53 protein-coding genes (2 of these 53 only partly in view) are annotated in these 56,849 nt (G+C 60.0%); 24 read left to right on the forward strand and 29 right to left on the reverse strand.

All coding sequences use genetic code 11. The annotated features are described in order from the left end of the window. From FBZ97_RS09260 to FBZ97_RS09280, 5 genes are all read left to right on the forward strand, one after another. Positions 1-685 carry the 3' portion of an NUDIX domain-containing protein gene (locus FBZ97_RS09260; RefSeq protein ID WP_145318669.1) on the forward strand. It extends 11 nt beyond the left edge of the window, so the window shows 685 of its 696 coding nt (coding positions 12-696); its start codon lies off the left edge, out of view; its stop codon occupies positions 683-685. Positions 686-871: 186 nt separating this feature from the next. Further along, positions 872-1,501 (forward strand): DnaJ domain-containing protein, encoded by a 630-nt coding sequence (locus FBZ97_RS09265; RefSeq protein WP_113329703.1) that lies wholly within the window; start codon positions 872-874, stop codon positions 1,499-1,501. 226 nt (positions 1,502-1,727) lie between these two features. Next, positions 1,728-3,221, forward strand: coding sequence for a lipopolysaccharide biosynthesis protein (locus tag FBZ97_RS09270; protein ID WP_145318672.1), 1,494 nt, complete (start codon positions 1,728-1,730; stop codon positions 3,219-3,221). A 77-nt stretch (positions 3,222-3,298) separates the two neighbouring features. Next, a complete protein-coding gene (locus tag FBZ97_RS09275) occupies positions 3,299-4,114 on the forward strand; it encodes a galactosyl transferase (protein ID WP_145318675.1) in 816 nt (271 codons plus the stop codon). A gap of 38 nt (positions 4,115-4,152) precedes the next feature. Next, the gene (locus tag FBZ97_RS09280; RefSeq protein WP_145318678.1) at positions 4,153-5,223 is read left to right on the forward strand and encodes an acyltransferase; all 1,071 of its coding nucleotides are present in this window, start codon (positions 4,153-4,155) and stop codon (positions 5,221-5,223) included. Between the two features lie 9 nt (positions 5,224-5,232). On the opposite strand, the gene FBZ97_RS09285 is transcribed toward FBZ97_RS09280, so the two are convergent. Next, positions 5,233-6,561, reverse strand: a complete 1,329-nt coding sequence (locus FBZ97_RS09285; protein WP_145318681.1) for a PLP-dependent aminotransferase family protein — start codon at positions 6,559-6,561, stop codon at positions 5,233-5,235. 99 nt (positions 6,562-6,660) lie between these two features. Between FBZ97_RS09285 and FBZ97_RS09290 the strand changes: the two genes are divergently transcribed. From FBZ97_RS09290 to FBZ97_RS09310, 5 genes are all read left to right on the forward strand, one after another. After that, positions 6,661-7,638 (forward strand): ABC transporter substrate-binding protein, encoded by a 978-nt coding sequence (locus FBZ97_RS09290; protein ID WP_145318683.1) that lies wholly within the window; start codon positions 6,661-6,663, stop codon positions 7,636-7,638. A gap of 46 nt (positions 7,639-7,684) precedes the next feature. Beyond that, the gene (locus tag FBZ97_RS09295) at positions 7,685-8,575 is read left to right on the forward strand and encodes an ABC transporter substrate-binding protein (RefSeq protein ID WP_095437660.1); all 891 of its coding nucleotides are present in this window, start codon (positions 7,685-7,687) and stop codon (positions 8,573-8,575) included. Further along, entirely contained in the window at positions 8,572-9,516 is a 945-nt protein-coding gene (locus tag FBZ97_RS09300; protein WP_145318687.1) for an amino acid ABC transporter permease, read from the forward strand. The genes FBZ97_RS09295 and FBZ97_RS09300 overlap by 4 nt, the downstream gene beginning before the upstream one ends. 8 nt (positions 9,517-9,524) lie before the next feature. After that, positions 9,525-10,304, forward strand: a complete 780-nt coding sequence (locus tag FBZ97_RS09305; protein ID WP_145320004.1) for an amino acid ABC transporter ATP-binding protein — start codon at positions 9,525-9,527, stop codon at positions 10,302-10,304. Between the two features lie 75 nt (positions 10,305-10,379). Beyond that, positions 10,380-11,561 (forward strand): M20 aminoacylase family protein, encoded by a 1,182-nt coding sequence (locus FBZ97_RS09310; RefSeq protein WP_145318690.1) that lies wholly within the window; start codon positions 10,380-10,382, stop codon positions 11,559-11,561. Between the two features lie 173 nt (positions 11,562-11,734). On the opposite strand, the gene FBZ97_RS34345 is transcribed toward FBZ97_RS09310, so the two are convergent. Both FBZ97_RS34345 and FBZ97_RS09315 read right to left on the reverse strand, forming a co-directional pair. Next, on the reverse strand, positions 11,735-11,911 hold the full coding sequence (locus FBZ97_RS34345; protein ID WP_173004573.1) for a hypothetical protein: 177 nt from the start codon (positions 11,909-11,911) through the stop codon (positions 11,735-11,737). 156 nt (positions 11,912-12,067) lie between these two features. Then, positions 12,068-13,078 carry a hydrogen peroxide-inducible genes activator gene (locus FBZ97_RS09315; RefSeq protein WP_113350558.1) on the reverse strand — a complete coding sequence of 337 codons (1,011 nt, stop codon included), beginning with the start codon at positions 13,076-13,078 and terminating at the stop codon, positions 12,068-12,070. A 341-nt stretch (positions 13,079-13,419) separates the two neighbouring features. On the opposite strand from FBZ97_RS09315, the gene katG reads away from it, so the two are divergent. Then, complete coding sequence (katG, locus tag FBZ97_RS09320; protein ID WP_145318693.1) at positions 13,420-15,618, forward strand: catalase/peroxidase HPI; 2,199 nt, start codon at positions 13,420-13,422, stop codon at positions 15,616-15,618. 40 nt (positions 15,619-15,658) lie between these two features. Here the strand turns inward: katG and FBZ97_RS09325 are convergent, their stop codons facing one another. The 4 genes from FBZ97_RS09325 to FBZ97_RS09340 form a co-directional block, all read right to left on the reverse strand. Further along, a complete protein-coding gene (locus FBZ97_RS09325) occupies positions 15,659-16,684 on the reverse strand; it encodes an acyltransferase (RefSeq protein WP_145318695.1) in 1,026 nt (341 codons plus the stop codon). Positions 16,685-16,831: 147 nt separating this feature from the next. Then, entirely contained in the window at positions 16,832-17,839 is a 1,008-nt protein-coding gene (locus tag FBZ97_RS09330; RefSeq protein WP_145318699.1) for an aldo/keto reductase, read from the reverse strand. A gap of 162 nt (positions 17,840-18,001) precedes the next feature. Next, the gene (locus tag FBZ97_RS09335) at positions 18,002-18,319 is read right to left on the reverse strand and encodes a zinc ribbon domain-containing protein YjdM (RefSeq protein WP_145318702.1); all 318 of its coding nucleotides are present in this window, start codon (positions 18,317-18,319) and stop codon (positions 18,002-18,004) included. A gap of 140 nt (positions 18,320-18,459) precedes the next feature. Then, complete coding sequence (locus FBZ97_RS09340; protein ID WP_246661721.1) at positions 18,460-19,380, reverse strand: alpha/beta fold hydrolase; 921 nt, start codon at positions 19,378-19,380, stop codon at positions 18,460-18,462. Between the two features lie 61 nt (positions 19,381-19,441). Here FBZ97_RS09340 and FBZ97_RS09345 point away from each other — a divergent pair, with 61 nt between their 5' ends. Further along, a complete protein-coding gene (locus FBZ97_RS09345) occupies positions 19,442-20,059 on the forward strand; it encodes a TetR/AcrR family transcriptional regulator (RefSeq protein ID WP_145318708.1) in 618 nt (205 codons plus the stop codon). An 8-nt stretch (positions 20,060-20,067) separates the two neighbouring features. On the opposite strand, the gene FBZ97_RS09350 is transcribed toward FBZ97_RS09345, so the two are convergent. The 5 genes from FBZ97_RS09350 to FBZ97_RS09370 all read right to left on the reverse strand — a co-directional run bounded on the left by FBZ97_RS09350 (position 20,068) and on the right by FBZ97_RS09370 (position 24,215). Continuing rightward, on the reverse strand, positions 20,068-20,418 hold the full coding sequence (locus FBZ97_RS09350) for a ribbon-helix-helix domain-containing protein (RefSeq protein WP_145318711.1): 351 nt from the start codon (positions 20,416-20,418) through the stop codon (positions 20,068-20,070). Positions 20,419-20,436: 18 nt separating this feature from the next. Beyond that, the gene (locus FBZ97_RS09355) at positions 20,437-21,033 is read right to left on the reverse strand and encodes a DJ-1/PfpI family protein (RefSeq protein ID WP_113329687.1); all 597 of its coding nucleotides are present in this window, start codon (positions 21,031-21,033) and stop codon (positions 20,437-20,439) included. Positions 21,034-21,127: 94 nt separating this feature from the next. Beyond that, a complete protein-coding gene (locus tag FBZ97_RS09360; protein ID WP_145318714.1) occupies positions 21,128-21,520 on the reverse strand; it encodes a DUF779 domain-containing protein in 393 nt (130 codons plus the stop codon). An 81-nt stretch (positions 21,521-21,601) separates the two neighbouring features. Further along, positions 21,602-23,110 carry an aldehyde dehydrogenase gene (adh, locus tag FBZ97_RS09365; RefSeq protein ID WP_145318717.1) on the reverse strand — a complete coding sequence of 503 codons (1,509 nt, stop codon included), beginning with the start codon at positions 23,108-23,110 and terminating at the stop codon, positions 21,602-21,604. Between the two features lie 154 nt (positions 23,111-23,264). Continuing rightward, positions 23,265-24,215 carry a GAF domain-containing protein gene (locus FBZ97_RS09370; RefSeq protein WP_113329684.1) on the reverse strand — a complete coding sequence of 317 codons (951 nt, stop codon included), beginning with the start codon at positions 24,213-24,215 and terminating at the stop codon, positions 23,265-23,267. Positions 24,216-24,617: 402 nt separating this feature from the next. On the opposite strand from FBZ97_RS09370, the gene FBZ97_RS09375 reads away from it, so the two are divergent. The 4 genes from FBZ97_RS09375 to FBZ97_RS09390 all read left to right on the forward strand — a co-directional run bounded on the left by FBZ97_RS09375 (position 24,618) and on the right by FBZ97_RS09390 (position 28,232). Then, complete coding sequence (locus FBZ97_RS09375; protein WP_246661722.1) at positions 24,618-25,520, forward strand: phosphatase PAP2 family protein; 903 nt, start codon at positions 24,618-24,620, stop codon at positions 25,518-25,520. Between the two features lie 186 nt (positions 25,521-25,706). Next, a complete protein-coding gene (locus FBZ97_RS09380; protein WP_113329682.1) occupies positions 25,707-25,961 on the forward strand; it encodes a hypothetical protein in 255 nt (84 codons plus the stop codon). Positions 25,962-26,190: 229 nt separating this feature from the next. Continuing rightward, entirely contained in the window at positions 26,191-26,610 is a 420-nt protein-coding gene (locus FBZ97_RS09385; RefSeq protein WP_145318720.1) for a thiol-disulfide oxidoreductase DCC family protein, read from the forward strand. Beyond that, a complete protein-coding gene (locus tag FBZ97_RS09390; protein WP_145318723.1) occupies positions 26,568-28,232 on the forward strand; it encodes an SDR family oxidoreductase in 1,665 nt (554 codons plus the stop codon). Before FBZ97_RS09385 ends, FBZ97_RS09390 begins: the two co-directional genes overlap by 43 nt. Positions 28,233-28,306: 74 nt before the next feature. Here the strand turns inward: FBZ97_RS09390 and leuA are convergent, their stop codons facing one another. Continuing rightward, the gene (gene leuA, locus FBZ97_RS09395; RefSeq protein ID WP_145318726.1) at positions 28,307-29,980 is read right to left on the reverse strand and encodes a 2-isopropylmalate synthase; all 1,674 of its coding nucleotides are present in this window, start codon (positions 29,978-29,980) and stop codon (positions 28,307-28,309) included. Positions 29,981-30,274: 294 nt separating this feature from the next. Between leuA and FBZ97_RS09400 the strand changes: the two genes are divergently transcribed. After that, positions 30,275-31,096 carry a helix-turn-helix transcriptional regulator gene (locus FBZ97_RS09400; protein ID WP_145318729.1) on the forward strand — a complete coding sequence of 274 codons (822 nt, stop codon included), beginning with the start codon at positions 30,275-30,277 and terminating at the stop codon, positions 31,094-31,096. Positions 31,097-31,099: 3 nt separating this feature from the next. Here FBZ97_RS09400 and FBZ97_RS09405 read toward each other — a convergent pair whose 3' ends face one another. From FBZ97_RS09405 to FBZ97_RS09415, 3 genes are all read right to left on the reverse strand, one after another. Next, on the reverse strand, positions 31,100-31,657 hold the full coding sequence (locus FBZ97_RS09405; RefSeq protein WP_145318732.1) for a GNAT family protein: 558 nt from the start codon (positions 31,655-31,657) through the stop codon (positions 31,100-31,102). Positions 31,658-31,659: 2 nt separating this feature from the next. Continuing rightward, positions 31,660-32,733: a serine hydrolase gene (locus FBZ97_RS09410; protein ID WP_145318735.1), complete on the reverse strand. Its 1,074-nt coding sequence runs from the start codon at positions 32,731-32,733 to the stop codon at positions 31,660-31,662. Between the two features lie 106 nt (positions 32,734-32,839). Beyond that, positions 32,840-34,648 carry a diguanylate cyclase gene (locus tag FBZ97_RS09415; protein ID WP_145318738.1) on the reverse strand — a complete coding sequence of 603 codons (1,809 nt, stop codon included), beginning with the start codon at positions 34,646-34,648 and terminating at the stop codon, positions 32,840-32,842. A gap of 694 nt (positions 34,649-35,342) precedes the next feature. On the opposite strand from FBZ97_RS09415, the gene FBZ97_RS09420 reads away from it, so the two are divergent. Genes FBZ97_RS09420 through FBZ97_RS09430 form a run of 3 tightly spaced genes read left to right on the forward strand, consistent with a single transcriptional unit; the run spans position 35,343 to position 38,586 of the window. Further along, a complete protein-coding gene (locus FBZ97_RS09420; RefSeq protein WP_145318741.1) occupies positions 35,343-36,851 on the forward strand; it encodes a DUF4173 domain-containing protein in 1,509 nt (502 codons plus the stop codon). 17 nt (positions 36,852-36,868) lie between these two features. After that, entirely contained in the window at positions 36,869-37,573 is a 705-nt protein-coding gene (locus tag FBZ97_RS09425) for a response regulator (RefSeq protein ID WP_145318745.1), read from the forward strand. Continuing rightward, on the forward strand, positions 37,573-38,586 hold the full coding sequence (locus tag FBZ97_RS09430; RefSeq protein WP_145318748.1) for a HAMP domain-containing sensor histidine kinase: 1,014 nt from the start codon (positions 37,573-37,575) through the stop codon (positions 38,584-38,586). The genes FBZ97_RS09425 and FBZ97_RS09430 overlap by 1 nt, the downstream gene beginning before the upstream one ends. A gap of 91 nt (positions 38,587-38,677) precedes the next feature. On the opposite strand, the gene FBZ97_RS09435 is transcribed toward FBZ97_RS09430, so the two are convergent. The 3 genes from FBZ97_RS09435 to FBZ97_RS09445 all read right to left on the reverse strand — a co-directional run bounded on the left by FBZ97_RS09435 (position 38,678) and on the right by FBZ97_RS09445 (position 43,172). Then, positions 38,678-42,073 (reverse strand): acyl-[ACP]--phospholipid O-acyltransferase, encoded by a 3,396-nt coding sequence (locus FBZ97_RS09435; protein ID WP_145318751.1) that lies wholly within the window; start codon positions 42,071-42,073, stop codon positions 38,678-38,680. Between the two features lie 90 nt (positions 42,074-42,163). Beyond that, positions 42,164-42,445, reverse strand: a complete 282-nt coding sequence (locus FBZ97_RS09440) for a YiaA/YiaB family inner membrane protein (protein WP_069610368.1) — start codon at positions 42,443-42,445, stop codon at positions 42,164-42,166. A 37-nt stretch (positions 42,446-42,482) separates the two neighbouring features. Next, on the reverse strand, positions 42,483-43,172 hold the full coding sequence (locus tag FBZ97_RS09445) for a PspA/IM30 family protein (protein WP_145318754.1): 690 nt from the start codon (positions 43,170-43,172) through the stop codon (positions 42,483-42,485). A gap of 112 nt (positions 43,173-43,284) precedes the next feature. On the opposite strand from FBZ97_RS09445, the gene FBZ97_RS09450 reads away from it, so the two are divergent. Next, the gene (locus FBZ97_RS09450) at positions 43,285-43,893 is read left to right on the forward strand and encodes a TetR-like C-terminal domain-containing protein (RefSeq protein WP_145318757.1); all 609 of its coding nucleotides are present in this window, start codon (positions 43,285-43,287) and stop codon (positions 43,891-43,893) included. 15 nt (positions 43,894-43,908) lie between these two features. Here FBZ97_RS09450 and FBZ97_RS09455 read toward each other — a convergent pair whose 3' ends face one another. The 8 genes from FBZ97_RS09455 to FBZ97_RS09490 form a co-directional block, all read right to left on the reverse strand. Continuing rightward, positions 43,909-44,688, reverse strand: coding sequence for a polysaccharide deacetylase family protein (locus tag FBZ97_RS09455; protein ID WP_145318760.1), 780 nt, complete (start codon positions 44,686-44,688; stop codon positions 43,909-43,911). A 307-nt stretch (positions 44,689-44,995) separates the two neighbouring features. Continuing rightward, entirely contained in the window at positions 44,996-45,256 is a 261-nt protein-coding gene (minE, locus tag FBZ97_RS09460; protein ID WP_069610364.1) for a cell division topological specificity factor MinE, read from the reverse strand. After that, positions 45,253-46,068, reverse strand: coding sequence for a septum site-determining protein MinD (minD, locus tag FBZ97_RS09465; RefSeq protein ID WP_095437032.1), 816 nt, complete (start codon positions 46,066-46,068; stop codon positions 45,253-45,255). The genes minE and minD overlap by 4 nt, the downstream gene beginning before the upstream one ends. A gap of 29 nt (positions 46,069-46,097) precedes the next feature. Continuing rightward, positions 46,098-46,829: a septum site-determining protein MinC gene (gene minC / locus FBZ97_RS09470; protein WP_113350581.1), complete on the reverse strand. Its 732-nt coding sequence runs from the start codon at positions 46,827-46,829 to the stop codon at positions 46,098-46,100. A gap of 314 nt (positions 46,830-47,143) precedes the next feature. Beyond that, entirely contained in the window at positions 47,144-47,560 is a 417-nt protein-coding gene (locus FBZ97_RS09475; protein WP_145318763.1) for an organic hydroperoxide resistance protein, read from the reverse strand. Between the two features lie 458 nt (positions 47,561-48,018). After that, positions 48,019-49,341 carry a HAMP domain-containing sensor histidine kinase gene (locus tag FBZ97_RS09480; protein ID WP_145318766.1) on the reverse strand — a complete coding sequence of 441 codons (1,323 nt, stop codon included), beginning with the start codon at positions 49,339-49,341 and terminating at the stop codon, positions 48,019-48,021. Continuing rightward, on the reverse strand, positions 49,338-50,078 hold the full coding sequence (locus FBZ97_RS09485) for a response regulator (protein ID WP_113329663.1): 741 nt from the start codon (positions 50,076-50,078) through the stop codon (positions 49,338-49,340). The genes FBZ97_RS09480 and FBZ97_RS09485 overlap by 4 nt, the downstream gene beginning before the upstream one ends. A gap of 110 nt (positions 50,079-50,188) precedes the next feature. Beyond that, the gene (locus FBZ97_RS09490) at positions 50,189-51,241 is read right to left on the reverse strand and encodes an alpha/beta hydrolase (RefSeq protein ID WP_145318770.1); all 1,053 of its coding nucleotides are present in this window, start codon (positions 51,239-51,241) and stop codon (positions 50,189-50,191) included. 360 nt (positions 51,242-51,601) lie between these two features. On the opposite strand from FBZ97_RS09490, the gene FBZ97_RS09495 reads away from it, so the two are divergent. Next, positions 51,602-53,374: a cytochrome c biogenesis protein DipZ gene (locus FBZ97_RS09495; protein WP_145318773.1), complete on the forward strand. Its 1,773-nt coding sequence runs from the start codon at positions 51,602-51,604 to the stop codon at positions 53,372-53,374. A gap of 50 nt (positions 53,375-53,424) precedes the next feature. Further along, positions 53,425-54,183 (forward strand): alpha/beta hydrolase, encoded by a 759-nt coding sequence (locus FBZ97_RS09500; RefSeq protein WP_145318776.1) that lies wholly within the window; start codon positions 53,425-53,427, stop codon positions 54,181-54,183. Positions 54,184-54,232: 49 nt separating this feature from the next. Here FBZ97_RS09500 and FBZ97_RS09505 read toward each other — a convergent pair whose 3' ends face one another. Together FBZ97_RS09505 and FBZ97_RS09510 are read right to left on the reverse strand one after the other, a co-directional pair. Beyond that, positions 54,233-54,850, reverse strand: coding sequence for a DUF1442 domain-containing protein (locus FBZ97_RS09505; RefSeq protein ID WP_145318780.1), 618 nt, complete (start codon positions 54,848-54,850; stop codon positions 54,233-54,235). Between the two features lie 121 nt (positions 54,851-54,971). Next, the gene (locus FBZ97_RS09510) at positions 54,972-55,868 is read right to left on the reverse strand and encodes a LysR family transcriptional regulator (protein WP_145318783.1); all 897 of its coding nucleotides are present in this window, start codon (positions 55,866-55,868) and stop codon (positions 54,972-54,974) included. Positions 55,869-55,962: 94 nt separating this feature from the next. On the opposite strand from FBZ97_RS09510, the gene FBZ97_RS09515 reads away from it, so the two are divergent. After that, a protein-coding gene (locus FBZ97_RS09515; protein WP_145318786.1) for an aldehyde dehydrogenase family protein crosses the window boundary here: on the forward strand, positions 55,963-56,849 show its 5' portion. 529 nt of this gene lie beyond the right edge of the window; 887 of the gene's 1,416 nt are visible here — the first part of the coding sequence; it begins with the start codon at positions 55,963-55,965; its stop codon lies beyond the right edge, outside the window.

Below are 56,849 nucleotides of genomic sequence, written 5' to 3' on the forward strand. Positions count from 1 at the left end.
TGAAGCCCCCGATAAAAGGCCAATCGTTTCGGTCGATCTCGCAATCTTTGCCCTGACGGCGGACGGGCTCGAGGTCCTGCTCGCCCAACGCGGCGCGGAGCCGTTTACCGGCCGCTGGGCCCTGCCCGGCGGCTGGATTCATGTCGATGAAGATGAAAATCTGGAGGCTGCGGCAAGACGCGTACTCAGTGACAAGACAGGCGTCGCAGCGCCCTATTTCGAACAGGTGGGTGTCTTCGGTGATGGCAAGCGCGATCCTCGCGGCTGGAGCCTGAGCGTGACCTATATGGCACTGATTGCGCAGGATGCCGTCAGCTTGCAACATGGCGGCAATATCACCGACGTCGCCTGGCATCCGATCGCAGGTGATAGGAGTGTGGAACCGCTGGCCTTCGACCACGCCGCCATATTGAAGGCGGCGCTCACCAGATTGCGCAACAAAGTCGAATATACGACCCTGCCGGTGCATCTCCTGCCGGAAGCATTCACCTTGAGCGAATTGCAGGCCGTCTATGAACGGCTTCTTGGCCGCCTTCTCGATAAATCTGCCTTTCGCAAACGCATCGCGGAAGTCGATTTCATCGAGCCGATTTCCGGGGAAATGCGACGCGGAAGCAATCGCCCTGCCCAGCTTTACCGGCTCAAGCAGGCACATTCGACCGCCTTCTTCGACCGAACGATTTAAAGCACCGCATTTCCACAGACGTTCGACTTCGCCTTTGACATAGGACTCTTTTTGTCCAAACTCTGCCTTTGTGATGGTACAAATAGCGCCGGAGCCGATTGAAACGGCCGGGTGGGACATTTAAACCGCGCGGGCGATATCAGCGGCCAGGCCTTAAAACAGGAACAAGCGGCGGCAGGAGTTGGAGTGACTGATCCATACGATATTCTCGGCGTTGCGCGCGATGCGGGCGAAGAGCAGATCAAGGCGGCTTATCGCAAGCGCGCGAAGGCAGCCCATCCGGATTCCGGCGGCGATACCGACGCTTTCGCGCAGCTGCAGAAGGCCTATGAGCTTCTTCTCGACCCCGTTCGCCGCAAGGTGTTCGACGATACCGGCTATGACGTCGAACTGACCGATGCCGTCGACTTGCAGGCGCTGGTCGCCATCGAAAAGCTGATTACCGAGATAGTGCTGGACGAGCGGGAACCCGGCACATTCGATCCGGTCGCCAAGATGCGAGCGAGCCTTCTGGAAGAAATTCGCAAGGCGAATTTCAGCAAGAGCGAGCTCGAGCGACACTCCAATCGCATCGGCCTTCATCTCGACCGGCTCGGCAAGCGCCCCGGCAAGGACGTGGTCGGACACATGCTGCGCGCCCGCATCAAGGCGATCGCCACCGCCATCAGCGAAACGGAAGCCAAGATCGGCGCCAACGAACGCGCCTGCGACATGCTCGAAGGCTATCTTTACGAGATGAACGAGCCTCTGGATGAAGCCGATGCTGCTCCCGAAATCGAATGGGACGAGCCAAGAGTCCGCTCGGCCGCGCAGTGAAGGCGGCGCTTTTCGCCGCTCTGAAGTGATAAAATTCGCGTTTGCCTTGATCGCGAGATCACTTTCAGCAACGCAATGTTGCAATGCAACAATTCTCTCTAGACAAATCGAGGGGCTGGCCTAGATCAAGCATCCAACACGCCGTCCTGCTCCATCGAATGATGGCGAAGCGGCAATGGCGGGCGCCGGATCTCCGGCATCCGCTGCAGATCTAAAACGGCGAGGTATGCGATTGCTAGCGTCCGAAGCGGATGAAATCGTCTTTGAACACTTAAGCGAAAACCGGTCGCGGGCCGCATTGAGGGGCGCTTTCTGGTCGGCGCTGGATACGCTTATCCCGACGGCACTCAACAGCCTTGTCTTCGTCGTCACCTCCCGTTTCCTTCTGCCGCAGGATTTCGGCCTGGTCGCGCTCGCCTTCGCCATCGTCAGTTTCGCCTCCGGCTTCGGCCCGACGGCCTTCGGCGAGGCACTGATCCAGCAGAAATCCATTCGGCGCAGCCATCTCGATACGGTCTTCTGGCTATCCTTCGTCTCCGCAGCCACCCTCTATGCCGCGCTGTTTCTGCTTTCGCCGTTTCTCGCCCATTGGCTAGGACATGACGATATCGTCAAACTGCTGCTGATCATCGGCCTGAAAATCTTCTTCGACATGATGATCATCGTGCCCAATGCCCTGATCGGCCGCACGATGTCCTTCCATCTTGCTGCGGCCCGCACCGCGATCGCCACCTCTGTTTCGGCGATCATCTGTCTTTCGCTGGTTTTCGCCGGTTTCGGCCTGTGGGCGCTTGCGATTGCCCAAATTGCAGCACCGGCGGCCGCTTGCATCGCCGCTTTCTGGGGTGCGAAATGGCTGCCTGGCTTCAGGGTAAAGCTCTCGAGCTTGCGCGAACTGCTGCATTACGGCATCTTCGCCTCGGGCAACCGCTTCCTCCAGACCATGAATCTCGACCAGCTGATCATCGGCACGCTGGTAAGCCCGGCTGCTCTCGGTATCTATAATTTTGCCCGGCGGCTCTACGAGATGCTCAACAATGTCGTGGCGGGCGGGCTGAATTCGGTCAGCCACGTGCTGCTCTCCTCACTGCAGCATGATCGGGAGAAGGTGCGCGAAGCCTTCCTCATGGCGACCTTCGGGTGCTCGCTAGTGTCCTTTCCGGCCTTCATGGGGCTTGCAGCGGTCGCCGACGATGCCATTCCGCTGATCTTCGGGCCGCACTGGGCTGCCGCCGTTTGGCCGGTTCGCTTCTTCTGCGTCATCGGCCTGATGGCCGGCATCGGCATCATCCAGGCTTCCTTGATTACCAGCCAGGGCAGATCCGACTGGTGGTTCTACTATCAGCTGGTGCGCAACATCGTCTCGATCCTCACCGTGCTCGTTCTTCACCAATATGGGGTGACAACCGTCGTCTTCGGACTCATGCTCGGAGTGGTGATGCTCTGGCCGGTGACGCTGTGGATGGTGTCGCGATTGATCGGCCTCAGCATTTCGGAATATTTCGGCCAGTTCCTGCGGCCCATAGCCGCCTATCTCGGCATGCTTGTCGCCGTCTTGGCAATCTCGTCGGCGCTGATCGACCGGCCCCTTGCGGAACGCCTCGTCTGCGAAGTCCTGGTCGGTGGCCTCGCCTATTCGGCCCTCATCCTTCTCTTATGCAGGGAAAGGGTCCTCTTCCTCGTGCGGACGACGCTGCAAGGCCGTCGCGCGAAGGCATAGTAGCCGCCATCGCGAATAAGGACGGAAACAACGCTCATTCGATCCCGCGATAGAATACCAAGTCGGAAAGGCGCCTCATGACACTGGTCACGTTCATCATTCCCGTTCGCCATCAGGCCAATTCCAATGATTGGCCGGCGCTCAAACGACGCCTGTCGCAAACGATCGCATCGATCGCCGGGCAGTCCAACAAAAACTGGCGCGGCGTAGTCGTCGCCAATGAAGGCGCAGATCTGCCGGATCTGCCGCCGAATTTTACGGCGGAACGCGTGACCTTCCCGCCCAACCAGCTCCACGACATCGATGGTGCCGATCGCGAAAAGGTCTACGATGCGTTCCGGCTGGACAAGGGCCGCCGCGTCTTGAGCGGCATGCTGTCCGCGCGCGATACCCGCTTCTTCATGATCGTCGACGACGATGATTTCGTCAGCGCCAATATCGTCGATTTCGCCGCCAGAAATCCCGATGCCAACGGCTGGAAGATCGACCGCGGCTATCTCTGGAACGAAGGCGGCCGGCTGCTTATGCATCACAACGACTTCGCCAATTTTTGCGGGACATCGCTGATCATCCGCTCCGATCTCTACCGTTTGCCGGCGACCTTCGAGGATGCCGAGATCGACTATATCAAATCCATGCTCGGCAGCCATGTGCGCATCGGCAAGCTGCTTGCAGACGCCGGCGCGCCGCTCGGCTCGCTGCCTTTCCGCGGCGCGATCTATCGGGTCGGCCATGCGGGTGCCCACAGCAAGTCCTCCAATCTCATCAGGACCCATTTCCTGAACCGGTCGGTGCTGACAAGTCCCCGTCAGTTCCTGGGCAATCTTTCGCGGGTGCGCCCGCTCGATCGAAATTTGAGAAACGAATTCTTCGGCGTGCGCGCCGCCGGATAACTTAGGCGTAACCTTTTCCCCCAATGAGGTTCCGATCAATGCCGGCTGATGCAACGAGACACAGATATGCCGCCCTGGATGCGATGCGCGGCCTGGCGGCCTTCGCCGTTGTCGTCTATCACCTCGACAGGCCCTATGCGCCTTCGGCCTATATCGCGGTCGATTTCTTCTTCGTGCTCAGCGGCTTCGTCATTGCCAGGGCCTATGGTGAAAAGCTTGATGGCGGCATGACGGTGCTGGCCTTCATGAAGGCACGATACGCGCGTCTCTATCCGCTCTTCCTGATCGGCAGCGTCTACGGCCTTGCTCAATTGCTGCTACATTGGCAGGCGGCAGGCGTCGGGCGGGCCGATCTTGCCGCAAGCATCCTCACCACCGTCTTCATGCTGCCTTCTCCAAGCTTTCTGATGCGGTCGGCCGGAGACATCTTGGCGCTCTACCCGCTGAATGGTCCCGCCTGGTCGCTGTTCTGGGAGCTGTTGGCCAATCTGGTATTCGCACTGGTGCTGTTCAGGCTGAAAACGCGGAGCCTCATCCTCATTGCCGCCGCATCTCTGGCGATGCTGATCGTCTCGGTTTTTTTCCACAAATCGCTCGATCTCGGCTGGGAATGGCACTCTGTGGATGGCGGCCTTGCCCGCGTCTTCTTCTCCTTCACCCTCGGAATGATCATCTATCGGCTTCGAGGTAAAACCGTGCTGGGGCGCACGGTGAACAGCTATGCGGCACTATTGCCCATCGCGGCGATCTTAACCTTGCTGTTTCTCCCCACCTATTCGCTGAAATATGCGCTTGTCTTCTGCGTTCTGATCTCGCCGCTCATCGTCCTTGCCGGCACCATGCTCGAACTGCCGGAGAGGCTGCAGCGGCTCGGAATCTTTCTCGGCTATCTCTCCTACCCGATCTACATGTGTCATCGCGGCTTTACCGAGATCTACGGGCATCTGATGCGTAATATCCACTTGCCGCGGCCCGTCTACATCGCGATCTATCTCGTCGCAATTTCCATCATTTCGCTCATCTCAGCCAAGCTAGCGACTATCCTCGTCAAGTACGCTTCCTCTTGGAGGGAGACGCCTAAAAGCCTGGGCGCAACTTCAAGCCATTAGCTCCACCCTTCACGTGTGGACGGCCGCCAGTGCGATGGCATCCGCAACATATTCGCGCCGCTCCAAGAGCTTGGCCGTCGCGACCCGCAAATGGCTGCTGGGCAGGATCGAGAACTTGGCGCCGGGATGCACTGCAATGCCCCGGGCGGCAAGCGTCACCATTGCGAACGGCTCCGACGAGACAGGCACCCAGGCACATAGTCCTTCTCCATGCCACGCATCGACGCCGCGCTCGCGAAGCGCATCGATGAGGCCTGCGCGGCGTTCCCGATAGGTCCTGCGGGCATGATCGAGGCATGATGCCGTTGCCGGATCGCGCAGCAACCAGGCAGCCGCCGCCTGCAGAATGCGGCTGGTCCAGCCGGAGCTGAAGCTGCGATAGGATTGGATCTGGTCGATAATCGCGCGCGAGCTCGACAATACGGCGAGGCGCAGATCCGGCCCATGCGTTTTCGAAAATGACAGGATATGGATGACCCGATCGGGAAAGAGATGCCCCATGGAATGGCGAAGCGAGATCGAGATGTCGGCGACACCATCGTCTTCGACGATCAACGTATCCTTGTCGCGAAGGATCTCCGCGATCCCTGCCATGCGTGCAGGGCTCACGCTCTGGCCCGTGACGGAATGGATGCGCGGCTGAAAGATGAACGCGACGGGACGATATTTCAGCGCCTCCTCCAGCGAGGCCGGCAACGGACCATCCTGGTCGCATTTCACCGGAATGATGCGCGCACCCCGATCCTCAAGAATATCGAGAAGCCGCATTCCCGTCGGGTCCTCGATCGCAACGGCGGCACCCGGCATGACCAAGGCATTGATCAGGGTATAGACGGCATTATAGCCGCCATTGGTCGCCAGGAACGCTTCCGGCTCATAGGGCCATGTCTTCCTGACCTCGCGCTCAAGCTCCGGCAGGATGCGGCTGCGCTCGTAGCTGTTGAGATTTTCGGCCGAGGCGCCATAGGCCATCGCGGCCTCCAGCTTCGGCAGTAGCTGCACATCGGGAACGGCTGCCGTCAGATTGAGGGCATCGGAACCGTAGTCGCCGACGCTTGCCAGCCGTGCCGGCTTGGCGACGAAGCGGTCGCCGCTCACCCATGTGCCATTCCGGCCGCGCCCGCTGATGATCTTCTGGCGTCTGAGCTCGCTCCAGGCTTCCGACAGGGTCGCCGGGCTCACCCCAAGGGCAAAGGCCAGGTCGCGGAGCGGCGGCAGCTTGGTGCCAACAGGCAGGGCACCGGCTCGGATGAGCGCGCTCGTCTCGAGAGCGATGCCGCGAATGGTCCGATCGCTCAATTTCGAGGCAAACCATTTCGCATCCCGCTCTTCGCTCATTTTCGCACCATTTTTAATGTTCAATAACGTAATAACATTTGATCGACCTATATTGAACATTTACTCGTTGAGAAAACAAGTTTTCCCGCGAGTGAATTCATGCCCCTTACTCTCCGCCTTGCCCTTCGTGACTGGGACTACATGACCCCTCTGGTCCTGGGCGATGTCTCTTCCCCAAAACTCGACATTAGGGTGGATCGGGTCGGCACGCTGATCTCGCATGTCGGTAAGAGCGACGCCTATGACGCGGCGGAAACGTCCTTCAGCCGCTACACGCAGATGCGCATCGACGGTGACGAAAGTGTCGTCGGCATTCCGAATTTCATCATGCGCGGCTTCCGCCATCGCTGCGTCATCACCACCAAGGAAAGCCCGATCACAAGCTTTGCCGAGCTCGCCGGCAAGCGCATCGGCGTAACTGGCTGGCGCGACTCCGGCAATACCTGGACTCGGGCAGCACTACGGCGCGAAGGTGTCGGCGTCGAAGATGCCATGTGGTACGCCGGCCGCCTCACCGAAGCCCATCCGATCACCGATCGCCTCGACGGCTTCGGCCGCCCCGGCCGCATCGAAGCAGCACCCGGCGAAAGGCCGATGGTGGACCTGCTGAAGGACGGCGAGCTCGATGCGATCTTCACGCCTTTCATGCCGGATGGCTATTTCGCCGGCAATTCCGGCTTGCGCCAGCTATTGCCGGATTTCCGTGCCGCCGAGCATCGCTATTTTGCCGATGTGGGCTATGTACCCGGCATGCACCTGATCGGCTTGAAGGCCGAGCTCGTCGCAGAGCATCCCTGGGTCATCGCCGAACTGAGCAGGTTGATCGATGAATCGCAGCGCATGTGGCTCGGCAAGCGGCGCAAATATGCCGACACCACGCCCTTCATGCTCGACGAACTCCTGAAATCGGCAATCGAACTGCCCGAAGGGTGGGATGCGAGCGGCTTTGCCGCCAACCGCAAGATGATCGCGGATTTCGCCGGGGAGCTACATGTGCAGGGTATCTTGCCGCGGCTGATGACGCCGGAGGAACTCTTCCCGTTCGACGTCGATGGCAGCCGGACGAGCGCTGCCTGACCACCGACTGAAAAATCAGAGACGCAAAGCAAAAAGGGGAATGAACATGTCGCTGAAGAAAATGACCTACGTCGCCTTGGCAAGCCTGATGATGTCGGGTGCTGCCTTTGCCGAGGATGCGAGCTTGCCGAAACTTTCGGTCAACAAGGACCTGCAGGCCAAGCTGCCAGAGGCGATCCGCACCTCCGGTAAGATGATTTCCGTCAACAACGGCTCCTTCCCTCCCTATGAAATCGTCACCGGCACCAAGTTGACAGGCGCCAGCGCCGATCTGACCGATGCGATCGGCGAGGTGCTCGGCGTGAAGATCGAGCATGAAAGCGTCAGCGGCCTGCCTGCGATCCTCGCCGGCATCAACTCCGGCCGTTATCAATTCGCCTTCGGTCCGATCGGCGATTTCAAGAGCCGCGAGGAAGCCAATGACTTCGTCGACTGGGTACAGGAATTCGTCGTCTTCGCCGTCCAGAAAGGCAATCCGAAGGGCATCACCTCGCTCGACAGCGCCTGCGGCCAGCGCATCGCCGTCATGGCCGGAGGATCGGCAGAAAAGGTCATCCAGGTTCAGGCCGAGAAATGCAAGACGGATGGCAAGGGCGCGATCGAAGTCCAGTCCTTCACCGACCAGCCGAGCTCGATCCTCGCCGTCCGCTCAAAGCGTTCGGATGCCTTCTTCTCCTCGCAGGCCCCACTCACCTATTTCGTCTCGCAGGCCAACGGTCAGCTGGAGCTCACCGGCGTCGGCCAGAAGAACGGCTTCGAGGATCTCTATCAGGGCGCCGTCGTGCCGAAGGGCTCGCCTCTCGGTCCCATCCTCAAGGATGCCGTCAAACTTCTTATGGACAATGGCACCTATGCCGCCATCATGAAGAAGTGGGGCCTTGAGAACAACATGATCAAGGAACCCGGTATCAATCTTGGCGGGACCTTGCCGAAATGAATACGAATTCCAGAAACAACGCATCGCCTTCTGGCGAGGCGTCGGAACGGGATGTGGCGAATGCCCACACGCCGTTCCCGAAGGGTCGTGTGACGGCCTGGGTCGTCACGCTTGCGATCGCAGCCTATTGGGCGTGGTCGGTCGCCCACAATGAAAACTTCGGCTGGCATGTCGTCGCCCAGTATTTCTTCGACCCCGTCGTCATCAGTGGCCTCTATGTCTCGCTCGGCCTGACCGTCGTCGCCATGGCGCTCGGCATCGCCTTTGGCCTGCTTTTGGCGATCGCCCGCATGTCCAAGGATAGGTTGGCAAGCACGCTCGCGTCGCTGTTCATCTGGTTCTTCCGCGGCACGCCGCTGCTCGTGCAGCTGATCTTCTGGTATAATCTTTCGACGCTCTTCCCAACGCTGTCGATCGGCATTCCCTTCGGACCTACCTTCGTCAGCTGGGACACGAATTCCGTCATCAGCCCGATGACGGCGGCGATCGCCGGCCTCGCCCTCAACGAAGCCGCCTACATGGCCGAAATCATCCGCGGCGGCCTGCTTTCGGTCGACAGAGGCCAGTTCGAGACCGCCGAAGCCTTCGGCATGACGCGGATTCGGGCGCTGCGCCGCATCATCATCCCGCAGGCCATGCGCTCCATCGTGCCGCCAACCGGCAACCAGCTCATCAGCATGATCAAGGCGACCTCGCTTGTCAGCGTCATCGCCATGGCCGACCTGCTCTACTCCGTGCAGTCGATCTACAACCGCACCTTCGAAGTCATTCCGATGCTGCTCGTCGCCGTCATCTGGTATCTGCTGATTACCTCGGTGCTCAATATCGGCCAGAGCTATATCGAGCGCTATTACAGCCGCGCCGATCGCCGCACCGGCGGGACGAAGGCGGCAACGGAGAGCACGCCCGCGCTCGTGCCGGCACAGGAGGCGGGCCAATGAACGCTCCGATGAACTCAGCCGTCAACGTCAGCCCACTGGTACAGGCGCGCAACGTCCATAAGTCCTTCGAAAATCTCGAAGTCTTGAAAGGCATCGACCTCGATGTGATGCCAGGCGAAGTGGTCGTCATCCTTGGCCCCTCCGGGTCGGGAAAATCCACCTTCCTGCGCTGCATCAACCATCTGGAAGCGATCAATCGCGGTTCGATCGAAGTCGATGGCGAGCAGATCGGCTACCGGCTGAACAAGGGCCGGCTGCTCAAACTATCCAACCATGCGATCGCGCTGCAGCGGCGCAAGATCGGCATGGTGTTCCAGCAGTTCAATCTCTATCCGCATATGACGGCGCTGCAGAATGTCGTCGAGGCGCCGATCGGCATCCATGGCGAGAGCCGGAAGCAGGCGACGGAAAATGCGCTGGCGTTGCTTGACCGCGTTGGCTTGTCAGCCAAGGCCAACAATTATCCGCGCCAGCTTTCGGGTGGCCAGCAGCAGCGCGTCGCAATCGCCCGAGCGCTGGCGATCAAGCCGAAGCTGATGCTGTTCGACGAGCCGACGTCTGCGCTCGATCCGGAACTGGTCGGCGAAGTGCTCGCCACCATGCGTGACCTTGCCAGACAGGGCCTCACAATGATCGTCGTCACCCACGAGATCGGCTTTGCCCGCGAGGCTGCCGACCGTGTCGTCTTCATGGACGGCGGCAAGATCGTCGAGCAGGGCAAACCGGAGGATGTAATCGGCAATCCGCAGCATCCGCGCACCAGAAGTTTCCTGTCGCGCTTCATCTAGCGCGATACAGATATCATCAGTGGAGCCCGCACGCTCTATGGCGGATGGCGGCTCAAGCGAACCATTGGAATAGCCATGACCCTCGACAACGATTTCGCCCGCCTCTCCGACTTCGAGCCGATGAAGGCCGAACTGACGGGCATCCGCCAGCATCTGCACGCCAATCCCGAACTTTCCTTCGAAGAGGCGGAGACAGCGCGCTTCGTCGCCGAGAAGCTGGAAGCCTGGGGCTATGAGGTGACGCGCAATGTCGGCGGCCATGGCGTCGTTGCGCGCATGACGGTCGGTGCCGGCAAGAAGAGCATCGCGATCCGCGCCGACATGGACGCGCTGCCGATCACCGAGCAGACCGGCAAGCCCTATGCCAGCAAGGTGCCCGGCAAGATGCATGCCTGCGGCCATGACGGCCATACCACCATATTGCTCGGAGCTGCCGAATATCTCGCCCGCACCCGCCGCTTCAACGGCACTGTGAACCTGATCTTCCAACCGGCCGAAGAGGCGGGCGCGGTGAGCGGCGCTCCGGCTATGATCAAGGATGGCCTCTTCGAACGCTTTCCCTTCGACGTCATTTATGGGCTGCACAATCACCCCGGCGCGCCGGAAGGTACGTGGTTGTTACGCTCCGGCCCGCTGATGGCCGCCGCCGACACAGTTGAGGTCACCATCACAGGCAAGGGCGGCCATGCTTCACGCCCGCATCTGACCATCGATCCCGTCGTCGTCGCCTGCAACCTCGTCGTCAGTCTGCAGACGATCGTTGCCCGCAGTGTCGACCCGACGCAGACGGCGGTCGTGACCGTCGGCGCCATCCACGCTGGCGAGGCTTCGAACGTCATTCCGGAGAGCGCGAAGATGTTGCTCACGGTCCGCTCCTTCGATCCGAAGGTGCGCGAGCTGCTTGAAGCCCGTATTCGCAAGCTGACGGCTTCTATCGCGGATGGCTATGGTGCGAGTGCAGAGATCGACTATGTCCACGGTCATCCGGTCGTCGTCAACTCGGAGAAGGAAACGGAATTCGCGCGGATGGTTGCCGAGGAGCTCGTCGGCGCTGATAAAGTCACCACCTGTGGCCTGATTCCCGGCAGCGAGGATTTCTCCCATTATCTGGAGCATAAGCCCGGCAGCTTCCTGCGCCTCGGCAATGGCTTGAATTCGGCCATTCTCCACAGCGCCAAATATGATTTCGCCGACGGAAGCCTCACCGTCGGTGCGGCGATGTGGGCACGCCTGACCGAGCGTTATCTCGACGCCTGAACCTATTCTTATCTCGATCGCACGAGGAACCGGCGACGCGACGATAAACGATAGCCCTGGCAATAAGCCGGGGCTGGTCCGTTTTCTGGAATGTCATGGAAAAAGCGGAATGCGACGCCTTCAATAGCGACGCCAGGCCTGCGAGAGCAGTGCGATTCCTGCATTCATAAATACTACTTATCGAGCGATCCGCGACTATCGCCCGTTGCAGGCGCCGTATTTGCAGGCGTTTCAGTCCGCAGCCCGGTTTCCAGCTGCACATTCCGAGTCTGCATTACCCGCCATTCATTTTCGAGGCGATCAATCACATACGTAGGAATTTCATTTCTTACGCTTTCAAGCTCTTGCATCACGACCTCCATTGTCATGCGTTACTGGCATGACATGGAGGAGTTTCTTTGTAAATCAAGCTATTAAAATATTTAAACGATTAAAATATTTTCAATCGTTTGAAATATCACGTTCTGTGGAAAAGATCCAAATAGCGTTAATGCGCAATGCGGAGCTTACCGATGCGAAGCCGGATCATCGATGGTGCCAAAGCCGGGACGGCGAGCAGCCGGCGGTTGCAATCGCCCTTCGAGCTCCAGGTCTTGCGCGCGCCAGATTGAATCGTGTTGTTCGCGCATGGCATCGGCCGCCTCACGGACCACTTCGGAAATCTGCAGAAGCTGCTTGGCGAGAGGGCTCGTCCTGCGCCAGATCATGCCGATGGTGCGTGAGGGCTGCGGGCTTTGGAAGCGCACCGTCGACACCGAGGCCGAGCGGGTTTCGACGGCTACCGCCATCTCAGGTATCAGAGTGACGCCGATGCCGGCGCTGACCATCTGCACCAGCGTCGATAGCGAACTACCGTCCATCAGCTCCCGCGGCAGGGCTGAGTGGATGTTGCAAAAGGAGAGCGCCTGATCGCGAAAGCAGTGTCCTTCCTCCAGGAGCAGCAGCCGCATTTCGCGAAGCGCTTCCCGGTTGGGCACCGGCTTGCCCTCGTCCTCGCTCGGCCGCACGAGTACGAAGTTTTCCGCAAATAGCGGCACTTCCGTGAGCGATGTTTCGGAGATCGGCAGGGCGACGATCGCGGTATCCAGCCTCCCCTCCTCCAGCTCCTCGACCAGTTTCGAGGTCAGGGTCTCACGCACATGGATATCAAGCCCGTCATAGATACGGGTGAGGTTGCCGATGATGCTCGGCAGCAGATAGGGCGCGACCGTGGGGATGATGCCGATCCGCAACCGTCCCACGGGCTGATTATGCGATGCGCGGGCAAGATCTCCCAGCTCGTCGACGGAGCGCAGGATGTCGCGGACGCGAATCGCGAAAGCTTCCCCGAAATTGGTCAGCCGGACCTGGCGCGCGCCTCTTTCGAAGAGGTCCGTGCCGAGCTGCTCCTCCAGCTCCTTGATCTGCATCGACAAGGCGGGCTGAGAGATCGCGCATAGATCGGCCGCACGTCCGAAGTGGCCGAGCCGAGCCAGCGCTTCGAAATAACGAAGCTGTTTGAGCGTGAAGTTTGCCATAAGCTCATCTTATCGTGCCAATCAGGAAATCCAACTTAAATTAATGGAAAGGCTTGGCTATAGTGCCGCAGCAGAGATGAGATGCGGCCGCCTGTCATACGAAGCTCATATTGAGAGCATTGACTGCGTTCAGTCCATCGATGCACGGGCCGGTCGGAAGGCAGGGGACCCAAGCTTTGCCTGCTTCCACGTCTCCGTTTCACGCGAGGCCAGAACAACGAGAGATTCATGCGTCTGACATGTCGCTGCCATACCCGTTTTAGAACCGGGCCATTTTCCGGCGGGCTGGCAAAGCTCCTTCTCCGGTCGTCACAAATCGAATCATCGTAAGGGAGAGTATCATGGATACAAAAGTCGAAACTGCCGGCAAATGTCCGTTTCCGCATGGAAACACGAGCGTTTCCGCACGTTCGAACCGAGACTGGTGGCCGAATCAGCTGAACCTTCGGATTCTTCACCAGAATTCGGCCCTTTCCAGCCCGATGGGCAAGGCGTTCAACTACGCCGAGGAATTCAAGAAGCTCGATCTGGAGGCCCTGAAGAAGGACCTCACCGCCCTTATGACGGATTCGCAGGATTGGTGGCCAGCCGACTTCGGTCACTACGGTCCGCTCTTCATCCGCATGGCCTGGCATAGCGCCGGCACCTACCGCACGGGCGACGGCCGCGGTGGCGCCTCCTCCGGCACGCAGCGTTTCGCTCCGCTCAACAGCTGGCCGGATAACGTCAATCTCGATAAGGCCCGCCGCCTGCTCTGGCCGATCAAGCAGAAATACGGCAATAGCATCTCCTGGGCCGACCTCATGATCCTGACGGGCAACGTTGCGCTGGAATCGATGGGCTTCAAGACCTTCGGCTTCGGCGGCGGTCGTGAAGATGTCTGGGAACCGGAAGAAGACATCTATTGGGGCGCGGAAGACACCTGGCTCGGCGACAAGCGCTATAGCGGCGATCGCGATCTGGAAAACCCGCTCGCAGCCGTGCAGATGGGCCTCATCTACGTCAATCCTGAGGGACCGAACGGCAATCCGGACCCGCTTGCAGCCGCACGCGACATCCGCGAGACCTTCGCCCGCATGGCAATGAACGACGAAGAAACCGTCGCCCTCATCGCCGGCGGCCATACCTTCGGCAAGACCCATGGCGCAGGCGATGCCGCCCATGTCGGCCCCGAGCCGGAAGCAGCCGGCATCGAAGAACAGGGCCTCGGCTGGAAGAACAGCTTCGGCACTGGCAAGGGCGGTGACACGATCGGCAGCGGTCTCGAAGTCACCTGGACCTCGACGCCGACCAAGTGGAGCAACAACTTCTTCTGGAACCTGTTCGGCTATGAATGGGAACTGACGAAGAGCCCTGCTGGCGCGCATCAGTGGGTGCCGAAGCACGGCGCCGGCGCCGGCTCGATCCCCGACGCGCACGACAAGTCCAAGCGTCATGCGCCGTCGATGCTGACGACCGACCTCGCCCTGCGCTTCGACCCGGCCTATGAGAAGATTTCCCGCCGCTTCTTCGAAAATCCGGATGAATTCGCCGATGCCTTCGCCCGCGCATGGTTCAAGCTGACTCATCGCGACATGGGGCCGCGTGTTCGTTATCTCGGTCCGGAAGTGCCGAGCGAAGAGCTCATCTGGCAGGACCCGATCCCGGCTGCCGGTCCCGCATCGATCGATGCCAACGATGTCGCTGTCCTCAAGGCCGAGATTGCTGCATCGGGTCTCACGATCCCGCAGCTGGTTTCGACAGCCTGGGCTTCAGCTTCGACGTTCCGCGGCTCGGACAAACGCGGTGGTGCAAACGGCGCTCGCATCCGTCTTGCTCCGCAGAAGGACTGGGAAGCCAACCAGCCGGCCCAGCTCGCTTCCGTGCTGGCGACGCTCGAAGGCATCCAGAAGAAGTTCAACGATGCTCAGACCGGTGGAAAGACGGTATCGCTTGCCGATCTGATCGTTCTCGGCGGCTCGGTCGCTATCGAACAGGCTGCGAAGAAGGCCGGTCATGACCTGGTCGTCCCCTTCGCTCCCGGCCGTACCGATGCGACGCAGGAACAGACCGACGTCGAGGCCTTCGCCGTTCTCGAACCGATCGTCGATGGCTTCCGCAACTACCAGCGGCAGGCCTACACCGTCTCTTCCGAAGAACTGCTGATCGACAAGGCACAGCTGCTGACGCTGACGGCGCCGGAAATGACCGCCCTCATCGGCGGCCTGCGTGTGCTGAACGCCAATGTTGGTCAGAGCCAGCACGGCGTCTTCACCAAGCGTCCGGAAACGCTGACCAACGACTTCTTCGTGAACCTGCTCGACATGGGCACGGAGTGGAAGGCGGTTTCGGATGCCAAGGACGTCTTCGAGGGACGGGACCGCGCGACGGGCGACGTGAAGTGGACCGCCACGCGCGTCGATCTCGTTTTCGGCTCCAACTCGCAGCTGCGCGCGATCGCCGAAGTCTATGGCCAGGCCGATGCCGAGAAGAAGTTCGTCCAGGACTTCGTTGCGGCATGGACCAAGGTCATGAACGCCGACCGCTTCGACATCGCTTGATGCAAGATATCGGGCGCGATCAAAGGTGATCGCGCCCTTTTCAACCGGTCTCAGAGACGGCATTTTGCCGCTTGCTTCTTTCGAACCACGCATTCAATCCCGTGCGTGCCGGCTGCTCGATCAGATAGTAGCTAAGCAACCCGAGGCATACGGCTATGACAAGCGCAGGCAGTTCGGCCAAGCGATCTAGCCGAGCCAGTACGTAAAACGGTTGCTGCCATAAATATATTGAGAACGACATCCGCCCAAGTCGCCGGATGGCAGAGCCTTCAAATAAAATCTTAGAGAAGCGAGTAGCACTCTCGATCGAACATACGCTGATCGCCAGCAACAAGGTTTTAACGCCAAAAAACAGCCAGGCGGCGTCCGCGAACAAGCGTGCGGCCAAGCCGCAGAAAAATATCAAAGGTACCAACCATTCCAGGGATAATCCGCAGCTTCGCTGCCCGATCAGCAGGAACAACGCGGCAGAAATCAAAATTGGCGCTGCCGCCACTTGGCTCGACCAAAAGACGATAAATGGATTTTGCCCGTAAACGTCATATTGCAAAATGCCGGTGGCAAGTGCGGTAAGACCAAGTAACAACAGGGAAAATCCCACGAATTTGTTGCCGGCATCGCGCAAGCCAAAGGCCAGCAGTCCGAGCAGAAGATAGCTGTGCTCTTCGACGCATAATGACCAAATGTGATCGAATATCGAAATGAAAGTATGGCTCGTAATTATAAAGTAGTTCAGCGTGAAAGAAAGCGCGGCGAGCACACCCGCAAGATCGGGTGCAAGCGACGTTGAGGAGAAGATCGCTGCATTCACCAAAACAAATATAAACAAAGTCGGATAGACGCGGCTGAAACGCCGAAAGAAGAAAATGCCCAAAGGCATCTCCCTGACGAAAAGGATCTCGGCCATAAGCCGTCCTGAGAGTACAAAAAATAGATCAACACCGGCGGATCCAAGACCGGGCAGGTAGTTGTCACCGCCGAAATGACCCATCAACACCAGAAAGACGGCCAGTCCACGCCATCCATCTAGGGCCGGAATATGGGGCGGTCTTCCTGCTTCTGACATCGGTAACCATCGGTTGAGCTATCCAACCGCTAGCGTAAGACATCAATATTAATGAAATTACTTTAAGTATTACCGAAATTAAGCACACGCTGGCATTTGGAGTAATGCGACTTCGTTACACTAACTCCTCAAACACGTGCTGGGAGTTCAATCGACGCAGCACAGGGGCGCGGCATTCTGCAACGGCGACGGCAGGGCCGTCACTGGATTCGGGATAGTAAGCGCATCCAGCGTCGCCGTCTGTTCGGGCGAGAGCCGGACTTCGAGCGCACCGATATCCTCGTTGAGTTGCTCCAGCGTATGGACGCCGATAATCGTCGAAGATACGCCAAAGCGCGCCATTGCCCAGGCAAGGGCGACGCGTGCGGTCGTCGTACCGAGTTCATCGGCAACGCGGAACAGGGCGTCGACGATTTCAAGATCCTGTTCGTCGGGCCGTTGCATCAATTGCGCCGCATGCCCTGTTCTTGCGCCCGCATTGTTGGCACGCGTATATCGGCCGCTGATGAGGCCGCCGCTCAATGGCGAATGCGAGACGACGCCAAGCCCCAGCCCGCGCGCCAAGGGAATGAGTTCGATTTCAAACAGCCGTGCGGCAAGCGAATATTCGATCTGCAAACCGATGAATGGAGCCCAGCCGTTGGACTGCGACAGGAGATGGGCATGCGCTACCTTCCAGGCCGGCGTATCTGAAATGCCGAAATAACGCAGCTTTCCCGACTGAACGAGATCGTGGAGCGCCTCCAGCATTTCTTCCAAAGGCGCCTGTATGTCCCAATTGTTCAGCCAATAGAGGTCGAGATAGTCGGTGCGCAGCCGACGAAGCGTCTCCTCGAAGCCGTCGATCACAGCTTTGCGGCCAAGCCTTTCGCCATGTCGCGCGACATCGAATTTGGCGGCGATGACAAGACGATCGCGCCGGATCGAGTTTTGTGCAACATAGCCGCCGACGACCGTCTGGCCGCCCGCTTTCATCGCTCCGTTGCCGGTATCGAGATAATTGCCACCGAGTTCGAGATAGCGCGTCAGGATCGCCGCAGGCTGATTTTCATGCGAATGCCGGATGAACCCCTTATCGAAAGTCATGGTTCCGAGCGCAAGCGGACTCACTCGCAACTCCGAGCGGCCGAGTGCGGCATAGTCTTCAAGATGCATGCATAATCCCCCAGCCGGCCTGCAACCGTTACATACCCGTGCAGGTTATGTAAAAGCATCCAGCAAAGGAGATAAGCACCAATTTCCAATTTTACAATTCGGGAATCCGGATAATCGGCCCGATATCGTTCAATTTTGCAATGCGAAGAGGGAGGACCAGTTCTAGCGCTTGCTTATGAACTCGGTGCGAAGAACCAAACCCTTGATCCCGTCGTAACGGCAATCGACTTCTTCAGGATTGTCGGTCAGCCGAATCGACTTGATAACGGTACCCTGCTTCAAAGTCTGATTGGCGCCCTTCACTTTCAAATCCTTGATGAGGGTGACGGAGTCGCCATCGGCGAGGACGTTGCCGCTTGCATCGTGAACGACAAGCTCCGTAGCGACGGCAGCCGCTGCCATCTCCGCGGCAGGTCGCCACTCGCCGGTCACTTCGTCATAGATATATTCGTCATTTTGGCTGGTCATGCCAAACTCCATTCTGCAAGTTTCTTGAGTATTCCAAAGCCGGCAAATGCCTAGCTTTCATCTCATTCACGATCTGTGAATGGCATCTACCCGAGACAATCAGCCGATGCAACAAACGCGGAGCGAGGAGCCGATGCGGACACTCGGCTTTGCTATTTCAGCTCGGATGCCGGCCAGGGATTGCGGCCTTCCCGAAGCCACGACAGCGTATCGACCCAGAAACCGGCAGCATGGCTATCGTGAAAGAGGCCGAAATGGCCGATTGCATCCCGACCGAAATCAGCCGGACGGAGCAGCACCGACTGGCGTTGCGCGCCCGTATAATAATTCAGTGTGCGGCGAATTGCCGGTACAGTGCCAAGCTCGTCGTCCGAAACCGCAACGGCCAGGATCGATGCTTTGACGGCGCTCATTCGCCGCAGCACCTCCCGCCTCTCGCCCGCAGGATGGCTGCGCTCGAACCTGGGGCCACGAAAGCTCCACTCGTTTGCCACGCCTTTCGGCAGATCCTCCAGCCAGCCAAGCCGCCGGCCCGGGAAATAGCCGCAGAGCGCAGTCATCGCAGGCATCGCGACATGCCATTTGAGGAATAGAGCGGCCCGCCTGCTCGGCATGTAATCGCCCCACCAGGCATATTGAGCTCCGACCGTCAGCATCCTGTCTATCTCCGGAGCATTCTCAGCCAATCCCGGCAGGAATCCGCCGACGCTATGACCCACCACCAAAAGCGGACCGTCGCGGCGATGATCGGTCATCAGCCGAAGCGCTGCATCGAAATCCTGCTCGCCCCAATCCCGCCAGCGATAACGGGACCCACGCAGCCGTTGCGGGCGCGACTGGCCGATGCCGCGATAATCGAAGGTCAGGACATCGAACCCATGCCGCACCAGGAATTGCGCATAGCGGTGATAATAGCGTGCGAGAACTCCGGTGGCCGGGTTGATGATGACGCTGCCTTCCGGCCTTTTCGTCTCCGCCAGCCAAAGGCGGCCACCGAGAGCGACGTCATCCCGACAGGGGATGGAAATCGAAAGACTGTCTTCATTCAAGGATGGTCGAGGTTGCTGGCTCATAGGCGCCAAGATGGGACGATCGCCGCGTTGTGTATATTCACTACTCGGTATACATTGAGCCATGAGAGACAGTTCCCTCCCGACACGCGAGCGTATTCTTCAGGCCGCCGCAAAACTCTTCCACAGCGACGGCATCCGCGCGATCAGCGTCGACGCCATCGCCGAGAAGGCAGGCGTCACCAAGCGCACCCTCTATTATCATTTCCGCAGCAAGGACGATCTGATCGCCGCCCATCTGCAGGCGCGCGACGAGCCGAACCTTGCCTTCTTCAAACGCTGGTTCGAAGAAACCGAAGGCGACATTTCAGAAAAGGTTGCCGGCATTTTCCGCCAGCTGGCGCAATCGGCGCGCAGCGCCAAATGGAAGGGCTGTGGTTTTTTGCGGACTTCGGTGGAACTCATCAACCTTCCCGGCCATCCCGCGCTGGTTGCGGCGCGCGCTCACAAGAAGCGGGTTGAGGAGTGGCTGGGATCGGTCTTCGTGGAGGCGGGTGCAGGCAACAATGCCCTGCCGCTCGCACGCCAGATCATGCTGCTGCTCGACGGCTCCTTTGCCGTCGTGCTGCTCTATCGCGATCCGAGCTACATGGAAGCTGCGGCTGATGCGGCGGCACGACTGATTGCCGAACGATTGTCGGATGCAAAGGCGCCCGAGAACCGGCTCTCGGGCGCTGCATAGCAATACGCTCAATGATACTTCAGGCGCTCGCGACCGAGGATGGCGGGCGCCTCCACACCAGCGATCGGCTGGGAAAGATCGCTGGAAATGTCGCCGGCCAGCTGCAGGTCGAGATAGCGGGCGCAGCACACCCGCAGGAACGAGGTGAAATTGCCGAGATCGTGGCCGGCGTCGATGGATTCATGGTGCAGCTTGGTGATCAGCTGCACCACATTCATTCCGTCACGTCGCGCGATTTCCTCCAGCTTCGACCAGAAGAAATTTTCCAGCCGGACACTGGTCACCATGCCATCGATGCGCAGGGAGCGCGTCGTGCTTTCCCAGAGCCTGGTATCGGCCTTGATGAACAATTCGCACATGTGCGTCTCCCCTCAAGTTCAGGCAGCGTTTGCTGACGACAAGGCATTGGCATCCAGCACGGCCATGAATTGGCGCAGCCATGACGGATGCGCCGGCCAGGCTGGTGCGGTCACGAGATTGCCGTCGGCAACTGCATCATTGATGGCGATGTCGGCATAAATGCCGCCGGCAAGCTCCACCTCGGGCCGGCAGGCGGGATAGGCCGAGCAGGTGCGTCCCTTGAGGACACCGGCCGCGGCCAGCAGCTGCGCGCCGTGGCAGATGGCGGCAACCGGCTTGCCCGCTTCGAAGAAGTGCTGAACAGCCTTGATGACGTCTGGATTCAGGCGCAGATATTCCGGCGCACGGCCGCCCGGAATGACGAGCGCATCATAATCTTCGGCGCGGATGCTGGCGAATGTCGCATTCAATGCAAAATTATGACCGCGCTTCTCGGAATAGGTCTGATCGCCTTCGAAATCATGAATGGCCGTTGCCACCGTCTCGCCGGCATTCTTGCCAGGGCAGACGGCATGGACCGTGTAGCCGCAGGCAAGCAGCGTCTGGAACGGCACCATGGTCTCGTAGTCTTCGGTGAAATCACCTGTAATCATCAGGATCTTTGCTGCTGGCATCGTCTTCCTCCCTGAAAACCAACGGACGGCACTTTAGCAAAGTGTCTGCGGTCGCAGGTATTAGGCGAATACTACACGCCGTTTATGGCCCCGCCTATTGCACCGGCGCACGGTTGATGTCCGGGATTACGCAGGCTTCGCCACCGCCGAAGAGGCGCGAGCGTGTGAGAAATCGTTTCTCCCGCCCATTGTCGAGCGAGAACATGCCGCCGCGTCCCGGTACGACATCGATGACGAGCTGCGTGTGTTTCCACGCCTCGAACTGACTGCCGCTGATATAGACGGGCACACCGCCGATCTCGCCGAGCTTGACGTCATTGTCGCCAATCATGAATTCGTTGGCCGGATAGCACATCGGCGAAGAGCCGTCGCAACAGCCGCCCGACTGATGAAACAGGATATCGGGATGGTCCTTCTGTATCTCGCGGATAAGCTCAAGTGCCTTCTCGGTCGCAAGCACCCGCGGTTCCGACCCATTATCGTCCATGATGATCCTCCATCCCCAATGTGCGAATACTCGAAGGCTCCCGGCCGCAGCCGGGAGCCTTCCTAGCTTTGTTGGGAGGTCTCAGAAGAAGCCCAGAGCCTTCGGGCTGTAGCTCACCAGCATATTCTTGGTCTGCTGATAGTGATCGAGCATCATCTTGTGCGTCTCACGTCCGATGCCCGATTGCTTGTAGCCGCCGAAAGCGGCGTGGGCCGGATAGGCGTGATAGCAATTCGTCCAGACGCGGCCGGCCTGGATCTCGCGACCAAAGCGATAGGCGCGATTGCCGTCGCGGGTCCATACGCCGGCACCGAGGCCGTAGAGCGTATCGTTCGCGATCTCAAGCGCTTCCCTCTCATCCTTAAACGTCGTGACCGATACGACCGGACCGAAGATTTCCTCCTGGAACACGCGCATCTTGTTGTGGCCCTTGAAGATGGTCGGCTTGATGTAGTAGCCGCTCGACAGCTCGCCGCCGAGATCGGCGCGCGCGCCGCCCGTCAGTACTTCGGCGCCTTCCTGCCGGCCGATATCGAGATAGGAGAGAATTTTCTCCATCTGCTCGCTCGATGCCTGGGCGCCGATCATGGTTGCGGCATCAAGCGGATTGCCCTGCTTGATGGCTTCCACGCGCTTGACGGCACGCTCCATGAAGCGGTCGTAGACTGATTCCTGAATCAGCGCTCGGCTCGGGCATGTGCAGACCTCGCCCTGGTTAAGTGCGAACATCGCAAAGCCTTCCAGCGCCTTGTCGAAGAAATCGTCGTCTTCGGCGGCGACATCGGCAAAGAAGATGTTCGGCGACTTGCCGCCGAGTTCGAGCGTGACGGGGATCAGGTTCTGGCTGGCATATTGCATGATGAGCCGACCCGTCGTCGTTTCGCCGGTAAAGGCGATCTTGGCGATGCGCGGGCTGGTGGCGAGCGGCTTGCCGGCTTCGAGGCCGAAGCCGTTGACGATATTGAGTACGCCCGGCGGCAGGAGATCGCCGACCAGTTCGGCCCAGACCAAAAGCGAGGCGGGCGTCTGCTCGGCCGGCTTGATGACGACGCAGTTGCCCGCGGCCAGTGCCGGCGCAAGCTTCCAGGCGGCCATGAGGATCGGGAAGTTCCAGGGAATGATCTGGCCGACGACGCCGAGCGGCTCGTGAAAGTGGTAGGCGACGGTATCGTGGTCGATCTCGCCAATCGAGCCTTCCTGGGCACGGATGCAGGAGGCGAAATAGCGGAAGTGATCGATGGCGAGCGGGATATCGGCCGCCATGGTTTCGCGGATCGGCTTGCCGTTGTCCCAGCTTTCAGCCTGCGCCAGCACTTCCAGCTTGTCTTCCATGCGCTGGGCGATCTTCATCAGGATATTGGAGCGCTCGGTGGTAGACGTCCGCCCCCACTTGTCCTTGGCTGCATGGGCGGCATCAAGCGCGGCGTTGATGTCCTTTTCGTCGGAGCGCGGTATCTCGCAGATCTTGCCGCCTGTTATCGGCGTGAGGTTGTCGAAATACTTGCCCGCGATCGGCTCGCGCCACTCGCCGCCAATATAGTTGCCATATTTGAGTTTGAACGGAGATTCGACGATCTTCTGATGCAGCATGCCATCCTCCCTTGGTCGGCAGGTTCAATAAGCGAACCGATGGGAGAAGTCTGAGGGCATATCGCGGCGGGCGATAGAGGCGGCTTGCCGTGCTGCAGCGCACAGTGTCGCAACTCTGCGACAGCTGCCAGATCGAATGCGCGTTGATGGCGCTTCAGTGGAGATTGAGGCGGTTCATCTTCCGATGCAGCGTCGAGCGGCTCATGCCGAGCGCTGCGGCCGCCTGGGAGACATTGCCGTTGGCGCGCGAAAGAGCCCTCAACAAAGCGGCGCGCTCGGCCTCCAGGAGATCCTCACTCCCGGCCCCCTGCTCGCTAAGAATGTCAGAAGCAGGAATGCCTGCAGCAATGCGGTGATCATCGAGCCGCAGTGCTAGACGGGCCGCGCGGGTCGCACCAAGCACGAGGTCGTTGCGGTCGACGGCCAGCAGTGCTGAGGTGGAAGCCGTATCCGTCGGCACCATGACGAAGCGGGCACCTGCAAAGGCGCTGCGGAAAAGATTGAGTTCGATGCGCACAGCCGCATCGCGCACCGTCTGCGACAGGATCGCCAGTGTCGCGTCGTTCACGTCATCGCGGCAGGTGGAAATGTCGAGCGCGCCGGCAAGCTGGCCGCGATGATCGCGGATCGGCGCTGTGGTGCAGCTGAGATTGATGTTTGAGCAGAAGAAATGCTGGTCACGGAAGATCGCAACTGCCCGCTCGTCGGCAAGCGCCGTACCGATGCCGTTGGTGCCGATGCTCGCTTCCGTCCAGACGGATCCGGTCCATAGACCGAGATCGTGGAAATCCTTGTCGTCGCCGGCAGCACCCCGGCGTTCGAGTGCGATGCCATCCCGGTCGGTCAAAAGCAGGCAGCAACCGGCTTTACCGACCGCGAGAAAAAGACGATCCAGTTCACTGGCCGCTTCGGCAACCAGCCGTTCCGATCGCTCCAACGCTGTTTGAAATTCCTGGCTGGTCAAGCGCATCGGCAGACGCTTCTCTTCCGGCGCCAGACGATGCATGACCATGCACCGTCGCCAGGAGGCAACAACCGAAGAACTCGCCGCCGCCGATTGCGCCGACGCGTAAACCTGATCCGCATGTGCGGAATAGTGTTGCATTTGGCTCCTCCCACCGAACGCTAGCCCAATTGTCGCTAAAAAAGGCCATCGAAGCAATCCTCGTGGCGACTTTCGCCTGGGGCCGCGAAATTCGGCGGCTACCTTGTTGATGGCACAGTCTTTTTCGGCACCGTTGTTTCTTCAGCCCATGACTGCACAGTCCGAACATCGAAGCTGTCTGGCAGATGCCGTGCGTTTTGGTTTTGCCGCCTACACAACCGAGATCTGACCCGCCAATCGCGACCTTTCAGGCCGCTGTCAGCGTGTTGCTGTAGCAGCTTTTTCCAAGGGAAACGGAGCGGAAGGCGATTGGTGAGCCCAGCTCCACGAGCGGCTGTTTCGACATTGATGGAAGTCGGCTTTATGCAGGCATGGCAGCGGGGCCGAGAGGCCATAAAAGAAATGCTGGGACGTTCCGCCGACACCGGTCGCAGACGCATGGCTGGCGGCCTTCACTGCTTCTTCAACACCCCGACCATTAAGCCGCCTGCGAATCGCGCATTTCTGGAGCGCCCGATCGTTATCATCCCCATCTTCCTCGCCTTATCATTGCTCGTCATGTGGGCGGCCGATTATCCCTTGGGCATCTGGATGAAATCGTTTCCCGCGCAATTGCGTGGGACGGCGAAATGGATCAGCAGCCTCGGCACCGGGCTTCTGGTGCTCTCATTCAGCGGAGCGCTGCTGATATTTGCGATCCTCGCGCCCGCGCATAAGCTGCGGAAATCCATGCGAACGGGGGCAGATCTCATCGCGACTGCGGCTGCTTTCGTCTTCCTGGCGGTGGCCGGCGGCGGCATTGTCGATTCGCTCGCAAAGAACATCATCGGTCGCGCCAGGCCGGAACTCCTGGATACGAACGGCGCCTTCTCTTTTCGACCCTTTGCTTTCCATGCCGACTTCGCCTCCTTTCCTTCCGGACATTCGGCAACGGCCGGCGCCATGGCGATGTCGCTGGCGCTGGTCTTTCCCCGCCTTCGCCCCGTCTTCATGCCTATCGGCGTCCTGATCTGCCTGTCGCGCCAATGGGTCGGCGCACATTGGGCAAGCGACACGTTGATGGGCTGGGGCGTTGGCGTAGCTTTTGCCTTGTGGCTCGCGCATGCATTCGCGCGACGTCGTCTCCTGTTTGCCTATGATTCCAGCGGCCGCTTGTGCCCTGGGGAACAATACAAGGCAATTCTCGCCGTTCTGCGCGCGTTGATCCGGCGCATGCCGGTCATCGGCAGGAAAACGGTGCCTGCGGCAAAATCGTGCCCGGCTCAATCTCGCCTCGCATCCCGAGCCCTTGAAATTCGATCCTGATCCTGCGGCCTGATCCCGCGGCAAGTACAGTTCTCCTGCATCGCTCGCCGGCTTACGCACCGCGTATGCCAGCCTTTCCCGTCCGAATGCAAAATCACCGCTATGCAGCGACGGATTTGCCGCTCGTCCCCGTTCAAGCGCTGAAGGGAAACAGCTTGAAGCTCTTCAAGGACGAATGAGGACATCATGAAAAAGATCATTTTGCTGGCTTTCGCCGCGACCGCCTGCTTTGCGGCCATCTCTCCAGCCGAAGCCCGCGATGGCTGCGGCATCGGCTGGCATCGCAATCCCTATGGCTACTGCCGTCCGGATGGACGGCCTGTGGTCGTCGTGCCGGCGGTTCCGGCCTATGGCATCTACTATCCCGGCCGCGGCTACTGGGATGGGCATCGCTATTGGGTGCATCGCGAGTGGTGGCATGGTGGCTGGCGTTATCGCTAAGCTACTCTTCCGCGATGCGCGCGGCCCGATCTTGCAGATCGGGCCGCATGCCAACCGGCGATCGAACGGCTTGCTTCTCTCGATCTTTCCGCTGCCCAGCGCTGCGATGCAAAGCTCGCGGTCGTTTGCCGGTTTGACATGGCAGCCCACAGAAACGTGCAATTGACGGCGACAATGCAACTGGTCAAAGCTGTGACCAGACGGGTCTACGGAAAACAATGCCGCCAAAATGAGCAAAAGCACCATCAGCGATTATCAAGGGCCGATCATCGTCTTCGACGCCATGTGCGTCCTGTGTACCGCCAACGCCCAGTTCGTACTGCGCCATGATCGCCTCGGCCGTTTTCGTCTTGCCTCCATGCAGAATGAAACCGGCATCGCCCTCTATCGCCACTGCGGCATGGACCCCGCCGATCCGGATAGCCTCATCATCGTCGACGGCGCGAAGGTGCTGCGCGATAGCGACGCGGTGCTGGCAATTTATGCCGGTCTCGGCTGGCCCTGGAAGGCCATTTCCGTACTGCGCATCGTACCGCGCATGCTGCGCGACCCGATCTACCTTTGGCTTGCCCGCAATCGCTATCGCATCTTCGGCAAACGGGAGACATGCTGGCTGCCGACACCCGAGCAGGCGAGCCGCATACTTTGAAAAGAATCCTCGTTCTCGGCGGCTATGGCGGGTTCGGCGCGCGGCTATCGCGGCGCCTTGCCGAAGACGGCTTCGAGGTTCTGGTCGCCGGACGCAATCTTGAAGCAGCAAAAGCACTCGCCGCTCGATTACGCAACGCACTTGCCCTGCAAGCCGATCGAAATGGCGATATCTCTGCGATCCTCGGGGAGCACAGACCCTTTCTGGTGATCGATGCGGCAGGCCCTTTCCAATATAGTGAGCAGAGAGTTCCGCGGTCCTGCATAGAGGCCGGTATCCACTATATCGATCTTGCCGACGCGCGCGCTTTCGTCGGCGCGATCAGCTCGCTTGACGAAGAGGCTAAAACCGCTGGCGTCACCATCATCTCGGGCGCGTCGAGCGTCCCGGCGCTCTCCGGCGCCGTCGTAGCCGCCCTTGCCAAGAACATGGAGGAGGTTCGCTCGATAGAGATGTCGATCAGCGCCTCCAATCGCGCGACCGCCGGCGCCTCGGTCGCGTCGGCGATTCTGAGTTACGTCGGCAGGCCGCTGCGGCTCTGGCGCGGCCGGCACTGGCAGGACGCGACGGGCTGGCACATGCTGAAGCGCGAAACCTATACCATCGCCGGCCACCGCGCTCTGCGCCGGCTGGTGGCGCTTGCCGACGTGCCGGATCATGACCTGCTAGTCGATCGCTTTGCCGGACGGCCCAGCGTCATTTTCCGGGCGGGGCCGGAATTCGCCTTTCAGACTTTGGCGCTCTGGCTGTTGTCCTGGCCGGTCACTTGGGGATGGCTGACATCGCTCAGAAAGATCAGCCGCTTTCTGCTGCCGTTGCAACGCCTGACGGCGAGGCTTGGCACGGCGCGCTCGGCCGTGGCGATCGAAATCAAGGGCATAGAGCAAGGCGCCATGAAGGCTCGTCGCTGGACCCTGATTGCGGAAAATGGCGACGGGGTGGAAATCCCCACGCTTCCGGCGCAATTGCTGGCACGGGCCTTGCGCGACTGCCGTCTTTCGCCCGGCGCCCGTCACGCCGGCGGGCTCCTGTCGCTTGAGGATTTCCGGGGCTTGTTTCGCGATCTGGCGGTTGCCGAGGAAACGACGGAAGCACCCTATAAGCCGCTCTATCAGCGTGTCATGGGTCCTGCTTTCGCGCATCTTTCCGAGCCGGTCCGTGCCATGCACGAGGTCTTCGGCGACGGCGGCGCCAGAGGCGAGGCGGTCGTCACCCGTGGGCGCTCACCGCTTGCACGGCTGGTCGCGAAAATATTTGGCTTTCCCGCGGCAGGAAAGCACGCACTGCATGTGTCCTTCGAGGAAACCAACGGCATAGAAGAATGGACACGGGATTTTTCCGGCCAGCGCTTCCACAGCCATTTGAGCGAAGAGAATGGCCACCTTGTCGAACGCTTCGGTCCCTTCCGCTTTGCATTCGATCTTCCCATTGGGGGTAACGGGCTCAGCATGGAGATGCGACACTGGTCGCTCCTGTGCATTCCGCTGCCGCGCCTTCTGGCGCCCCAAAGCATCGCTCGTGAATGGGCGGAGGGCGATCGCTTCCACTTCGACGTACCGATTGCCCTCCCTCTCATCGGCCCCGTCGTTCATTATCGGGGCTGGCTGCAGCCAATCGAATGATCCAATCCGGCGTCTTAGCGCCGCCCGGCTATCGGCCGATTTGCAGCCGATAGCGCGAGCGGAACAGACGATCGTCAACCGGCCGCACTGGCGGCGCTGAGGACCGCCTTGACGGTTGCGGTCGCAACATCGGCATCGATACCGACGCCAAACACCTGCGATCCGTCCGGCCGGACGCATTGCAGATAGGCGGCCGCTTGCGCATCGCTGCCGCGGCACAGGGCATGCTCCTGATAATCCATGACACTCAGTTCCACTGCGAAGGCCTCGGCAATCGCGGCAAGCACCGCCGAAAGGAGGCCGTTGCCGCGACCGCTGACGACGACATCCTGATTGCCATGGCGAATCCGGCCAGTGAAGATGCGCTCGGCGCCGGTTCCCCTGCGAAAACCACCTTCGTAATCGACGAGTTCGAAGCGCTCGAAATCGTCAACATGATAGGTGTGGACGAACGCCTTCCAGATATCTTCGGCCGTCAGTTCGCGCTTCGTCTCATCGGCGAGGAGCTGCACCCGCCTGCTGAAATCGACCTGCATGGCGCGCGGCAGCTTCAAGCCCCTATCCTGCTCGATCACCCAGGCGACCCCGCCCTTGCCCGACTGGCTGTTGACGCGGATGACGGCCTCGTAGCTCTCGCCGATATCGGCGGGATCAACCGGCAGGTAGGGCATTTCCCAGACGCCGTCATTGCGCCGCTCATGCGCGGCAAATCCCTTGCGGATCGCATCCTGATGCGAGCCGGAGAAGGCCGTGTGCACGAGTTCGCCCGCATAAGGGTGGCGCGGATGGATGGGCAGACCGTTGCAATATTCCACCGTCTTCACCACCTCACGGATCGACGGAAAGGTCAGGCCGGGATCGATGCCCTGCGTGTAGAGGTTTAGCGCTAGCGTCACCAGATCGACATTGCCGGTACGCTCGCCATTGCCGAACAGGCAACCTTCGACCCGATCGGCGCCTGCCAGCAGCGCCTGCTCGGCCGAGGCCACCGCCGTACCGCGATCATTATGCGGATGAACGCTGATGATGACGGCATCGCGGCGCGAAATATGGCGGCAGAACCATTCGATCTGGTCTGCATAGACATTCGGCATCGCCACTTCCACCGTTGCCGGCAGGTTGAGGATGGCTGGGCGTTCCGCAGTCGGCTGCCAAACGTCGAGCACGCGCTCGCAGATTTCGAGCGCGAAATCCGGCTCGGTGAAGCAGAAGGTTTCCGGCGAATATTCGAAGGTCCAGTCGGTCTCCGGCTGCTTCAGGCTTTCCTCCAGCATTGCGGTAACACCGCTGATGGCAAGGTCGACAATCTCGTGTCGCTCCATGCCGAAGACGACGCGGCGGAAGAGCGGTGCGGTCGCATTGTAGAGATGGACGATGGCTTTGCGGGCGCCGATGAGGGATTCGAACGTGCGCGCGATGAGATCGGCGCGCGATTGGGTCAACACCTGGATCGTCACATCCTCGGGGATGCGGTGTTCCTCGATGAGCGCACGAACGAAATCGAACTCGATCTGCGAGGCCGACGGAAAGGCGACCTCGATCTCCTTGAAGCCGGAGGCGAGCAGCATGTCGTAGAAGCGCAGCTTGCGCTCGATATCCATAGGATTGGCAAGCGCCTGGTTTCCGTCGCGCAGATCCGTTGACAGCCAGCGGGGTGCCTTGGCGAGGCGCCTGTTCGGCCATCGCCGATCCGGCAATTCGATGGGCGAGATGAAAGGACGATATTTGGTTTCAGGATTCTTCAGCATGATCCGTTCCGTTGCATGTCGGTCAATTGGGGAGAAAGCGGACAGCAGAATACGGCCGCCGGGATGCCGTCAGGCCCGACGACCGCGGCTAAGTCGCAATGCAACGGAAAACTGAAGAGAAACGGGTATGCAGGACGAAATGCCGGCATCCATCCGCACGCGCAGCGATGCGACGGCAGCGCCATGCGGCCGATCCGATCGATGCAGATTGTGGGATGCGGCAGACACGAAAGTAGATATCCTGCTGGAAAGGAACTCTAGGTTACTGTCGACATCTTTGATATTCTCGCGCGTATGGATCATTCATCGTCGCAAAAGGATCAATACCATCTTCAGCACGGCACCGATGTCGCTGACGGTGTCGCCGTCATCGCACATGACGATCATCGCTTCACCAGTTCTCGCCACAGCCATAGGCAGGCGCAACTGCTCTACGCCGTCAGCGGCGTGATCTCCTTGACCACGGATAGCGGCACCTGGGTCGTACCGCCGAGCCGAGCGGTCTGGCTGCCGCCGCAGCTCGAACACGTGACGGCAAGCCATACGAGCGTGCAGTTTCGCTCATTATTGATCGATCCCAATGGCAGAGATGCGTTGCCGAATGAGTGCACGGTGGTGGAAGTCACCCCGCTGCTGCGCGAACTCATCCTGCGGCTCGCCGGTCTTGCCGACAAACCCGATCAGAAAGAGGTTGTGGAGGCAGTCATTCACCTGCTGCTTCTCGAACTTACCTTCTTGCCGGCACAGCCGCTGAAGCTCCCTCTACCGAAACATCCGGGGCTTGCGGCGTTCTGTGAAACCTTGCTCGGCGATCTTGCGAGCACAATCTCGATCGAAGAGGCGGCCAATGGGCTGCATATGAGCCGGGCAACCCTCATGCGGCTATTTCAGCGCGAAACGGGACTGAGTTTCGGCCGGTGGCGACAACAGGCACGCATGCTGAAGGCTCTCACCTTGCTCGCGGAAGGTCGAAGTGTTCTCGATGTCGCGCTGGACTGCGGCTATGAGAGCCCAAGCGCCTTCTCGGCCATGTTCCGGCGGGCGCTCGGGCGCTCGCCCCGAGACTATTTTCAAACCGCAACACTGACCGGCGAAATCAGCCAGGGGACTGACTAGAGGCTAGTTCTGTCGGTCGCTGGCCAGGCAGCCGAACATGCGGAAATCATGGAAGGCCTCTTTGAACCGCGCCTTCTGCCGCAGTGTGCCCTCATATTGGAAGCCCGCTTTTTCCAGAACCCGATCGGAAGCTGTGTTTCCCGGCAACGTCCAGGCTTCGATGCGATTGAGCGAAAAATCGTCGAAGCCGCACCGGACGATAGCCTTCGCCGCCTCACTCATCAGCCCCTTGCCCCAGGCCGAAGGATGCAGCTCATATCCAAGTTCGGCGCATTTGGCACGCCGATCGATGCTATTGAAGCGGATCGCGCCGAGCAAGTGGCCTGAAAGCCGATCCTCGATGATCCATGAACAACCTACTCCCTTGGGGAAGATTTTGATCATCCATCGCAGGGAACGTTCAATCTGCGCCATTTTGGGCGCATCAACCCAATTCGAGAACCGCGTGACCTCCGGAATCGAAATCAGCGCATGGAAGTCGTCGCGATCGTCCATACTCGCTTCGCGAAGCCGCAGCCGCGCGGTGACAAGGGTGGGGAACTCGGTTTTTGAAGGCGCCATCGTCACGCTTTCAGCAGATTGGCAAGGATAATTTCGCGCCAGACGCGGGTGGGCGTGATCCAGGCGTCCCAGGAATTATACTTGCCGGAGTAGATGACAGCGGCGATACCCGCATCGGGCATCAGCCAGAGCCTCTGCCCACCATTGCCGAAGCCGGCATACCATGGACGCGGCCCATCAAACGCCGGCACCGGCGCGTCGCCCGAGAACCACAACCTGCCATAGCTCAGACCGTCCCCGGTCGAAATCGCCGGCGCGAGAGATTGCGCGATCCACTCTTCCGAGACGATCCTTTTGCCGTTCCACACGCCCTTCTGGAGGAAAAGCATCCCGATCTTCAGCAAATCGGGAGCGGTCAGGCGTAATCCGGATGCGGGCGACGCCACGCCGTCACGCCCGGCGTTCCAGTGGAATTTTGCAATCCCCAGCGGTTCGAAGAGAACTTCTCGCGCGAAATCGGGCAATTGCTTGCCCGTGCCGCGCTCGATGACCGCCCCCACCAGCGCGACGCTGCCGCCGGAATAAATCCAGCGCGTCCCCGGCTCGGCAATCACCGGACGTTCCAGAATAAAACGATATCGGTCCGGCGCATTCTCCATCGCAATTTCGCTGTTCAGCGGGTCCGTATAGGGGCGATCCTCGTCCCACTCCATCCCCAGCGTCATCGTCAGGGCATGGCCGACAGTGATCTTGGCGCGCGCAGGATCTCGGGCGAGATCGCCGTATTCCGGGAACTGCTCGTAGAGCGATGCATCCAGTGGCGGTACCAATCCCCTGTCGAGCGCGATGCCATAAAGAAGGCCGGCAATGCTCTTGGTGACCGAACGAAGATCGTGCAGCGTATCGGCGTCGAAGGCGATATCTCCAAGCGGATCTCCCCAATTTTCGTCGGAACCAACGGCGTAATATTCCAGGCATACACGCCCGGAACGGGCGGCAAGCACGACATGCAGATCGCGTAGCAGGCCGGATTCGATGCCGGCTTCAAATTTGCGGCCAAGCCCGGGATCAAAGCCCATGGCCTGCAAGGTTTCGCGATCAGGTGACAAGGATGAATTGCTCTGCGTCACGGCCATGAAATCGCCTTCCTCCGCTATGCGACTTTCAGCTCAGGCTACAATCCAAGCATGTGTTCGGCAAGGTGATCACACCGCATTTCGCCGCCGCTGTCGTCCGTCGAAATCAGCTCCGTTCCACCCGCAATTCACCGCCCGCCTCCACGACGAACGCCGCCACTGTCCGATTGCGGCCGTTCAGCTTTGCCTTCAGCAAAGCGCCGTCCGCGCGGTTGATCAGGGTCGTGGTCGGTCCCGACACCGGGGAAGAGGCGATGCCGACGGAGACGGAAAGCGGCCCAACAATCCGCGCGCGATAAGAAAAAGGCGTGCCGAACACACTCGTACGCAGCTTCTCGGCAAGCGCAAAACCTTCCTCGTCGGTCATATCCGTGGCAATGACCGTCAACTCCTCCCCGCCGAAGCGGTAGACTGTACCGGCCTCGCCAACCGTATCGGCAACGATCTGCCCGACATGTCGCAGCACCTCGTCACCGGCATCATGGCCGAACTCGTCATTGAAACGCTTGAAGTGATCGATGTCGATCATCATGCAGATGACCGTGCGGGCGGATTGATCCCTGTGAAGGTTGTTGAGCGCCTCGTCCAGGGAGCGCCTGTTGAGCAGGCCTGTCAGCGCGTCGCGCACAGCGAGATTGATCAACCGGTCGCGCAGCTGCAGATTGGCGATCGCAAGGCCGATATTCTCGGCGATCAGCTCCAGATAGAGTCGCGGCGCATCGGCGGCCGTCGCATCCTTCGTGCGGTCCTCGAAATAAAGCAGGCCGATCGCCTCGCCGAGCGCAGTCAGGGGAACGCAAAGACCCGGCACGCCGGAGTGATCCAGATGCTGACAGGGAATATCGGTATCCGCCACGTGGCTGACATGCGGGCGACCACGGCGCAGGCCCCAGCAGGCGGAAGCAGCAAAGGACGGCTCGGTATGTTCTGGCTCCAGCCACCGGCTGACTTCGCTCAGCGCCGTCCTGCTTTCGTTCATCGTGTAGAGGCATCCCGCGACACCGGGAAAGATCTGCGGCACGAAGAGTGCGACGACTTCGGCAAGCTCGTTCTGGGCATAGCAGGCCTGGAGGCGATGCATCATCTGCAGGATGAGATCCTTGGTTTCCAGATCGCGCTTACGCTCGGCGTCGAGACGATTTCGCTCCAAACCGTTCTCGCGGAAGATCTGGATCGCGTCGTTCATCTCTCCGATCTCGTCACGGCGGCGGTCGGTCGGCACCTCGACGGCATAATCCTGTCTTGCCAGTCGGTTGACGATCCCCGTCATGCGCACCAGCGGCAGCGCCACCCGGCGCCGCAGGATGAAATAGAGCACGCCGAGGAATATGACCGCAGTCAAGGCCAGCATCACTTTGGCAATGTTGGCCCAGAGATCGCTGCGTGCCTGCGCGGAATGGAAGGAGGCCTCGGTGCGCGCCGTCGCTAGGGCGCGAAACTGATTGACGCTGTTGAGCAGTGCCGTCTGGATGCGCTCATGTTCAGGGCCGAACAGCGTATCGCGCGCACCGGTCTGATCGCCGCCGGTATAGGCGGCGACCGCCGCCGCCTCCACTTTATCAAGCGCCTGCGCATTGACCGCCACCTCCTCGATGACCTGACGCTCGGCATCCGGAATGCCGGGGCCGCGCAGAGCATTGATGGCCGCATCCCGACGACGCTCTTCACCTTCATCGACGGTGAAGGCATTCAGATGCCTCTCTTCGCCGCGCACGACATAGAGGCGAGCTTCGTCCGTCGTCTCCTCCGCGCCGAGTGCAAGCTCCTCGCCCATGCTGTTCAGCAGCAGATGCTGCTCCACGGCCTGCCGCTCCTGCACAGCACTTCGGGCCGAGAGAATGAATGCCACAGCCGACAGCACGGTCAGGACCACGGTGATACCGTAGGCCCAATTCGTAATTGTGGTAATTCTCATCTGCCGTCCTCTATGCCTTTTTCAGGTACTCCTAAAGTACACGCCGTACCGAGCCCTCTATTATGAAAAGCAGCCGCGGGATCAAGCGAGAATATGCAGCGTGGAAAGCTCATTCCCGGCGCACAGGCACGAACCCTCGTCTGCATCGCGCGGCGCGGAGAGCTGTGGGCGTCGCGATCTTCTGACGAGAACCTCGGTTGCGGCCGAGCGGCCGCTTCCGAGATTCCCGGCTGTCGTCAGGGGTGAGTACGACAGCCGCGTCAACAAATCGATTTTCAGACCCGCAATCCATAGGCCGACTGGAAGCTGGGAAATATATGCTTAAGTTCCACAAGTGACTGCCCCATTTTGAGACATCTTTCACGCAATGCTAAAATTTATCCTGCCAAGATTGGCCTTGCGCACGGCAATTGTTGTTCAAATCTCAGACAAGTGCGATGATTTGAACTTTCCAACCTAACCCATTTTCCTGAATAGCTCCTCGGCTTCTGCACAGATTCTGCAAAGACGGGCGCCATCGTCGCGCCATGAATAACACGCCCGAGACCATCACCGCTCCGCCCACCCGCTTGCCACGCAGCCTTCTCAAAGAAGGCTGGTGGCTCGGGGACGATCGTCATCCTCAAGCCGATCCGCCCGCTCAAGGGGCCAAGATCATACCCTTCGCCGAATATCTCGCACGGAGCCGATACCGATGAGCCTATCCGATGCAGCGCCCCTTCCCTCAAACTTCACAAATAAATCCCATCGCAAACTCCTCACATTCATTGCCCTTGTTATCCTGGCAGACCTTCTCCTTTTCGACAGACAGCCCGGCCTCAATCTTTTTATCTTCACCAATGCCGTTGCCGCCGGTCTGCTCGCCTCCTCCCGAAAAAGACCATCCGTTCAGAAAATCGCGGCGCTTGTCACCCTCGGTCTTGTCGCGTCCATTCCGCTTGCCGAAGCCACCTCCTGGATGGGTATCGCAATCAGCCTTCTCAGCCTTTGCTTGATCTCGCTCGGCATCGGCGGATTGATCCCCTCGCAATGGACTCGCCTGCCGCTCGTGCTGCTGCGTTTCCTTCTGGACGTGCCGGTGCGGCCTTTTCGCCACGCGAGCTATCGCTGGCTGCAGCACCTGCAAAAACCGTCACCGCACGGCGTCCGGCATCATCTTCGCAACTGGATCATGCCGCTGGTTTTTGCAGCAGGCTTTCTTGCCCTCTTCGCAGCCGCCAATCCGCTGATCGACAAGACGCTGTGCAGCATCGACCTTACCTTCCTGCTGCAACTGTTGAGCATATGGCGGATCGGCTTCTGGCTTGCCGTTGCAGCCTTTCTGCGCCTGCTGCTTCGCCCACACCTCATGCGGCGGCGCCCTCGCCGACGGGATGTTCCCGATATCGCAACCGGAGCTGAAGATGCGCTATTCAGCCATAGTGCCCTGCTGCGTTCGCTGCTGGTCTTCAATGTGCTGTTTGCCGTGCAGACGCTGCTCGATCTCACCTATCTCTGGGGTGGCGCCAGCCTGCCAGATGGCATGAGCCATGCCGAATACGCTCATCGCGGCGCCTATCCACTGATGCTCACCGCAATCCTCGCTGCCATCTTCGTGCTTGCTGCCATGCGGCGCGGCGGCCCAGGCGACAGAAGTCCCATGCTTCGCGGCCTGGTACATCTCTGGATCGCGCAGAACGTCATGCTTTGCCTTTCCTCCATTCTGCGGCTCGACCTCTATGTCGAAGTCTATTCGCTGACGGAGCTGCGCGTTGCTGCCGGCGTCTGGATGGGGCTGGTCGCGGTCGGTCTCATCCTCATCCTTCTGCGCATCCTGCTGGATCGCTCCAACGAGTGGCTGATCGCGTTGAGTGCCGCGATGCTGGTTCTTACGCTCTATGCCGCCGCGCTCACGGATATTCCCGCCTTCATCGCCCGCTTCAACGTTGCCCATAGCCGTGAGATATCGGGTGAAGGCATCGTGCTCGATCTTGATTATCTCTTGACACTCGGCCCGGCGGCCATTCCGGCGCTCGACACCTATCTGGCATCGCTGCCCGCCGACGCGGATGCTCGCCGGGTGCGCGAAACACTACTATGGCAGCATCTCGGACGCTCGCACGATTGGCGAAGCTGGACATATCGTGGAGCCCGCCTCGACGGCTACCTCAAGCGGACGCAACTCTTGCAAGATCAGGCGGAAACGAAGAAAACGAATGGGTGAACCAGGACCCTTACAGCATGGCCCAGCGTATCCTCGTCGCCGACGACGAACCGAATATTCGCGACGTGATCTGCTTCGCGCTCGACCGCGCCGGCATGAAGACGACGACCGCGCGCAATGGCACTGAGGCCATGATGGCCTTTCACAAAGGCGGTCTCGATCTCATCGTCCTCGACGTTGGCATGCCCGATATGGATGGACTGGAAGTCTGCCGCCGCATTCGCAAGACATCGAACCTTCCGATCCTCTTCCTGTCGGCGCGCGACGAAGAAATCGACAGGATCCTCGGCCTGGAAATCGGCGGCGACGATTATGTCACCAAACCTTTCAGCCCGCGCGAACTGGTTGCCCGGGTAAAGACTATCCTGAAGCGAACCGGCCATGGCTCTGAGCCGGATGCGGCCAATACCTCCGTGTCCGTGGGATCTCTGCGGCTCAATCGCGGTGGCCGCACCGCCAGTTTTGCCGATGTACCGCTCACCTTGACCGCACTTGAATTCTCGATCCTCGATACGCTGCTGTCGCGCCCCGAGATCGTCTTCAGCCGCGATCAACTGATGGAAGCGGCCTATGGCGCTGACATGCAGGTCGCAGACCGCACCATAGACAGCCATATCCGCAATCTTCGCGCCAAGCTTTCGGCCGCCGGCGGCAAGGGCATCATCGCCACGGTGCACGGCATCGGCTTCAAGCTGACATCACCAACGGAAGGAAGCGTCTGATGCACGCGCCAAGGGTAAAGCCGAAGTGGCGGCCGCCGCTTGCCCTCATCGTCTATGCCGTGCTTCTGACCGTGATGATGCTGCCGCTGCTGACTGTCATCTGGTTTCGCGCTGTACGCGCCGCCTCGGGAGCCATGGCACCGGCGGAGATCGCCACCCTCGCTGCCGTTCTGATCCTCACCCTCATCGTCGCCTATGTGCTCACGCGCACGCTGACTACGCCGATCAATGCCCTGATCGCCCGCACCGAAGAGATCGCCCGCGGCGGACGATCCGCAATCCGGCCGCTCGACATCTACGGCACGCGCGAGGTCGCAGCCCTTTCGCAGAGCTTTCTCGATCTCGCCGGCAAGCTGGTCGATCATTCCGATTATGTGCGCTCCTTTGCCACCCATGTTTCGCACGAACTGAAATCGCCCCTCACCTCGATTAAGGGAGCGGCGGAACTGCTGCGCGACGATGACGACAGCAATCCGATGAGCCCGGAGCAGCGCAACCGCTTTCTCGGAAATATCATTGCCGACACCGAGCGGCTGGACAGGCTATTGTCCCGCCTGCGAGAGCTGGCGAAAGCCGAGCTTCCGTCCGAGCAAGGTTCAAGCAGCCTTCGCGACGTTATAACCGAGCTAAAGATGCAATTTCGTCAATTGGCCATTAGCGACGAAGGCAGCGTCGTCAAGATGCTGCCGCTGCCAGTCGAGGCCGCCGGTATTGTCTTCGCCAATCTGGCGGAAAATGCCTCCCAGAACGGCGCCACAAGCCTTACAATCAAGGCAAGCGACGAAGGGCGGAGAATGACGATCCAGGTGCGCGATAATGGTCGCGGCATTGCCGATGGCAATCGGGATCGCGTCTTCGAGCCCTTCTTCTCGACGCGGCGGGACGATGGCGGCACGGGCAGGGGCCTCGGCATTGTGAGAGCGATGCTCGCCTCGCATGGCGGTAGCGTCGAGTTGTTGGATAGCGGCAAGGATGGCACGACGTTTCAGATCATCCTGCCAATTGCCGCCTGAAACGAAAGTGATGCACTCCGCCATGAACTGGCAGCAAAAAGCGGCCGATGGCAGAAACCATCGACCGCTCCACTGCTTCAGGATCCGGAGCTTACGCCGCCTGTGACTGCGCTTGAGCTTCCAAAGCCATGGCGCGTGCCGTGACGAAATCGACCTTGCCGGAGCCGAGAACCGGCACCTTGCCGACGGTCACTTCGGCGGGGACCATCATTTCCGTGGCGCCCTTCGATTTGGCGAATGCTAGGAAATCGCTTCGCGTCGCATCCGGCGCATCGGTCAGCAGCACGAGACGCTCGCCCTTCTTGACGTCGGGCACCGCCGAGACGACGCTGAGAGCACCCGGCCAGAGCTGTGCGGCAAGCGTTTCCACCGCGGCAAGCGAGATCATTTCGCCGCCGATCTTGGCGAAGCGCTTGGCGCGGCCGCGGATCTTGACGAAGCCGTCCTCATCGATCGTAACGATGTCGCCGGTATCGTGCCAGCCCTCAGGCAGCGGCTCGAGGACGCCGGGATTGTCGGCGCGCAGGTAGCCGGCCATGACGTTGGCGCCGCGGATCAGAAGACGGCCGCCCTCGTCGATGCCGGGTACCGGCTCGAGCTTCCATTCTATCCCCGGCATGATCTTGCCGACCGTTCCGGTGCGGTTGTACATCGGCGTGTTCAGCGATATGACCGGCGCGGCTTCGGTGACGCCATAGCCTTCCAGGATGCGCAGGCCGAACTTCTCCATGTAGACCTCGCGGGTCGATGCCTTCACAGGCTCGGCACCCGAGAAGATGTAGCGGATCGACCGCAAATCGTAAGGATGAGCTGTGCGGGCATAGCCGTTCAGGAACGTATCCGTGCCGAAGACGATAGTAGCGTTCGACACATAGATCAGCTCCGGCACGATGCGGTAGTGCAGTGGCGACGGATAGAAGAACACCGGCACGCCCGAGACCAGCGGCAGGATCGTGCCCGCCGTCAGGCCGAAGGAGTGGAACATCGGCAGGACATTGAACACCTTGTCGCCAGGGTGGAAGTCGATGCGCGAGGCGGCCTGGGCGGCATTCGAGAGAACATTGCGGTGCGTCAGCACCACGCCCTTCGGTGCCCCTTCCGAACCGGAGGTAAAGAGAATGACGGCCGGATCATCGGCGCTGCGCTTGACCTGTGGCCGATATTTGCGCATGAGGCCGACGATCTTGTCGAAAGCGGTGATCTGCGTGCGCAGCTCGTCCAGCCAGACGAAGGTCACCTGCTTTTCGAGCTCCTCGACCACAGGACCGAGCTTTGCCTGCGTGATGAAGGCACGCGAACAGAGCACATGCTTGACCTCAGCCGTCCGACAGGCGGACAAGATGTTGGCCGCACCGGCCGTAAAGTTCAGCATGGCCGGAACCTTGCCCGCCGACATAACGCCGAGCACGGTCGCGGCCGTACCGTTGGCATTCGGCAGCATGACGCCGAGCGTCTTCTCGTTCGGGAACATCTTCCTGAACTTCGCACCCAGCACCGCAGCACCTGTCAGCAGCTTGGCATAGGAGAGCTTGCCGGCGATCGGGTCTTCGACAGCGAGTTTCTTGCCGCCATATTCATGGGCGCTGTCGATGACGCGTCCAAGGACGGTATTATTGGTGTCGGCGGTGCGGAACATCAGCGTCGACATGATCTGGTAGAGAGCGGCGCCCGCGGCGATACGGCGCTTCCTGCCCTTGAGTTCTGCGGATACGTCGAGCTTGACCGGCTCTAGGATCGTCACTTTGACCTTGGGGAAGAGGCGACGGCGAACATGGCTCGAGGTCAGATAGGAGGCATAGCTCTTTTCCAAACCATCGATGCGAACGGGCACGATCATGGCGCCGGTCTTGTCGGCCACCATGGCGGCACCGTCATAGACCTTCATCAGCGTGCCGGTGACGGTCAGGCGTCCCTCGGGGAAGATGCCGACCGGGCTGCCGTCCTGGATGACCTTGATCAGCGAGCGCGTCGCCATCGGCTTGGTCGGGTCGAGCGGCAGGAACTTGCACATCTTCAAAAGCGGCCGTACCCACCATTTCCTCGCGAAGGCATAGTCGATGGCAAAGACCGGCTCTTCCTCGGTGATGGCGAGCGCGAGAGCACCGTCGAGCAGGCTTACATGGTTGAGCGCGATGATCGGTGCGGGGCCGGCCTTGCGGATGTTCTCAAGGCCCTCGACCTCCAGCCGCATGAAGGCGCGGAAGATGATGGAGATGAGATCACGGAAGGCATTGGTTGGCAGCATTTTCAGCATGAGCCAGGCGATCGCCACGTTGAGCACGGAGATGCTGAGGATGATCATCGGGATCGACAGGCCTGCGGCCTGAAGCACCGCCACAAGCGCCAGGCCGACGGCAATGAAGAGAGCGGAAAGCACATTCGACGCGCCGATGACGCGAGCGCGGCGATCCTCATTGGCCCAGCTCTGCATGGCCGAAAACGTCGGGACGGCCAGGAAGGCGCCGCCGATCGCCATGCCGGCGAGATCGATGGCGACGCGGATGGTCTTCGGTCCGGCGAAGAAGGCAAGAATGGTTTCAGCATGGCTGGCCGACTGCAGACCCCACAGGTTCCAGCCGAGATCGAGGCCGAAGAGCGCGACGATCAGCATGCCGATCGGCGCCGGCAAGAGCACGATGCGGCCGGCCGCCATCCATCCGGCAATGGCCGAGCCGATGGCAACCGATATGGCGAAGATCGCTAGATAGGCGGGAACGACGATTTCCGAGCCGCCGAGAATATCGGTGACCATGACCGGCAGCATCGACATGATGAAGGCGCCGACGAACCAGAACCAGCAGTTCATGAGCGAAGCGCGCCAAATGCGGCTATCAGCGCGAAGCTCGTTGACCAGCCGGTAGCTCGAGCGCACGACATTGGTGTCGACGATGAGATCGGGTGCCTTGGAACCGGTCGCAGGTATCAGACGGGCGGCGAACCAGCAGAGGATGGAAAGCCCCATCATCATCGGCCCGAAGATCCAGACATTTTCGCCCTCGCGGAAGGCGACCGCCGCAACCATCGTGCCGGTCAAGATGGCAATGAAAGTACCACCCTCGATCCAGGCATTCGCCTTTGGAAGATCCCGGCTTTGCAGATGGTCCGGCAGGATGCCGTATTTGATCGGTCCGAAGAGCGAGGAGATGACGCCGAAGCCGAAGAGGGCAAGCATCAGGATCCAGATGGAGGAGAAGGCGATGCCGACAACGGAGATCGCCGCGACACCGAGCTCGCAGCGCTTCAAAAGCTCTGCCATCTTGGCCTTGTCGTATTTGTCGGCAAGCTCGCCCGCGATCGCCGACAGGAGCAGGAACGGCACGATGAAGATGCCGCCGGCAAGTGTGACTAGCGCCGCACCCTCCGTCGCCATCTGCGCGAGAATGACGAAAACCAGGGTCTGCTTTAAGAAATTATCATTGAAGGCGGTCAGGAATTGCGTCCAGAACAGCGGCGCGAACTTCCTCGATCTCATCAGGTGCGTTTGCATGGCGTATCCCTCATTCGGCCAACAGGACGCCATAGAGTTGTTACGCAAAGGTTGAGCGCGGATACAACTCTACGGCGTCGTTAATAAAGACTAGTCCTGACCGTCACGATTGAACTTAACCAGAAGCTTTTCCGTACGGGCATCTTCTACCTTGCGGATCAGTTTGTCAGCCTCGCTATTGTCTCGGATCGTCTTAGTGACGTTGACCGCCGTCTGCACCAGCATCAGGATGCCCATGGCGAGATAGCCTTTGCCCCAGAGATCGATTGGCATCATGTAAAGGCCGATGAGGAGCATGAAAGCCGCGGCGGCAAAAGAGATGTAGGAGAAGCTGACCCAAGCCTGGGAATGTTTCTGAAAGCTGTCATTCATGATTGTATCCTCTCAAATGTGTTCGTTGTGTTCGGTTTCAGGCTGCTGAATTCATGCGCTCACGCAGGCGGGTAAGCACGTCGTCGGCCGAAGGACCGAGCGGTGCGCCGCAGCCGGCATTCGCGAGTTTTTCGATGATATGTGCCTGCCGGCTCGCGGCATCCATCTCCTTCATGGCCGAGGCTGCGATCTCGCAGCGGCTCTGATAGGCCTGAAGACGGGCAAGCGTCTCCTCGGCGTCATCGAGTGTGGCCAGGCCGGAATTGTCGTCGCAGGCGGCATTGAGCTTCTGTGTCTGCTCGGTGGCGCGCGCCAGGCGTTCGCCCCGCTGCAATTCCTGCAGCCGCGCTTCCGATGTGCGAACGGTTGCCTTGAGTTTGCCGATCGTCTGAGTGAATTGCGCCTGTGCCTTCTCGGATGCGTCGCGCTCGGCTTCGAGCTGGGCGATCGCCTCGGCCGCTTCCCGCGCGAGTTCTTCGCTTCCCTTCTGCAGGGCGGCGACGGCGCGTGTTTCCAAGTCCGCAATGCGGCCGATGATGGCTGCGTGCCGGTTCTTTTCCTGCTCATTCTGCGCGATGGCAATCGCCACGGCCCGCCGCGCCGACTGAATGGCGCTGGCCGCCTCGCGGATCTGCTGGGCCAGCAGCGGCACCGCGTTGCGATCAATGAATGCCTGTTCGGCATCGTAGGCCCGACCGCGAATGAGCGTCAGAATTGAATTGAACATTTGTCGTCTCCCGTTTATGAACGATGTTCACAAAACGATGTATGCCAGAATGATGAACATCGTTCAAGAAAAATTTTGAACGATGTTCAAAAAAATCGGATTGGAATTGTCAATGGCGAGAAAAACTCTGGAAAAGCGCGAGGACCTGAAGCTCAGGTTGATCGAGGCAGCACGCAATCGCATTGCAGCCAATGGGATTTCCAACCTGAGGGCGCGCGACGTCACACAGGATGTCGGCTGTGCTCTCGGAGGTCTTTACACTGTCTTTGCTGACCTTGACGATCTGGTCATTCACGTCAATTCGGCAACCCTGAAGGCGCTGGAAGCATCGCTGGCACTGGCCGAAGTCAAGGATCACACACCGACGGACCGGCTGCGCAATCTCGCGCGCGGCTATCTGCGCTTTGCGGTCACCCATCGCAATCTGTGGAAGGCGCTTTTCGATCACCGCCCGCCGGATGACCGCCCGAGCCCCGAATGGCATCTCGAAGAGCATATGTTCCTGATGGGCGTCATTGCCGAGCCGCTCGCGGAGTTGCAGCCGAACATGCCGGAAGCGGCACGCGCCATCCGCGCGAGAACGCTCTTCGGCGCCGTGCATGGCGTCGTCAGCATCAGCCTGGAAGGGCGTTTCGTCGGCCTGCCGATTGAAAGCCTGGAACAGGAGCTCGACGACTTCATCCTGACGGTTGCAGCCGGGGCCGCGGCACGACAAGGCTAGCCGGATTTATGGCTTTCAAGGTTTCGAGGGCGCATAATTCCTGATGTCGCCAAAAGCGTAGCCGCTATCCCTAAGCTTGCGGATCAGCGACTGCAGGTTTTCGCGACCATTGAATTGGTCCTGAAACATCTCGTCATGCATGAGCAGGATCATCTTTCCACGCTGCGTGAAACGGCCATATTGGAAAAGGTGGTCGATCTCGTTGACGAGATGGTCCACCGATTGGACCGGCTTGCCGTCGTCGCGATGCACCCATTCGAAATCCCAGCCATAGAGATAGAAGCCTGCTTCGGCGACGAGCTCGTAATCCAGCCACTCGCGTTCCCATTGGGCAACGTTGATGGATAGATCCTCCCGCGATACGGTCGGAAGCCGGAAGACGTCCCTGCCCGGCAGTCGCGCATTGACGATCGGCGTCAGACCCAGCACCTCATTGGCGTGTAGCATGTCGGCAACCACGGCCTGGGTATTGGAATAGTATCGTCTATAGCGATTATTGGCGTGGCTGTAGCTGTGATTGCCGACGGTCACCAGCGGCATCGCCTTGGCTTCTGCCAGGAGATCGCGCCCGGCTGGGATAGTTTCGACATGCTGGCCGACCATGAACATGGCGGCGGGGACATTTTCCTGACTTAGCACGGAAAGAATGTTCTTCGTTCCAGGCAAAGGGCCGTCATCGAAAGTCAGAAAGATCGTCTTATCGGCCGCGCGAGCAGAGACGGCGCAGGCCGCAACCAAGAGGCCGGTGAGCAGCCATCTGAAGATCGCATTCCATCGATAATTCAACCCGCTCAAGCCAGCCGCCTCCCGCCTCATCGCTGCAAACTGGCATATCGCATGGAACAAGAAAAGCATCAGGAATGCGACAAAAGCAAAGGGCGCTCTACCCATTTCTGGGGAGCGCCCTTGCTTATTGACCCGGACAGCGAACACCGGCTCGACACAGAAATGTCAACGCGGCAGGCCATCGATACAGGTGATGGGCTGCAAATAATCGCGAATCGCACCCTTTGCAAGAGGCGGCTGCGAAAATTTTAGCAATTCTGTCACACGAGAATTCCATGTGACAGAATTCGCACATTTTACAAGCGCTGATCTTTCGTCAGGCAGCCTGCAAGGCCGCATCACGCGGGATCTCGACATCGATCTCCAGCATGGAGACATCCTTGTCGCGATCCATCTTCACCTGCACCTTGTCGCGATCGACCTGCACATGCTTGGCGATGACGGCGAGGATTTCCTCCCTCAGCACGGATACGAGATCCGAGCCTATCGAGGCGCGCTCATGGGCAAGGAGGATCTGCAGACGCTCGCGCGCCATAGGTGCAGATCTCTGCTTGCGGAACAGTCCGAAAATGCTCATGCGGCCCTCCTTGCGAAGATCTTGCCGAAGATACCCCGCTTCTCGCCGGGGATAGTGATCGGCACCTGCTCGCCGGCAAGACGGCGTGCGGCGTCGAAATAGGCAAGCGACGGCGCGCAGCGCGCATCGGCAAGCGTCACCGGCGAGCCGAGGTTGGACGCGCGCAGGACATCAGTGCTTTCCGGGATGATGCCGAGCAGCGGAATGGAGAGGATCTCCAGCACGTCGTCGACCTTCAGCATGTCGCCGCGTTCGGCGCGGCCAGCATCGAAGCGGGTCAGCAGCAGGTGCTTTTCCATGCGCTCGCCGCGCTCCGCCTTCAGCGTCTTGGAATCCAGCAGGCCGATGATCCGGTCGGAATCGCGCACCGAGGAGACTTCCGGGTTGGTGACGACGACGGCGACGTCGGCATGGCGCATGGCAAGCGTGGCGCCACGCTCGATACCGGCCGGGCTATCGCAGATGACCCAATCGAAATAATTCTTGAGCTCGTTGATGACGCGCTCGACACCCTCGGGCGTCAGATTATCTTTGTCGCGGGTCTGCGAAGCCGGCAGGAGGAAGAGCGTCTCCAACCGCTTGTCGCGGATCAGCGCCTGCGGCAGCTTGGCATCGCCGTGGATGACGTTGACAAGGTCGTATACAACGCGGCGTTCCGCGCCCATGACCAGGTCGAGGTTGCGCAGGCCGACGTCGAAATCGACGACGACGACCTTTTCGTTTCTCTGTGCCAGAGCCGCCCCCAATGCGGCCGTCGAAGTCGTCTTTCCAACTCCGCCCTTGCCTGATGTGACGACGATTACCTTGCCCATCTTGCTCTCCTGTTTTGGCCGGCTTCGGCTCAGATTAGTTTTTCGGCCATGATCGTTTCACCATCCAGCCAGAGCTGGACGGCTTGCCCCTTGAGGCCGGGTGATATGTCTTCCGCCATCTTGTAGATGCCATCGATCGCCAGCAGCTCGGCCTCGAGCTTGCGGCAGAAGATTCGCGCCGAGGCATTGCCAATCGAGCCCGCCATGGCGCGGCCGCGCAGGGCGCCGTAAATATGGACCGATCCACCCGCAATGACTTCCGCGCCCGATGCCACCGAACCGATAACGGTGACATCGCCCTCGGGAAAGATCACCGATTGGCCGGAGCGTACCGGCTCGCGGATGATCAGCGACTGCGTAACCGCACGCACTTCCTGAGGCGCAGCCTTGGGCTCGCTGTTGCGGCGTTCGACGACCGGCTCGGCCTCGGAGACTTCGAAATCGGCAGCCGGACGCCCGCCCTTCAGGATCGGAGGCATGCCGGGTCCAGATATCGACGGGCGACCGCCCTCGATGCCCATGATGCTGACATTGCGAGCCGAAAGCTCGGCAATCAGCTCCTTGAGCTGCGCTTTGTCGATCGGCAGATCGGTGATATCGAGCACGACCGGCCGCCCCAGAAAGAAGCCGGCCGAACGGGCTGCGAGGTCGTCAAGCCTGGTCAACCACTGATCCAGCGGAAGATCCGGCGAAAGCATGACCGCAAGAAAAGAGCGGCCCTTGATACGGATCGAACGAGCGTCTGTTAGCACTTTGGTCATCTATGTGAATAAATCGTTGATCCTGTGTACCGTTGATATGGTTAACAAATGGTTAATTCGGGGCTCGATTGGGGCCCGAACCGCCCCACAAAACGGCGAGGCTCGCAAGCGCCGAAGGCTCGTTGGAGCTGGGGTCGTAGACGCAGGGAGCGGCAAAAATCGCAGCTCCTGCAAGGAGAAGAATGATTGCTCGCATGAGATCCTCCAGAGGGAAAAGCAGGCGCCGGCCTGCTTGATAGTCAATGCAGAAAAATTAACGATTCGGCGCGCCGCACCTTCCGGAACGACGCGCAATATCGACGCTTGAGCGATTCTCAGGCGAGCTTCAGCTCGACATTGATGTTGCCGCGAGTCGCCTTCGAATAGGGGCAGGTCTGGTGAGCTTCCTCGACCAGCGTACGGGCAAGCTCTGGCTCGATGCCGGGCATGCTGATGGTCAGGCGCGCCTGCAGGAAGTAAGCACCATCCGTGGTACCCAGATCCACTTCGGCATCGACGGCGAGATCGGCAGGAAGCTTGATCTTGCGCTTGCCAGCGGCCAGGCCCATTGCGCCGATAAAGCAGGCCGACCAGCCGACGGCGAAGAGCTGCTCGGGATTGGTGCCGGCATGGGCGCTGCCGGGAGGCGAAAGCTTGACATCCAGCTGGTTGTCATCGCTCCGCGCGAAGCCGTCGCGGCCACCGATGGTGTGGGTCTTGCCGGTGTAGAGAACCTTGTCGATCTTGGTCATGGAACACTCCTTTGTTGCGCTGCCCGCTCTGTTATGTCGTGGGAGCAACGTCTGTTGACGGAGTTGTTTTTGATGGATCGACGTATCCGGCATGTTTCCGGAATCGCCGGAAGTGTTACAAAACGTAGGCCTTAACACGCCGGATACAAATGCTTACAAAGATCCTGAAAATAATAAATGGACCAGATAACGGGAACAGCGAAGTCGGAGACACGCTTGGGGTATAACGAAACCAGACAACATTTCGAGACACGCGATCTGGACGGGGACGCAGAGAAGATTCGGATGGAGGCATATAAAGTTGTTTCCAAAGAGGATGCCAAACGACGATCCAGGGAACGACTCCTGTCTTGGTTGGCGCTAGCTATTATGCTCCTACTACTAGCGTGGCTCTTTGGTTGGATTTAGCCGCCATCCGGACGAACAGACGACCAGTTATCTAAATCCTTTCCGCGCGATCAGGAAATGACGACTTCGGCGGCCAGGCCGCCGCCCTCCCGGTTATAGAGTCTGACGGAGCCACCGAGCGTCTGGGCTAGCTGCTGGGCAATCGCCAACCCGAGCCCCGTACCGCCCGTGTTGCGGTTGCGCGATTGCTCCAGCCGGAAGAAGGGCTGCATGGCCGCCTCTATCTGGTCCTGCGGAATGCCGGGACCGCGATCCAGAACAGTGATCGCAATCTGGCCCGTATCCCGCCGCTCCACGGCGATTTCCGCCGCACCGGCAAACTTCAGGGCATTGTCGATGAAGTTGGTGAGGATGCGGCGGAGCGCATGCGGCTTCGTCGTCGCCGTGCCCTGGATCAGGCCAAGAATCTCGACGGACTTGCCGGTGTCCTGATAGTCGTAGCTGATGCTTTCGATGAAGGAGGCAAGATCGATGCGTGCGCTCTTCTCGCCATTACCATGGGCGCTGCGTGCATAGGCGATCCCGTCCTGCACCAGACGCTCGATCTCGCCGAGATCCTGCAAGAGCTTAGTTTTCTCGGGCGAATCGTCGGCAATGTCGGCGCGCAGGCGCATGCGGGTGATCGGCGTCTGCAGATCGTGCGAGATCGCCGCCAGGATCTGCACGCGCTCTTCGAGATAATGCGCGATTCGATCCCGCATGGCATTGAAGGCCCTGGCGGCATGCGCCACTTCGCTCGGCCCCCTATCGCTCAAGGCCGGACTCTTGTTGTTCGGATCGAGCGCATCGGCCGCAGCAGCAAGCTCGGCGAGCGGACGTGTCGCTTGGCGGACGGCAAACCAGGTACAAAGCACGATCAGCAGCATCTGTACAACGAAGACATAGGGCAGCCAGGCCGCGATCGGCATGACGCCCTTGGGCGTAACATCGATCGTCAGCGGACTGCCATCGCTCAAATTGAGATGTGCCTGCAGCCGCGAGATCGGGCCTGGTATCGATTCCATGCGAATGGGAAAGCGATGGCCAACCGCCTCTTCTATCTTGGCGGCGATCTCCGCGCCATGCGCAGAGGTATCGGGCACACCAGGCAGGCCCGTCCCCAGCTCGAAATTGTAATTGCCGCGGCTGAGCCAATCGACGAAATTCGCCCTCTCATCGGCCGGCAGGCGATCAAGAACCGCGATCGAGGTCGCAACGTCGTTCTCCAGCGTGCCGAGCATGACCGCCTTTGCCGACATATAGCGCTCGATATAAAGCACGCTGAAAGACAGGCCGTAAGCAATTGCGAGACCAGCCAGCAGGATCAGCGAAATGCGAGCACGCAGGGTGCTCGGCCACCATGGCCGGTGACCCGGAAGGTCGATCACCGTCATGGGCGAAGCTCCGCAATTTCCACCGGCACGGAGAAAACATAGCCTTCGCTGCGCACCGTCTTGATATACATCGGCTCCCGCGCGTCATCCCCCAGCCGCTGACGAAGACGACTGACGAGCAGGTCAATGGAGCGATCGAAGAGATCGGCGTCGCGGCCCTGGGTGAGGTTCAGAAGCTGGTCGCGATTGAGCACTCGCTGCGGATGATCGATAAAGACGCGCAGCAGGCGGTATTCCGCACCGCTAAGCGTGATCTCCGTGCCGTCCTTATCGAGCAGATGACGGCCGACCGTATCCAGCCGCCAGTCTCCGAAGACCAACAATTGACCGGCTTCGCTGATCTGCAAATTGGGCGGCAGCATGCGGGTGCGCCGAAGAACCGCCTTGATGCGGGCAAGCAGCTCGCGGGCGGCAAACGGCTTTGCCAGATAATCGTCTGCGCCCATTTCCAGGCCAAGGATCCGGTCCATCTCGTCGCTGCGCGCCGTCAGCATCAGAATGGGCGTCGCCTTGTGCTTTCCGGCGCGAAGCTCGCGACAGAGCACGAGGCCGTCATCACCAGGCATCATCACGTCGAGCACGATCAGATCGACCGAATTGGCCTCGAGGAAACTGCGCATCTGCCGGCCATCGGCGGCCGTTGTCGCCCGCAGACCGTTCTTTTTCAGATAGCTCGACACCAGTTCGCGGATTTCCCGATCGTCATCCACGATCAGGATATGGTCGATATGATCCATTTCGATTTCCCACTCATCATCGTAAGCATCGAGCTACGAACATTCCCTCATAGCACCAACGACAGGAGGCGCCAGCTTACGCCGGCACCCTCCCACACGCTACCGCTGAACTAGAAACGATCAACATCTATTACAGCCTGGGCGAAAGCCTGCGGCGCTTCCTGCGGCAGATTGTGGCCGATGCCGCCAGTGATGGTGCGATGCTCGTACTTGCCCGAGAACTTGCCGCGATAGGCCGCAGGCTCCGGATGCGGCGCGCCGTTGGCGTCACCTTCCATGGTGATGGTCGGGATTGAAATCACCGGGCCGGCGGCGAGCTTCTTTTCATAGGCATCGAACTCCGCTTCGCCTTCGACCAGACCGAGGCGCCAGCGGTAGTTATGGATGACGATATCGACATGGTCGGGGTTGTCGAATGCTGCGGCCGAGCGATCGAAAGTGGCATCGTCAAAAGCCCATTGCGGCGAGGCGGTGTGCCAGATCAGCTTTGCGAAATCGTGCCGGTTTTCCTGGTAACCAAGTCGCCCGCGCTCAGTGGCGAAATAGAATTGATACCACCAGGCAAGCTCCGCCTTCGGCGGCAGCGGTTTGCGGTTGACTTCCTGGCTGCCGATGAGATAGCCGCTGACGGAGACCAGCGCCTTACAACGCTCAGGCCAGAGAGCCGCCATGATGTCAGCGGTGCGGCCACCCCAATCATAGCCGGCAACGACAACCTTTTCGATCTTCAGCGCGTCGAGCAGCGCAATCATGTCGACGGCAAGGGCTGCCTGCTGACCATTGCGCGGCGTGTCCTTCGAAAGGAAGCGGGTGGTCCCGTAGCCGCGAAGATAGGGGATGATGACCCGGTAGCCGGCACCGGCCAAGAGCGGCGCGACATCGACGAAGCTGTAGATGTCATAGGGCCAGCCGTGCAGCAGCAGCACGACCGGGCCATCGGCCGGGCCGGCTTCCGCATAACCGACATTGAGCACGCCGGCATTGATCTGCTTCAGCGCGCCGAAGGACGTGTGAGTGCCGGCCTTGATCGCCGGCAGGGTCGATGCGGAAGCCTTTGTTTCTTGTGCGCCGGCAATGGCAGGCAGGCCGAATTCGGCGGCGGCGACGGTGATGGCGGCCATGCCGAAAAAGCGGCGGCGGGTGTGGTTGATTTCCTCGGACATCTCTATCTCCTGTCGATTGGATCGTGAGCATAAGAAAGCCAGCCGCATGTATCGCCGATGTGTCGCAGCCAGCGGCGTTTTGAATGCCTTTGTAGCTTCCGGCGGCACAGATACAGTGTGATACAATCCACTACGCCTGACCCGCAAACATTCGATAGGCGCCGAGACCCCTGTCCAAATCGGCTCGCGACAATCAATTTGTATCGCAATGTATCGCAGCCCGAGACGTCGACGTTTCGGTACATTCGGCCATCCAATCAGACACATTTGAGATACGTCGCCACCGGCAGATAGCGTCACTGCTGCACACGGCACCTGGCCGTTCGCAGCCGCTCAATCGCTTCTAAAGGAACAAGAACGATGACGCTTCTTATCATAGCTTATCTCGGAGGAGCGCTGACGATTCTCAGTCCGTGCATCCTGCCCATCCTCCCCTTCGTCTTTGCCCGTGCAGGACAGCCCTTCGTCCGCAGCACGCTTCCCATGCTTGCGGGCATGGCGCTCACCTTTGCTGTCGTCGCGACGCTGGCTGCTGTCGGCGGTGCCTGGGCGATCCGCGCCAATGAATATGGACGCCTCGCGGCGATCGTTCTGCTCGGCCTCTTTGGCCTGAGCTTGATTTCACCGCGCATCGCCAGCGCCCTCTCCCGACCGGCCGTCGATCTCGGCAACAACCTGCTGAACGCCGCCGGGGCCAATCGGGCAACAGCGAGCGTCAGAAGCTCCTTCGTGCTTGGCATCGCAACCGGCCTGCTTTGGGCACCTTGCGCCGGCCCGATCCTCGGACTGGTCCTGACTGGTGCGGCTTTGAAGGGCGCCAATCTGCAGACGACATTCCTGCTGCTTGCCTATGGTGCCGGTGCCGCGACCTCGCTCGCCGTTGCTCTCTTTGCCGGCGGCAAGATCTTTGCCCGCATGAAGCAGTCCCTCGGTATCAGCGAGCGCATCCGCCAGTTTGCCGGTGCTGCCGTTCTCGCCGGCGTTGCTGCGGTCGCCCTTGGCCTTGATACCGGTCTGCTCGCCCGCCTCTCCTACACCAGCACCGGTTCCTTCGAGCAGAGCTTGCTGGAGAAGCTGCACCCCAAGACCTCAGCCCCGGAAACCGAGGTTGCCAGCAACAGCGCCGTCAAGGTTGCGACAGACGCGGTGCGTCCGTTCCACAGCGATCTGCCCGTCGAAGGCCCCGCTCCGTCGCTCGATGGTGCGGTCACCTGGCTGAACTCGCAGCCACTGACGACGGCCGAGCTTCGCGGCAAGGTCGTCCTCATCGATTTCTGGACCTATTCCTGCATCAACTGCATCCGCACTATTCCCTATGTTCGTGCCTGGGCGGAAAAGTATAAGGATCAGGGCCTCGTCGTCATCGGCGTCCATGCTCCGGAATTCGCCTTCGAGAAGAATGTCGACAACGTCAAGAAGGCGATCGCCGACTTCAAGATCAGCTATCCCGTTGCGATCGACAACGACTACCGCATCTGGCGTGCCTTTGAGAACAATTACTGGCCTGCCCATTATCTGATCGATGCCAAGGGGCAGATCCGCTACCAGCATTTCGGCGAAGGCAATTATCGCCAGACGGAACAGGCAATCCAGGACCTCCTGCGCGAAGCAGGCAGCGACATGGCCCAGAGCGCCCCTGTGGTTCCGAATGCAAAGGGTGCGGAAGTAAGCCCGGACCTCAGCCATATCCGCTCCGGCGAAACCTATATCGGCTATAGCCAGGCGACGGGCTTCGTCTCCCCCGAAGGACTGAAGGCAGATATGGCCGCCGACTATTCCATTGCCAATCCCGGCCTCAATCAATGGGGTCTGACGGGCACCTGGACAGTCGGCCCGGAGCAGGCATCGCTCGATAAGGCAGGCGGCGGCATCAGTTACCGCTTCAGCGCCCGCGACCTGCACCTTGTCCTTGGCCCCTCGGCAGATGGAAAGCCGATCCGCTTCCAAGTGACCGTGGACGGAAAGGCGCCGGGTATGGACCATGGCTCCGATATCGACCCCAACGGCAACGGCACAGTGACGGCCACCAAGCTCTATCAGCTCGTCCGCCAGTCCGGCGACATCACCGCCCGCAACTTCGAAATCCGTTTCCTCGATCCCGGGGTGCAGGCCTACGCCTTCACCTTCGGCTGAAATTCCCCTTCACCCCCAAGCATGAAGCTCAACTGACAGGAGTTATACCCATGAAGACTCGTTTTCTCTCCATCATCGCTCTCGGCCTTGCCGCAAGCACCTTTGCCTTTGCTGCGCAGGCAGCCGAGATCAAGAACATCGTTATCGTCCACGGCGCCCTTGCCGACGGTTCGGGATGGCGCAAGACCGCCGAGATCCTTGAAAAGGACGGCTTCAAGGTCACGGTCGTGCAGGAACCCATCACCTCACTCGCCGACGATGTTGCCGCCACCAATCGCGTGCTCGACCTTCAGAACGGGCCGAGCCTGCTCGTCGGCCACAGCTATGGCGGCATGGTTATCACCGAAGCGGGCAATCGCCCTGATGTTGCCGGTCTCGTCTATGTCGCAGCGTTCCAGCCCGACAAGGGCGAGAGCCTGATCAGCCTTGCAAGCTCGAAGCCGGCAGGTAGCATGAACATCCGCGAAACCAAGGACGGCCAGTATCTTTATCTCGATCCGGCGACTTTCGCTGCTGACTTTGCCGCCGACCTGCCGAAGGATGAAGCCAATTTTCTGGCGAAGTCACAGGTTTTCGCGTCGAAGGCCGCCTTCACCGCCAAAGTCGGCGATCCCGCCTGGAGGGCGAAGAAGAGCTGGGCGGTCGTCGCGACCAACGACCGCTCCATCAACCCCGAGCTTGAGCGCGACATGGCAAAGCGCGCCGGCAGCAACGTGACCGAAATCAAGGCGAGCCATGCCGTCTTCGCCTCGCAGCCGGAAAAGGTCGCCGCCGTCATCGAAAAGGCAGCCAAGGACGCCGGCAAGTAAACTCAAGCAGGCGGCGGCTCAGGAATGAGCCGCCGCCTGCCTCCAGTCCTTATACAGGATCGTAGCGGCTAACTTCGATCCCGGAACCGACGGGTAACAGAACAGAGGTAATGCCAGGTTTGGCGCGAACGGCTTCGCCATAGCGTTTCACATCCTCATTGCCGGGCATGAACATATTGTCGGCCACGATGATCGCGCCGGCATTGAGCTTCGGATAGAAGGCCTCAAGGCATGGGATGTAGAGATCCTTCCACAGGTCAACGAGCACGAAATCGACGCCGGACGACAGCGCCTTGATCATCTCCACCGCATCGCCGATCTGGAAATCGATATGCGCCGATAACCCTGCCTTTTCAGCCATCTCCCTGGCAAACTCGGTCTTGTAGGCGTGCAACTCCATGGAAATAAGCTTGCCGCCGCTGGCGCGCGCTGCCTCGGCAAGCCAGACACCTGAATAGCCGAAGGATGTGCCAAGCTCCAGAATGGTGGGCGCCTTCAGGCTCTTCGCCAGAATGTTGATGAAGCGACCCGTCTCCGGTCCGACCGCCCTCAACCGACGATCCTGACCACCGTCACGCCCGCCCGGCGGCATTTCCCTCGGCTTGCTATGCTCTTCGCGAATTAGCTCATGATAGGCTTCGAGAACGGCTTCGATCTTCTGGTCCATGACACGCTCACCTTCCAAGCAATCATCTCGACGATATCTCAGGCGATATGGCTACATCTCGATATGGCGCCACTCAAGCGCTATGGAGATTCATGTCTGAAACTTAATCTTTCACCGACGTTCAGCGGGACGCATTGTGCTCGCGGATCAGCTCGATCAAGGCCCGCAATCGGGCCGGCATCTGGCGGCGCTGGGCAAAATACAGGCTGAGCCCCGGATAGGGTGGGCTCCAATCCTCCAGCACCGCGATCAGATTGCCCGCCGCTATGTGCCCGGCAACGGAGGCTTCGCTGATATAGGCCAGCCCCGCCCCCTCGAGCGCAGCGCTTAACATCAGGTCGGAAGCATCGAGGGTGAGGCTTCCCGGTGCATCGACAAGGATGGACTGGCCGTGCCGCTCGAACTCCCAGCGATAAAGCTTGCCGCTCGCCATGCGAGCACGGATGCAGCGATGTCGCAGGAGATCGCCCGGAACAAGCGGGTATGGCCTGTTGCTGAAATAGGCAGGTGAGCCGACGACCAGCGAGCGCAGCGTCGGAATAATCGGGATTGCGACCATATCGGTCGGAACTGCCTCGGCAATCCGGATGCCGGCGTCAAAGCCCTTGCCGATGACATCGACCAAGGCGTTATCGGTGACAATCTCGATTTCGACATCGGGATAGCGCCGGCCATATTCGAGAATAAGCGGCGTCAGTAGTATGCGCGCTGCGCCGGCCGCCATATTGAGACGAAGCGTGCCTGATATCGTACCGGAAGACAGGCCTGCATTTTCGATAGCCCTGTCGATTGCCACGAGCGCCGGCGCCACTTCCGCCACGAAGCGCTCGCCGGCATCCGATAGCGTGACACTGCGCGTCGTCCTGTTGAAGATTCGCACGGACAGGCGTTCTTCCAGCGCGGCAACCGCATGGCTGAGCGCGGAAGAGGACATGCCGAGTTCGCGCGCAGCCGCGCGAAAGCCGCCATGGCGGGCAACCGCAGCGATCGCTTCAAGCTCCGTCAGACTGGCCTTCATTGCGCGATTTTCCTTATCAGCCTGTACTACTTTGTCCCACTACAGCGAACAGATAGCGCGTCTTACTTCTGTCGTGAAGATGAAGGAGACGCTCATGCGCACGATAGACACGATTTACATTAATGGCAGCTTCGTTCGGCCCCATGGCAAAGAGGAAGCACCTCTTTTCAACCCGGCCACGGAAGAGCAAATCGGCACCGTTCGCCTTGGCGACGAGCAGGATGTCGACAATGCCGTCAGCGCTGCCAAGGCAGCATTTGCGAGCCAGTCGCAAAGCTCGAAGGCCGAGCGCATCGCCATGCTGCACAGCCTGCACGATGAGGTTGCGGCCAGAACCTCAGACCTCACCGACGCCATGCGCGAGGAATATGGCGCGCCGGCATCCTTCATCGGTTTTTCGGTGCCACATGCCGCCACGGCATTCCTCAACATGGCCAAGACACTCGAAACCTATGAATTTCGCCGCCGTATCGGCCATGCGGAAATAGAGATGCGCCCGGCCGGTGTTGCAGCCGCGATCACGCCCTGGAACAGCAATTACGGCTTCATCTGCAACAAGCTGGCCACAGCCATCGCTGCAGGCGCGACCATGGTCATCAAGCCCTCCGAGATGAGCGCGATCCAGACGCAACTCCTCACCGAGTGCCTGCATGCGGCCGGCCTGCCGAATGGGATTTTCAACATCGTCAACGGCTACGGCCATGTGGTAGGCGCCGCTCTCAGCAGCCACCACGACATCGCAAAGATCAGCTTCACCGGCTCGACGGTGACGGGACGGGCGATCCTTCAGGCGGCGTCGGCGACTTTTAAGCGCGTGACGCTTGAGCTTGGCGGCAAGAGCCCGAACATCATTCTCGACGATGCCGATCTCGATCTTGTCATCCCGCAGGTCTTGGCAGCCGGATTTGCCAATAGCGGCCAGGCCTGCATCGCCGGCACACGCATTCTCGCGCCCGAAGGCCGGTTGGCGGAAATCCACGA

The organism is Rhizobium sp. ERR 942 (assembly GCF_007828395.1).
Lineage (GTDB): Bacteria > Pseudomonadota > Alphaproteobacteria > Rhizobiales > Rhizobiaceae > Rhizobium > Rhizobium dioscoreae.

Bases quoted from the DNA above. Each gene is read 5' to 3' on its own strand.
- FBZ97_RS09270 (WP_145318672.1), top strand. From the start codon at position 1,728: ATGCGATTGCTAGCGTCCGAAGCGGATGAAATCGTCTTTGAACACTTA.
- FBZ97_RS09275 (WP_145318675.1), top strand. From the start codon at position 3,299: ATGACACTGGTCACGTTCATCATTCCCGTTCGCCATCAGGCCAATTCC.
- FBZ97_RS09280 (WP_145318678.1), top strand. From the start codon at position 4,153: ATGCCGGCTGATGCAACGAGACACAGATATGCCGCCCTGGATGCGATG.
- FBZ97_RS09285 (WP_145318681.1), bottom strand. From the start codon at position 6,561: ATGAGCGAAGAGCGGGATGCGAAATGGTTTGCCTCGAAATTGAGCGAT.
- FBZ97_RS09290 (WP_145318683.1), top strand. From the start codon at position 6,661: ATGCCCCTTACTCTCCGCCTTGCCCTTCGTGACTGGGACTACATGACC.
- FBZ97_RS09295 (WP_095437660.1), top strand. From the start codon at position 7,685: ATGTCGCTGAAGAAAATGACCTACGTCGCCTTGGCAAGCCTGATGATG.
- FBZ97_RS09300 (WP_145318687.1), top strand. From the start codon at position 8,572: ATGAATACGAATTCCAGAAACAACGCATCGCCTTCTGGCGAGGCGTCG.
- FBZ97_RS09305 (WP_145320004.1), top strand. From the start codon at position 9,525: ATGAACTCAGCCGTCAACGTCAGCCCACTGGTACAGGCGCGCAACGTC.
- FBZ97_RS09310 (WP_145318690.1), top strand. From the start codon at position 10,380: ATGACCCTCGACAACGATTTCGCCCGCCTCTCCGACTTCGAGCCGATG.
- FBZ97_RS34345 (WP_173004573.1), bottom strand. From the start codon at position 11,911: ATGCAAGAGCTTGAAAGCGTAAGAAATGAAATTCCTACGTATGTGATT.
- FBZ97_RS09315 (WP_113350558.1), bottom strand. From the start codon at position 13,078: ATGGCAAACTTCACGCTCAAACAGCTTCGTTATTTCGAAGCGCTGGCT.
- katG (WP_145318693.1), top strand. From the start codon at position 13,420: ATGGATACAAAAGTCGAAACTGCCGGCAAATGTCCGTTTCCGCATGGA.
- FBZ97_RS09325 (WP_145318695.1), bottom strand. From the start codon at position 16,684: ATGTCAGAAGCAGGAAGACCGCCCCATATTCCGGCCCTAGATGGATGG.
- FBZ97_RS09330 (WP_145318699.1), bottom strand. From the start codon at position 17,839: ATGCATCTTGAAGACTATGCCGCACTCGGCCGCTCGGAGTTGCGAGTG.
- FBZ97_RS09335 (WP_145318702.1), bottom strand. From the start codon at position 18,319: ATGGAGTTTGGCATGACCAGCCAAAATGACGAATATATCTATGACGAA.
- FBZ97_RS09340 (WP_246661721.1), bottom strand. From the start codon at position 19,380: ATGAGCCAGCAACCTCGACCATCCTTGAATGAAGACAGTCTTTCGATT.
- FBZ97_RS09345 (WP_145318708.1), top strand. From the start codon at position 19,442: ATGAGAGACAGTTCCCTCCCGACACGCGAGCGTATTCTTCAGGCCGCC.
- FBZ97_RS09350 (WP_145318711.1), bottom strand. From the start codon at position 20,418: ATGTGCGAATTGTTCATCAAGGCCGATACCAGGCTCTGGGAAAGCACG.
- FBZ97_RS09355 (WP_113329687.1), bottom strand. From the start codon at position 21,033: ATGCCAGCAGCAAAGATCCTGATGATTACAGGTGATTTCACCGAAGAC.
- FBZ97_RS09360 (WP_145318714.1), bottom strand. From the start codon at position 21,520: ATGGACGATAATGGGTCGGAACCGCGGGTGCTTGCGACCGAGAAGGCA.
- adh (WP_145318717.1), bottom strand. From the start codon at position 23,110: ATGCTGCATCAGAAGATCGTCGAATCTCCGTTCAAACTCAAATATGGC.
- FBZ97_RS09370 (WP_113329684.1), bottom strand. From the start codon at position 24,215: ATGCAACACTATTCCGCACATGCGGATCAGGTTTACGCGTCGGCGCAA.
- FBZ97_RS09375 (WP_246661722.1), top strand. From the start codon at position 24,618: ATGCTGGGACGTTCCGCCGACACCGGTCGCAGACGCATGGCTGGCGGC.
- FBZ97_RS09380 (WP_113329682.1), top strand. From the start codon at position 25,707: ATGAAAAAGATCATTTTGCTGGCTTTCGCCGCGACCGCCTGCTTTGCG.
- FBZ97_RS09385 (WP_145318720.1), top strand. From the start codon at position 26,191: ATGAGCAAAAGCACCATCAGCGATTATCAAGGGCCGATCATCGTCTTC.
- FBZ97_RS09390 (WP_145318723.1), top strand. From the start codon at position 26,568: ATGCTGGCTGCCGACACCCGAGCAGGCGAGCCGCATACTTTGAAAAGA.
- leuA (WP_145318726.1), bottom strand. From the start codon at position 29,980: ATGCTGAAGAATCCTGAAACCAAATATCGTCCTTTCATCTCGCCCATC.
- FBZ97_RS09400 (WP_145318729.1), top strand. From the start codon at position 30,275: ATGGATCATTCATCGTCGCAAAAGGATCAATACCATCTTCAGCACGGC.
- FBZ97_RS09405 (WP_145318732.1), bottom strand. From the start codon at position 31,657: ATGGCGCCTTCAAAAACCGAGTTCCCCACCCTTGTCACCGCGCGGCTG.
- FBZ97_RS09410 (WP_145318735.1), bottom strand. From the start codon at position 32,733: ATGGCCGTGACGCAGAGCAATTCATCCTTGTCACCTGATCGCGAAACC.
- FBZ97_RS09415 (WP_145318738.1), bottom strand. From the start codon at position 34,648: ATGAGAATTACCACAATTACGAATTGGGCCTACGGTATCACCGTGGTC.
- FBZ97_RS09420 (WP_145318741.1), top strand. From the start codon at position 35,343: ATGAGCCTATCCGATGCAGCGCCCCTTCCCTCAAACTTCACAAATAAA.
- FBZ97_RS09425 (WP_145318745.1), top strand. From the start codon at position 36,869: ATGGCCCAGCGTATCCTCGTCGCCGACGACGAACCGAATATTCGCGAC.
- FBZ97_RS09430 (WP_145318748.1), top strand. From the start codon at position 37,573: ATGCACGCGCCAAGGGTAAAGCCGAAGTGGCGGCCGCCGCTTGCCCTC.
- FBZ97_RS09435 (WP_145318751.1), bottom strand. From the start codon at position 42,073: ATGCAAACGCACCTGATGAGATCGAGGAAGTTCGCGCCGCTGTTCTGG.
- FBZ97_RS09440 (WP_069610368.1), bottom strand. From the start codon at position 42,445: ATGAATGACAGCTTTCAGAAACATTCCCAGGCTTGGGTCAGCTTCTCC.
- FBZ97_RS09445 (WP_145318754.1), bottom strand. From the start codon at position 43,172: ATGTTCAATTCAATTCTGACGCTCATTCGCGGTCGGGCCTACGATGCC.
- FBZ97_RS09450 (WP_145318757.1), top strand. From the start codon at position 43,285: ATGGCGAGAAAAACTCTGGAAAAGCGCGAGGACCTGAAGCTCAGGTTG.
- minE (WP_069610364.1), bottom strand. From the start codon at position 45,256: ATGAGCATTTTCGGACTGTTCCGCAAGCAGAGATCTGCACCTATGGCG.
- minD (WP_095437032.1), bottom strand. From the start codon at position 46,068: ATGGGCAAGGTAATCGTCGTCACATCAGGCAAGGGCGGAGTTGGAAAG.
- minC (WP_113350581.1), bottom strand. From the start codon at position 46,829: ATGACCAAAGTGCTAACAGACGCTCGTTCGATCCGTATCAAGGGCCGC.
- FBZ97_RS09475 (WP_145318763.1), bottom strand. From the start codon at position 47,560: ATGACCAAGATCGACAAGGTTCTCTACACCGGCAAGACCCACACCATC.
- FBZ97_RS09480 (WP_145318766.1), bottom strand. From the start codon at position 49,341: ATGACGGTGATCGACCTTCCGGGTCACCGGCCATGGTGGCCGAGCACC.
- FBZ97_RS09485 (WP_113329663.1), bottom strand. From the start codon at position 50,078: ATGGATCATATCGACCATATCCTGATCGTGGATGACGATCGGGAAATC.
- FBZ97_RS09490 (WP_145318770.1), bottom strand. From the start codon at position 51,241: ATGTCCGAGGAAATCAACCACACCCGCCGCCGCTTTTTCGGCATGGCC.
- FBZ97_RS09495 (WP_145318773.1), top strand. From the start codon at position 51,602: ATGACGCTTCTTATCATAGCTTATCTCGGAGGAGCGCTGACGATTCTC.
- FBZ97_RS09500 (WP_145318776.1), top strand. From the start codon at position 53,425: ATGAAGACTCGTTTTCTCTCCATCATCGCTCTCGGCCTTGCCGCAAGC.
- FBZ97_RS09505 (WP_145318780.1), bottom strand. From the start codon at position 54,850: ATGGACCAGAAGATCGAAGCCGTTCTCGAAGCCTATCATGAGCTAATT.
- FBZ97_RS09510 (WP_145318783.1), bottom strand. From the start codon at position 55,868: ATGAAGGCCAGTCTGACGGAGCTTGAAGCGATCGCTGCGGTTGCCCGC.